This window comes from Thauera sp. DNT-1 (genome assembly GCF_055393985.1).
In genome coordinates, this window is the sequence record NZ_AP043752.1 from 3,707,960 (window position 1) to 3,761,776 (window position 53,817).

A 53,817-nucleotide genomic window follows, 5' to 3' on the forward strand; every position below is an offset into this window, starting at 1 on the left:
TCAACTTCCCCTCCGACTCGCCCGTCCGCGATCGCCTCGTCGGGCAGTTCGTCGAGGTGCGCATCACCGCAGCATTGCCGCACAGCCTGCGCGGCGAAATCCTCACCCGGGAATCCTGAATGGCGAAAATCCTGGAAGTCTTCTTCGAGCCGGTGGATAACGCCCGGCTGGCCAAGCTGTGCGGCGTACTCGACGAGAACCTGCGCCAGATCGAGAACGCCTTCGACATCACCGTGAGCCGGCGTGCCGAACACTTCACGCTGCAGGGCCACCCCGCGCAGGTGCTGCGCGGCGAGATGGCGCTCAAGCATTTTTACGCGCTCGCCGACAAGGATCTGTCGCGCGACGAGGTCCAGCTCGGCCTCATCGAGATCGCCAACAAGGGCGAGGCGGCGCAGCCCGCGCCGGTGCTGATGACGCGCCGTACGGAGCTCCACGGCCGCACGCCGCGCCAGGTCGACTACCTGCGCAACATCCAGGACTTCGACATCACCTTCGGCATCGGCCCGGCCGGCACGGGCAAGACCTATCTCGCGGTGGCGAGCGCGGTCGACGCCTTCGAGCGCGACCTCGTCGAGCGCATCATCCTCACCCGCCCGGCGGTCGAGGCCGGCGAGCGCCTGGGCTTCCTGCCCGGCGACCTGGCGCAGAAGGTCGACCCCTACCTGCGCCCGCTCTACGACGCGCTCTACGACCTGATGGGCTTCGACCGCGTCGGCAAGCTCTTCGAGCGCGGCAGCATCGAGATCGCGCCGCTCGCCTTCATGCGCGGGCGCACGCTCAATAATGCCTTCATCATCCTCGACGAGGCGCAGAACACGACCCCCGAGCAGATGAAGATGTTCCTCACCCGCATCGGCTTCGGCGCCAAGGCGGTGGTCACCGGCGACCTCACCCAGATCGACCTGGCACGCGGCCAGCGCAGCGGTCTCAAGGAGGCGCGCGCGGTGCTGGCGGGGGTGCGCGGCATCGCGTTCACCGAATTCAGCAAGGAAGACGTGGTGCGTCATCCGCTTGTCGCGCGCATCGTCGAAGCTTACGACCTCGAGGCTGCGCGCCTCGAGCGCGAGAAGGCCGCGGCCCGCGCCGCGCGCCAGCAGCCGCACCCGCAGGAGCAGGAAGCCGAAGATGGCGAATAAGACCAACAGGACCGACAGGACGAACCAGGCGGCCGCGCGCAAGTCGGCCGGCACCTGGCCCAGGATTATCGCCGTCGATGCCGACGGCAAGGCTGCGCGCATCCGCGCCGAGCGCCTGGAGATCGAGCTCGGCGACGGTCGCAAGCTGCTGCTCGCCTTCCCCGAGAAGGCCTGGGGCGACCTCGAGATCGAGGCCGAGACCGACGACGACAACGCGGTGCCGATGCTGTCGCTGCAGCCCGGTGCCTGCAACCTGATGACCCTGCGCGTGGATGTGCACCACGACATGAGCTTCGTCGAGCTGCTCGCGCTGCCCGCGGGCGAGCATCCGCCGGTGCTGAAGCTGCAGGTGCAGAAGGCGGTCGAGGGCGAGGACAAGGCCAACTGCCCCAAGAAGAACCACATCCGGCGCTGGGCCGCGGCGGCGCTGCGCGCCAGCGCCCAGGTCACGGTGCGCCTGGTGGGCGAGGCCGAGGGGCGCGCACTCAACCGCGACTACCGCGGCAAGGACTACGCCACCAACGTGCTGACCTTCGCCTACGCCGAGGGCGAGGACCTGCCCGGCCTGCCCGCGGCGGCCGCAGACGTGCCGCTCGCCGGCGACCTGGTGCTGTGCGTTCCGGTGGTGGTGCGCGAGGCCGCCGCCCAGGGCAAGACCCTGGAGGCGCACTTCGCCCACCTCGTCGTGCATGGCATGCTGCACCTGCAGGGTTACGATCACGAGAACGAGACCGAGGCGGCCGAGATGGAAGCGCTCGAGACCGCGATCCTGCGCGAGCTCGGCTATGCCGACCCCTACGCCTTGAGCGCCTGAAGCGGAGACACCGACCCCCAAAATGGACAGTTCCCCCAAACCCTCCTTACTCGAGCGACTTTCGGCCCTTCTCTCGCGCGAACCGGAAGATCGCGATGAACTCCTCGCGCTGCTGCACTCGGCCTTCGACCGCAACCTGATCGACGCCGACGCCCTCACCATCATCGAAGGCGCCCTGCAGATGTCCGACATGCAGGTGCGCGACGTGATGGTCCCGCGCGCCCAGATGGACTGCGTGCATCTGGACGACCCGATCGACACGATCGCCAACTTCGCGATCGACACCGCCCACTCGCGCTTCCCCGCGATCGGCGACGGCAAGGACGACGTCGTCGGCATCCTGCTCGCCAAGGACCTGCTGCGCTACTTCGCCGGGCGCGAGTTCGACCTGCGCGACATGCTGCGCCCCGCAGTCTTCGTGCCCGAGTCCAAGCGTCTCAACGTGCTGCTGCGCGAGTTCCGCGTGTCGCGCAACCACATGGCGATCGTGGTGGACGAGTACGGCGGCGTGGCCGGCCTGGTCACCATCGAGGACGTGCTCGAGCAGATCGTCGGCGACATCGAGGACGAGTACGACTTCGACGAGGTCGGCGACAACATCCGTCTCGACCACAGCGGCCGCTACCGCGTGAAGGCGACCACCGAGATCGAGGACTTCAACGAGGCCTTCGCCACCCACTTCAGCGACGAGGAATACGACACCGTCGGTGGCCTGGTGATCCGCCATTTCGGCCGCCTGCCCAAGCGTGGCGAGGCGGTGGAGCTCGAAGGCCTGAAGATCCAGGTGCTGCGCGCCGACAGCCGGCGGGTGTACACGCTGATCGTCGAGCGCCTGCCGCAGCCGCTGTCCGAACAGGCGTGATGCGGCGCGCCTGGCTGCTCGCGCTGCTCGCCGGCGGCGCGACGGTGTTCGCCTTCGCGCCCTTCGGGCTGTTCCCGCTCGCTTTCCTCGGCCTCGGCGTGCTCATCTGGCTGCTCGCCGGCGCGGCGCGCGCGCGCGAGGGCTTCGCGCTCGGCTTCGCGTGGGGCTTCGGTGCCTTCGCCGCCGGAGTGTCCTGGCTCTACGTCGCGCTCGAACGCTACGGCGGCGTGCCCGCGCCGGTCGCCGCGCTGGCGATCGCGCTGTTCTGCGCCTACCTCGCGCTCTATCCGGCGCTCGCCGGGGCGGCCTTCGTCGCGCTGCGCGGCGAGCGCGTGGCAGGCGCGCCGGTGCGCGCAGCGGCGCTCTTCGGCGCGCTCTGGCTGGGCTCCGAATGGCTGCGCGGCGTGCTCTTCACCGGCTTCCCCTGGCTTGCCATCGGCTATGCGCAGACGCCGCCCAGCCCGCTTGCCGGCCTGCTGCCGGTGCTCGGCGTGTATGGCTTGGGGGGGCTGAGCGCCTTCATCGCCGCGCTGTGCGCTCTCGCGCTGCGGGCGGGTGGCGTGCGCGTGCTGCTCGCCTGGCGCCCGGCGTTGGCGCTGTGCGCTCCCTTCGCTGCCGGCTTCGCGCTGCTCGGCCATGCCTGGACCCAGCCGGTCGGCGCGCCCTTGAAGGTGGCGCTGGTGCAGACCGATTTCGCGCAGAGCCTCAAATGGGATCCGGCGCGCTTCGAGGAGGTGCTGCGGGTCAACCTCGAGCTCGCGCGCGACGCCTTCGGGCAGCCGCAGCCGCCTGCGCTGGTGGTGCTGCCCGAGACCACCGTGCCGACCCTGCTCGACCGCCTGCCCGCTGGCTATCTCGAAGCCTTCGCCGGCCTCGCCGCCGCGTCCGGCGCCGACCTGGTGATGGGCGCCTTCCGCCGCGACGCCGAGGAGCGCATCTACAACGCCGCGATCAGCCTCGGCAGCGCGCCCGTGCAGCTCTACGCCAAGCAGCACCTGGTGCCCTTCGGCGAATATTCACCGCCGCTGTTCGGCTGGTTCTACGCGCTGGCGCAGATTCCGATGTCCGACCAGACCCGCGGCGCGCCCGACCAGGCGCCGATGCGCTTCGGCTCGCAGCAGGTCGCGCTCAACATCTGCTACGAGGACCTCTTCGGCGCCGAGCTGATCCGCGCGCTGCCTGCGGCCACGCTGATGCTCAACCTCTCCAACCTGGCCTGGTACGGCGACTCGCTCGCCCAGCCGCAACACCTGCAGATCGCCCGCGTGCGCGCGCTCGAGACCGGTCGTCCGATGCTGCGCGCCACCAACACCGGCATGACCGCGGTGGTGCAGCCCGACGGCAGCGTCGCCGCCGTGCTGCCCGCGTTCGCGCGCGGCGTGCTCCATGCCGAGGTGCGCGGCCACCAGGGCATGACTCCTTATGCGCGCTGGGGCGATCGCCTCGCGCTCCTCGCCGCCGCGATCCCGATCGTCCTCGCACTCCTCGCCGCCGCCGCGGCACGCCCGCGCCGGACCGAAGCCCGGTAAAATCATCGTTTTTGCGTGCGCTGCGCAGCCCGGAGGCTGCCCGAGACCATGACCACCGAATCCCGACTCGTGAAACCGACCTTCCAGCAAGTCATCCTCACGCTCCAGCACTTCTGGGGCGAGCGCGGCTGCGTGCTGCTGCAGCCCTACGACCTCGAGGTGGGCGCCGGCACCAGCCACACCGCCACCTTCCTGCGTGCGATCGGCCCCGAGCCCTGGAACGCCGCCTATGTGCAGCCCTCGCGCCGCCCCAAGGACGGCCGCTACGGCGAGAACCCCAACCGCCTGCAGCATTACTACCAGTTCCAGGTGGTGCTGAAGCCCTCGCCGCTGAACATCCAGGAGCTCTACCTCGACAGCCTGCGCGCGCTCGGCATCGACCCGACGGTGCACGACATCCGCTTCGTCGAGGACGACTGGGAGAACCCCACCCTGGGCGCCTGGGGACTGGGCTGGGAAGTCTGGCTGGACGGCATGGAGGTCACCCAGTTCACCTACTTCCAGCAGGTCGGCGGCCTCGATTGCAAGCCGGTGCTGGGCGAGATCACCTACGGCATCGAGCGCCTGGCGATGTACCTGCAGGGCGTGGAGAACGTCTATGACCTGGTGTGGTCCGTCGCGCCGGACGGTCGCAAGGTCACCTACGGCGACGTTTACCACCAGAACGAGGTCGAGCAATCGACGTTCAACTTCGAGCACAGCAACGTCGACTTCCTGTTCTCGCTATTCAACAACTACGAGTCCGAGGCCAGGCGCGTGATGGAGGTCGGGCTGGCACTGCCGGCCTACGAGATGGTGCTCAAGGCCGCCCACACCTTCAACCTGCTCGACGCCCGCGGCGCGATCTCGGTGACCGAGCGCGCCGCCTACATCGGCCGCATCCGCAACCTCTCGCGCGCGGTCGCCCAGGCCTATTTCGAATCCCGCGAAGCCCTCGGCTTCCCGATGCTGAATGCTGAAAAGGAGGCCGCGTGATGACCGTTGCGACCCTGCTCGTCGAACTGCTCACCGAAGAACTGCCGCCCAAGGCCCTGCCGCGCCTGGGCGAGACCTTCGCCACCAGGATCGCCGAGGGCCTGAAAGCCAAGGGACTGGCGCCTGTCGACGCCGCCTTCCGCAGTTTCGCCAGTCCGCGCCGGCTGGCGGTGACCGTGGCGCAGGTGGCTGCCGAGGCCGCCGCGAAGGAGGTCACCGAAAAGCTGATGCCCGTGTCCGTGGCGCTCGACGCCGAGGGCAAGCCCACCCCGGCGTTGCTGAAGAAGATGGAAGCGAAGGGCATCGCCGCCGAGGCCGTCGCCCGCTTCGAGCGCCGCCTGGACGGGAAGGCCGAGGCCTTGTTCCACACCGCCATGGTGCCGGGCGCGAAGCTCGCCGATGTGCTGTCGGGGGTCGTGCAGGACGCCATCAAGGCGCTGCCCATCCCCAAGGTCATGCGCTGGGGCGATGGCGACGCCACCTTCGTGCGCCCGGTGCACAAGCTCACCCTGCTGCACGGCGCCGAGGTGGTGCCGGGCCGCGTGCTGGATCTGGATTCCGGCCGTACCTCCCGCGGCCACCGCTTCATGAGCCGCGGCGACATCTCCATCGCCACCGCCGACGCCTACGAGCCCACGCTGCTCGCCGAGGGCAAGGTCATCCCGAACTTCGCCGAGCGTCGCGCCGACATCGAGCGCCAGCTGCTCGCCGAGGCCGCGAAGCAGGGTGCGCTGCTCAATGAATACGCCGACCTGCTCGACGAGGTCGCCGCGCTGGTCGAACACCCGACGGTGTACGTGGGCGAGTTCGAGGCCGAGTTCCTCGCCGTTCCGCAGGAGTGCCTGATCCTGACCATGCGCGCCAACCAGAAGTATTTCCCGCTCTTCGATGGCGCCGGCAAGCTGCTCAATCGTTTCCTGATCGTCTCCAACATGCAGGTGGCCGACCCGATCAACATCGTCGCCGGCAACGCCCGCGTGGTGCGCCCGCGCCTGTCGGACGCGCGCTTCTTCTTCGAGCAGGACAAGAAGCAGAAGCTCGAGGCCCGCCTGCCGCGCCTGGCGCCGGTGGTCTATCACAACAAGCTCGGCAGCCAGCTCGAACGCGTCGAGCGCCTCGAGGCGCTGGCCGGTGCGATCGCTGCACAGCTGCACGGCGACGTCGCCGCGGCGAAGCGTGCCGCGCGCCTGGCCAAGGCCGACCTCGTCACCGACATGGTCGGCGAGTTCCCCGAGCTGCAGGGCATCATGGGACGCTACTACGCGCTCGCCGACGGCGAGGGCGAGGTGGTGGCCGACGCCATCCAGGCCCACTACCAGCCGCGCTTCGCCGGCGACGCACTGCCCGCCGGCAACGTCGCCGCCGCGGTGGCGCTGGCCGACAAGCTCGACGCCCTGGTCGGCTTCTTCGGTATCGGCATGGTGCCCACCGGCGACAAGGATCCGTTCGCGCTGCGCCGCGCCGCGCTCGGCGTGCTGCGCATCCTCATGGAAGCGCCGCTGCCGCTCGAGCTGCCCAGGCTGATCGACACCGCGGCTGCCGGCTTCAAGCCCGGCCTGCTGACGGCCGAAGGCTTCGCCGCGCAGCTGCAGGACTTCATGTACGAGCGTCTGAAGAACCTGCTACGGGAGACGGGCCGTGACGGCGCCGTGATCGACGCCGTGCTGGCGCTGAGACCCGCGCGCATCGACCTGGTGCCGGCCAAGCTCGCCGCGGTGGAGGCCTTCCGCGCGCTGCCCGAGGCCGAGGCCCTGGCCGCGGCCAACAAGCGCATCGTCAACATCCTCAAGAAGGCCGAAGGCGCGCCGGGCGAGCCCGACCTCGCGCTGCTGCAGGAAGCTGCCGAGAAGGCGCTCTTCCGTCAGGTGGTCGAGGTGGCGCCGCTGGTGCGTTCGCACGTCGCCAACGAGGACTACACGGATGCGCTGCGGGCACTCGCCGGACTGCGCGCAGCGGTGGACCAGTTCTTCGAAGACGTCATGGTGATGGCGGAGGAGCCGCTGACCCGTGCCAACCGCATCGCGCTGCTGGCCCAGCTCGCCGGCCTGATGAACCAGGTGGCGGACATCTCGCGCCTGTCGGCCTGATCGTCATAGCCCCCGCGGCGTGCGTCGCCGCGGGCTTCGCCCCCGCAAGGAGCCCGTGATGAAGCTCATCATTCTCGACCGCGACGGCGTGATCAACGTCGACTCGGGGCAGTACATCAAGTCGCCCGAGGAGTGGAAGCCGATCCCCGGCGCGCTGGAGGCGATCGCACGGCTCAACCAGTGGGGCTGGCGGGTGGTGGTGGCGACCAATCAGTCCGGCATCGGCCGCGGGCTGTTCGGCATGGACACGCTCAACGCCATCAACGACCGCATGGTCAGGAGCCTCGCCCAGGCGGGCGGGCGGCTCGACGGCATCTTCTTCTGTCCGCACGCGGCCGACTCCACCTGCGACTGCCGCAAGCCCAAGCCGGGCATGCTGCTGCAGATCGCCGAGCGCTTCAACGTCGAGCTCGCCGACGTGCCCTGCGTCGGCGACGGCCTGCGCGACCTCCAGGCCGCCGCGGCGGCTGGCGCGCAGCCCTGGCTGGTGCTCACCGGAAAGGGCGAAACCACGCGCGCGAGCGGCGAGCTTCCGCCCGGTACGCTGGTGTATCCCGACCTCGATGCGGTCGCCGCCGCGCTGACCGCCTGAGCGGCGCGGCGCGACAGCGCTGCCGCATCCCTCACGCACTCTTCACCGGACGAGAATCGTGCATCTGCTCCGCTCCATCCTGTTCGCACTCGTGCTTACCGTGATCACGGTGCCCTACGCGTTCTTCGCCACCCTCATCTTCTGGCTGCCGCCGATGACCCGGCACCGGCTGATCACGAGCTGGGTGCCGATCATGATGTGGGTGATCCGCCACGTGCTCGGCATCCGCTACCGCGTGATCGGCGCCGAGAACATCCCGGCCGGTCCCGCGGTGGTGCTGTCCAAGCACCAGTCGGCATGGGAGACGATCGCGCTGCAGGTGATCTTTCCGCCGCTGTGTTACGTGCTCAAGCGCGAGCTGCTGCGCGTGCCCTTCTTCGGCTGGGCGCTGGGCAGGATCCCGGGCATCGCCATTGACCGCTCCGCGGGCAAGGACGCGCTCACCCAGGTGGTGGAGCAGGGCCGCGAGCGCCTCAAGGAGGGCCTGTGGGTGGTGGTCTTCCCCGAGGGCACTCGGGTGGCGCCGGGTGCGACGCTGCGCTACAAGCCCGGCGGGGCCATCCTCGCCAAGCGCGCGGGCGTCCCCGTGGTGCCGGTGGCGCACAACGCGGGCGAGTTCTGGAGGCGCAACGCCTTCATCAAGCGCCCGGGCGAGATCGTCGTCAGCATCGGCCCGGTGATCGACGTCAAGGGTGCCAAGGCCACCGATGTGAACGAGCAGGCGGAGGCCTGGATCGAAGGCGAGATGCGCCGGCTGTTCCCGCATCTCTATCGCGAAGAGGCGGGCATGCCGCCGGCCGCGGGCGATGCCGCGGCGGAAGACGAGGGGAACTGAGCGCGTTCTCGCCCGGTCTCCCGCATAGGCCGCCGGGGCGGCCCCAGACATCGGGAGAGGGACGATGGGTGAAGAAATCCGCGCACTCGGCGAGGACGAGATCCTCGCCAGCCTTGCGGCGGGGCTGCCGCACTGGCGCCTCGAGGCCGGCGCGCTGGTGCGCGACTACCGCACCGGCGGCTGGAAGGCGACACTGATGGTGGCCGGTGTGGTCGGGCACCTGGCCGAGGCGGCTTGGCATCATCCCGAGCTGGAGCTGTGCTGGGACCGGGTGCGGGTGCGCCTGTCCACGCATTCGCCGCGCGGCATCACCGCACGCGATTTCGCGCTCGCGCGCAAGATCGAGGAGGTCGTGCACTGGCAGCCCGCGCGCGAGGGCGGGGCGCTGGAAGGCACGCCGAACGCGGACGACCGCTTCCGTTACATCCGCTACGACTGAAGCGGCGTGCGTGTGTTTTCGCTGCAGTCCGCGCCCTGCCGCGTCACCAGCCGGTAGACGCAAAAAGGCCCCGCATGCGGGGCCTTTTCGTCAGACGGTGCCGGAGAAAGCTTAGGCAGCCTTCTTGGCAGCGGTCTTGGCGGTGGTGCTCACGGCCTTGACGGTGGCGTTGGTCGCGGCGGCCACGTTGGCTTCGGCGATCTCGGCGACTTGCTTGGCAGCCTTGCTCATGCTGTCGTAGGCGCTGTTGGCGGCGGCGATGGCCGACTTGACGGCGGCGACGGCAACGTCCGAACCGGCGGGAGCCGACTTGGCAGCCTTGTCGAGCGCGGTGGCGACGCCCTTGTTCATTTCGGCGACCTGGCCTTCGAAGACCTTCGACATCTCTTCCTGGCTCTGCGACGAGATCTCGTAGACGCTGCGGGCGTAGGCGACGGCCTTCTCGACGATCGGCTGGGCCAGCGAAACCTGCAGGTTCACCAGCTCCTGCACGTCCTTGGCGGCCAGCAGGGCCTTGGTGTTGGCCACGCCGTCTTCGAGCAGCGAACGGGCGGTGTTCAGGTTCAGGGCGGCGAGGCGCTCGGCGCTGGCGAAGGCGGTGTTGGCCAGGGTCAGCAGGGTCTCGATGTTGGCCTTGTTGGCGGCGGCGAACTGCTCGGGGGTGACGAAGTTGCTCATTTGGATCTCCTTGGAAAGTGTGGATTGCATCAACATCGCTTCGGTAGCTGCGATGTTGCGTTGCAGCATGGTTCGGATTATACGGACCCGGGTCGGCCTGTCAAGCATATTTTTGTGCATTGCAGCATCCTGGATTGATAGAAGGAATCAATCACTTGCACCTGAAGGGGCGGCCCTTCAGGCTGGAGGTCGCAGTGTTGCGGTGCACGGCTGCCGTTGACCCGCGCAAGTGTGCAGGGAGCGGGTTGCAGCCGCGTGACGAATGCCTGCGGGTAAACGCAAGCGGCCGGCGGGAAGCCGGCCGCGAGGCGGAGGAAGCCGGGGCGCTCAGTCGTGGCGGAAGTCCGCCTTGCGCTTGGCCACGAAGGCCGCCATCCCCTCCTTCTGGTCATTGAGAGCGAATGCGGAGTGGAACACGCGGCGCTCGAACAGCAGGCCCTCGTTGAGGCTGCTCTCGAAAGCGCGATTGACCGACTCCTTGATCATCATGACCACCGGCAGGGAGAAGCCGGCGATCGTTTCGGCGGCGGCGATCGCCTCTTCGAGCAGCTTGTCGGCGGGCACCACGCGGGCGACCAGGCCGGCGCTCTCGGCCTCGGCCGCGTCCATCATGCGGGCCGTCAGGCACATGTCCATGGCCTTGGCCTTGCCGATCGCGCGCGGCAGGCGCTGGGTACCACCTGCACCGGGCAGGATGCCGAGGCGAATCTCGGGCTGACCGAACTTCGCGGTGTCGGCGGCGATGATGAAGTCGCACATCATCGCGAGCTCGCAGCCACCGCCGAGGGCGAAGCCGGCCACCGCGGCGATCACCGGCTTGCGGCAGGTCTTCACGCGCTCCCAGTTGCGTGTGATGTAGTCACCCTTGTAGGCGTCCATGTAGGAAAAATTCGCCATGGCGCCGATGTCGGCGCCGGCGGCAAAGGCCTTCTCGGAGCCGGTGATGACGATGGCGCCGATGCCTTCATCGGACTCGAAGTCGTCGAGAGCGGCGCCGATCTCGTCAACCACCTGGTCGTTGAGTGCGTTCAGCGCCTTGGGCCGGTTGAGGGTGATGAGGCCGACACGGCCGCGTTTCTCGGCGATGATCATCTCGAAGCTCATGCTGTCTCCTTCCTTTGCATCTGCTCGTGGGGGGAATCATTGTCCGCCGGCGGGCTGGCCTTCGGACTTGGGCTGGATCACTGCGCGCACCCGGCCTGCCGGTGCGCCTTGGCTGCTGCCCGGTGCGTTGGTGGCGAGGTAGTTCTCGGTGATCGCGTCGTACTCGATGTAGTGGCCGCTGACCTGGTCGCCTCCGCTGGTGACCTTGGCGCGGTTGAACAGCCTGGCCTTCTCGCTGCGGCTGTCGTACTCGATGCGTTCGGCCTCGCCTTCGACGTATTCGGCGCTGCCGTCGCGGCGCTGGCGGAAGGTGGCCAAGCCCTTGCCGGCTGCGGTGGCGACGCCGTTCTGGAAGCCGGCGGCGTCCTGCGTCACGACCAGCTTGTCGCCGCGGATGGTGAGCGTGCCCTGGGTCAGGACCACGCTGCCCTCGAAGATGTGCACCTTGTTGCGGTCGTCCACCGTGAGGCGGTCGGCCTCGATGTTGACCGGCTGGTCGCGGTCGGCCTTCTCGGCGAGCGCCGGGGTGGTGACGGCGGCGAGCAGCGCGGCCACGGTAGCGAGGAGGATTCGCTTCATGAGGGGGATCCTTGGCGGCGGGGTGGCATCGTCGTGCTGACCTCGCCGATGAGTTCGAGCGTGCCGAACAGGTTGTCCGCGCGCATGCCCTTGGCCGTCGCGCGTCCGGCGCCGCGGGTCATCAGGACCGGCGAGTCGGTGCGCGCGCGCTGGGCGTCCGGCCACACCGCGAGCGTCTCCGAGTCGAGCGCGAGCGGCAGCGCCCCGGCCTGGCCCGGACGCCGCACGCGCACTTCGCCGGTGAGGTCTACCTGCTCGCCACCGGGCGAGACGTCGGCCGAGCGCGCGGTGATCGTGGTCGTGCCTTCCGCGCCGTGCAGCTGCAGGCGGGGCGTGTGCAGCCGGGTGATGTCGCCGACGGGGAAATGCTCCAGGCGTTCGGCCACGAGCTCGTAGCGCTGCGCACCGTCGGCGCCGAAGCCGACCACGCGGGTGTCGTGGGCGATGAAGTCCGGACCGGTCTGCTCGATGCTCGCCGCCGGATCGTCGATCCGGGTGATGCGCTCGAGCCACACCGATCCGCCCGCCAGCAGCGCGAGGGCGAAGACCGGATACAGGCGCCAGGTGTCGACCCGCATTCAGATGACCTTCGCGAGCATCAGGTCGTGGGTGGTGAGCGCACCGGCGAGCCGGCCGGCGTCGTCGAGCACCAGGAGCTGGCTGATGCGCATGCTCTCCATCGTCGCGGCGGCCTCGGCCGCGAGCGCGCCGGGCGCGATGCTGCGCGGACTGCGCGTCATGACCTCGCTGACGCGCGCGCTGCGCACGTCGCAGCCCTTCTCCAGCGCGCGCCGCAGGTCGCCGTCGGTGAAGATGCCCACGGGCACCTCGTCGGCGTCGACCACCGCAGTCATGCCCATGCCGCCGGCGGTCATCGCCAGCAAGGCCTGGGTGAGGGGGGCGTCGCTGCCCACGCGCGGGACCGCCGGCGCGGGACGCATGACGTCGCCGACGTGGGTCAGCAGCCGGCGGCCGAGCGCGCCGCCGGGGTGGGAGCGGGCGAAATCCTCGGCGGCGAAGCCGCGGGCGTCGAGCAGCGCGACCGAGAGCGCGTCGCCGAGCGCGAGCGCCGCCGTGGTGCTCGCGGTGGGCGCGAGGTTGAGCGGGCAGGCCTCCTCGGCCACGCCGGCGTCCAGATGCGCATCGGCCTCGCGTGCGAGCGGCGAGTCCGGCTTGCCGGTCATCGCGATCAGGCGGGCGCCCTGGCGCTTGACCAGGGGCACGATGGTGAGCAGCTCCTCGCTGGAGCCGGAGTTCGACAGTGCGATCACCACGTCTTCCGGGGTGATCATGCCGAGATCGCCGTGTGCGGCCTCGGCGGCATGCACGAAGTAGGCCGGGGTGCCGGTGCTGGCGAGCGTGGCGGCGAGCTTGCGGCCGATGTGGCCCGACTTGCCAACGCCGGTGACGATCACCCGGCCATGGCGCGCGAGGATGATCTCGACCGCGCGCTCGAATTCCTCGCCGATGCGCGCCCCGAGCGCGGCCACGGCGTCTGCCTCGATGCGCAGCACGCGGCGGGCGAGGGCGACGGCTCGGCTTTCGCCCGAAGCGGAAATTGGGTCCATGGATTCGATGCTTTAAACTGGCGCGGAAGGGAGACCGGTGGCTCGACGGGATGACGGCGCGCCGTTGCCGGCAAGCTCCCGATCGAGCGGATTGTATACCAAACACCCGCGCCGCCGCCCGGCAGCGCTGGCGCCACACGCGGCCGGGCTTCCATGCTGAATACCCTCGAATTCGTGGTCCTGCTGCTGGCCGCCGCCGTGGTGATGGTGGCCCTCTTCCGCAGCATGAACCTGCCGCCGGTGCTCGCCTACCTGCTCGTCGGCGCGCTCGGCGGGCCGCATGCGCTCGACCTGATGCAGGAGTCCGCCGGCGCGCGCCACCTCGCCGAGTTCGGCGTGGTGTTCCTGATGTTCTCGATCGGGCTGGAGTTCTCGCTCGGGCGCCTGATGGCGATGAAGCGCATCGTGTTCGGGCTCGGACTCGCCCAGGTGCTGACGACGATCGCGCTCGCCACCCTGCTCGGTCGCCTCGGCGGGCTGGGCTGGATCACCAGCTTCGCGCTCGGCGGCACGCTGGCGATGTCGTCCACCGCGATCCTCTCCAAGCTGCTCGCCGACCGCATGGAGCTCGACAGCCGTCATGGCCGCGAGGTGATCGGCGTGCTGCTGTTCCAGGACATCGCGGTGGTGCCGCTGCTGATCCTGCTGCCGGCGCTGTCGCGCCCGGCCGAGGAGATGATGTTCACCCTCGGCCTGGCGGCCTTCAAGGTGGTCTTCCTGCTCTCGCTGGTGCTGGTCTTCGGCCAGCGCCTGATGCGCTGGTGGTTCACCGTGATGGCGCGGCGGCGCTCGGGCGAGCTCTTCATGCTCAACGTGCTGCTGATCACGCTCGGGCTGGCCTGGCTGTCCGAGCGGGTCGGGCTGTCGCTCGCGCTCGGCGCCTTCCTTGCCGGCATGCTGATCTCGGAGACCGAGTACCGCTACCAGGTGGAAGAGGACATCAAGCCCTTCCGCGACGTGCTGCTCGGGCTCTTCTTCGTCACCGTCGGCATGTTGCTCGACGTCGCCGAGATCGTGCGCAACCTGCCGGCGGTGCTCGGCCTGCTCGGCGCGCTGCTGGTGCTCAAGTTCGGGCTGGTGTTCGCGGCCTCGCGCGTGTTCGGTTCGCCGGCGGGCACGGCGATGCGCTCCGGGCTGTGGTTGTGCGCGGGCGGCGAGTTCGGTTTCGTCCTGCTGTCGCAGATCCTCGACCTCGGGCTGATGCCCTACGGCCTCGCCCAGGCCGCGGTGGCCGCGCTGGTGCTGTCGATGCTGGTCGCGCCGCTGATCGTGCAGGTGAGCGACCGCCTGGTCATGCGCTTCGTCGCCTCGGAATGGTTGCTGCGCTCGATGGAGCTCACCCGGGTGGCGGCGCAGTCGCTCAACACCGAGCGCCACATCATCGTGTGCGGCTACGGACGCAGCGGCCAGTACCTGGCGCGCTTCCTCGAGCAGGAGAACGTCGCCTACGTCGCGCTCGACCTCGACCCGGAGCGCGTGCGCGAGGCGGGCGCGGCCGGGGACACCGTGGTGTACGGCGACGCCGCGCGGCGCGAGACCCTGGTCGCCGCCGGCATCCAGCGCGCGAGCGCGCTGGTGGTGTCCTTCGACGCGCTGGAGGCGGCGCTGCGGGTGATCCATCACACCCACGCGCTGCGTCCCGGCCTGCCGGTGGTGGTGCGCGCCGGCGACGAGGCCGACCTGGAGAAGCTTGCCCAGGCGGGGGCGGCCGAGGTGGTGCCCGAGGCCTTCGAGGCCAGCATCATGCTCGCCTCGCACGCGCTCGCGCTCACCGGGGTGCCGCTCAGTCGCGTGGTGCGGCGCATCCGCGAGATCCGCAGCCAGCGCTATGCGCTGATGCGCGGCTTCTTCCAGGGCAGCAGCGATGCGGGCGATGCGGGCGCCGGCGCGGAGGCGCGCCTGCGCTCGGTGATCGTCCCGGAGGGCGCGGCGGGAGTCGGGCGCAGCATCGGCGAACTCGGGCTGGAGGAGTTCGGCGTGGCGGTGTCGGCAGTGCGTCGGCGCGGCATCCGCGCGCTCTCGCCGGGTGCCGAGACACGCATCCAGAGCGGTGACGTGATCGTGCTGCTCGGCGTCCCCGGCGGCCTGGAAGCCGCCGAGGAGCGCCTGCTGGGTGGCTGAGCCGCCCGCGCTCCGCACGCCTCACGCCTCACAGATTCGAACACACCGTGTGCGCGTTCGCTTCGAGCAGCCGGTTGGCCGCGGAGATCGCCACCAGCCCGGTGTCGCCGGGTGTGCCGGCACGCAGCGAGCCGGCCGCGGGGTCGCCGTCGTCGAGCGCGATGTCGATCTGTGTGACCAGCTTGCCGGGCACGTTGTCCGAGCACACCACCAGGCTGCCCGGCAGGCCGAGCACGCTGCCACCGCGCTGCACGCCGAGCCGGCCACCGAGTGCGTTGCGCGGCAGGAAGCCGGCGTCGGCGGTGTCGGTGCTGCCGGTGGCGATGCCGGCCAGGCGCAGGTGCTGCCAGAGGCGGACGGACTCGGTGTCGGCGCCCGCATCCCAGGTGCCGTCGATCACGCCGTTGCCGTTGCCGGCCACGGTGCAGCCGCTGCCGCCGGAGCAGAGATGGCGGACGGCGGCGGGGTCGTCGCCGGGGAGGGCGCGGAAGCGGTCCTGATAGGCATGGACCATCGCCGGCACGCTGCGCAGGTCCTGGGCGAGGTTCTTGACACGGGCACTGTCGATCAGCGCCTGCCCCTTCATGACCCCGCCGAGCAGCAGGCCGACGACGAGCAGCACGATCGCGATCTCGACGAGGGTGAATCCGGTTTGCGGTTTCTTTTGCATGGTTTGTCTCCCGGGTGATGTGGCAGTGGTGATGGAAAGGGCTTTGTGCGGATGCGCGGCCGGGATCACAGCCGCCCGGCCTGGGCGAGACGGGCGATCAGCAGCGGGCGCCCGAGCCAGGCGAGCAGATCGTCGAAATCGGCGCCCGGTTCGCCGGCCTGGTAGCTCGGGGTGGCGCTCGCGTGGCTGGTGTTGTCGCCGTCGGCGTGCAGGTTGGCGCCGGTCGACCACACGATCGCGACCGCCTGCGAGTCGGTCGTGGTGATGCGCCGGCCGTCGTGATCGCGGATCTGCAGGCGTGCGCCGGGTGTGGTGGCGGCGCCGATCGGCGCCACGCTGAAGGCGGGGTCGACGCGGTAGCGCCAGTACCCCGTCCAGTCGTCGGCGGCGGAGTGGCGGTCGCGGCCCCAGGCGTCGGTCGCCGGCATCGCCAGGCTGCGCCAGGGCAGCACGCCCTCGCGCGCGAGGTTGCAGGGCGGGCCGTCCTCGAGCCCGTAGCCAGGGCTGGCGGGATCGGTTTCGGTGCTCGGGCAGGGCAGGCGGCCGTGGATGATGGCGAAGCCGGTAAGCGCGAGCTGGATGTCGTGCAGACGCTCGAGCGTGGCGTTGCGGTCGCGCGCTTCCAGCCGGCTCGCCACCGGGACCAGCAGGCTGCCGCCAAGCAGGGCGAGGATCACCAGCACCATGGCGAGCTCGACCAGCGTGAAGCCGCGCGCGGGAGCGCTCGAATGCGCGGGCTTGTGCATGCGAGCGGGAGGCGGGGTCAGGGCAGGCATCGGACAACGTCCTCGCTGGCGGGGCGATCGGGCGCGGTGACGCGGAAGTGCGCGGCACCCTCGAACTCGGGATTGCCCAGGCGTAGCGCGGCGACGTTCCGGCCCTCGAACCAGGCCGCCGGATCGGCGCGCTCGGCAGCGGTGGTTCGCAGTTGGCGCTCGGGGCCGCTGCGGATGCGCTCGCCCCCGAATGCCAGCACCGCCCGGCAGCGCTCGCCGGGTGCCGCGGGCCGCGTCACACCGATGCAGGCGCTGCCGTCGGGGCAGGCGGCGAAGCGGATCTGCTCGTGCCAGTCGTCGATGAGCGGACGTTGTGCGGCGGCGATGCCCAGAGTCTCCGCCGTGGGCAGCATACCCACCGCGAGCGTGCCGAGCGGGCGGGCGTGGCGTGCGAGCCATTCGGTGCGGCTCGCCGCAAGCCGGCCGGCAAGCGCGTTCGCGCTGCGGGCGAGGAGCGCATCGAGATGGCTGGCGTGGTCGCGGCGCCGACGCAGTGCGTCGAAGACGTCGTCGATTCCGATCCAGGTGGCGAGGTCGTTGGGCGCCTCGTCGTCGAGGGTGGCCGGGTGGAGGGTGATCTCGATCACCCCGCTGCCTGCGCGCGCATGGCCGGGGTCGAGGTAGTGCGAAAGGTCGGCTGCGGCCGAGTCGCTGCCTGTGCAGCTCGTGCCCCGGGTGGGCGGACGGATCTGGCTGCTGCGTGGCGGCCCGGGGCTGAACACGATCGCCACCGCCATGCCGTCGCCGGACGCTGCCTGAAGGCTGCGCCCGGCGGGATCGAGCAGGCCGAACTGGCCCGGGCTGTCCCAGTTCAACGCCGCCGGCTTGGGGTTGTGCTTGACGCTGCCGGCGACCGCGTACCACAGGCATTCGCCCCAGCCGTCGCGCAGCTCGGGCAGGCCGAGGGTGCGCCAGGGCAGGCGCCCGATCGCGGCGGTGCCGCGCGCACCGCAGGCACCGATCGGGGTGGAGCCGGTGTTGCCGGCATCCGGACAGGGCAGGAAACCGTAGCCCTCTCCGGGGTGGGTCTCGGCGTAGCTGATCGCGTAGCCGATCAGCGCGGCGCGTGCGGTGGCGAGCACCTCGACGCTGCGCGCGTGGGCGAGCGCGTGGGCGCGGGCGCGCAGTTCGCCGCCGGCGAGCAGGCCGCCCGCCGCGAGCAGGGTGAGCACCAGCAGGGCGGCGATCAGGGCCTGACCGCGGATCGCGCCGGGTCGCCGGGGACGCATCACCCGCGCGGGCACGCGAGCGGAGTGCGGATCCCGCTGGCGGCGCCGCTCCCGGCAGGGCAGGCGGGCCCTCCGGATCATGGCCGCGCTCCGCGCATGTCGACACCGGGCCTTGCAGCGCTGTCGGCGGGGCCCGCTGCTCGATCTGCGGGTGCCGCATCGTCGCGCTCGGGGTAGGCCTGCCCAGGCCCGGCCGTGACCGTCGCGACGGCGGTCGGCACGAGCTCTCCGCTGCGTAGCTGCGTGCGCCGGCCGGCCGCCACTACCACCGCGGCGTCGCCTGCGATCGGGTGCAGGCCGAGTGCGCGCGCGGACTGCCAGGTTCCCTCCACCCAGAGCAGGATCTCGCCATCCGGGCGACGCAGGACGCCGTCGATGCGCCTGGCGATGGGCCCGGGCGGCGGGCTGGAGGCAGGCGGACAGGCTGCCGGTGCAGGCTCGGCGGGGGCCGGCGCTGGGGTCGGAAGGGGCGGCGGCGCTGCATCGAGGGCGGCGAGTGCGGCGCGTTCGGCCTCGCGTGCGGCGAGTTCCGCCTCCTCGGCCGCAAGCGCGGCGGCACGCGCCGCACGGGCGCGCTCGGTCGCGGCCAGGGCTGCGGCCTCGACCTGCGCCTGGTGCTCCATCCAGACGAGGGCTCCCAGGATCGTCGAGGCGACGAGCGCGAGCGCGCCGAGCACGCGCCTTTCGGGCAGCCTGGGCCAGCGCCGTGCGCCGGCCGCGAGCGGCCAGCCGATCGTCGTGGGGGCGTGGCGCAGGGCGAGCAGCAAATGGGCGTCGTAGCTGTTCGGGAGTCCGCAGCCCGCGAGCGTGTCGGCGGCGGCGACGCCGATCGGAGGCAGTGTGGCGTGCTCCGTCCCGGTCTGAGCCGGAAGGTCCGCGACGATGCGATCGAGTGGCGCATCGCTGGCGATGCGGTGCTGGGCGGCCAGGTAGTCGCGGGTGCGCTCGAGCTCCGTCGCCAGCGCTTGCGGATCGGCGAGGGAGTCGGCGTGGCCGCGCACGAGGCGGGAGAACAGGGTGTGTTCGCCGGCCAGCAGCGAAATGCGCAGGCCCGCGCGCCCGTGGGTGGCGAGCAGGCGCGGCCGTGGCGGCGCCTTGCCGTGGCGGCGCTGGCGTGCTCCTGGCAGGGGCAGGCGTGGCAGGAGGGCGCTGGCGGGGACGAGGATTTGGGGGCGGCGTCCGTCGGCCGCGAGGCGATCCAGCCAGGGCAGGAGGTCGGTGCTGCTCTCCATTCCGGCGAAAAGCACCCGCTCGGCGCCCTGGCGTCCGTCGGGCAGGGCGCCGAGCGGCGTGGCGCGTGCGAAGCGCGGCTCGGGGAACCAGTGAGCGAGTCGGCGTGCGAACAGGGCGCGACGGTCGCTGCCGCGCACGCGCGGCAGGTCCTCGATCTGGTAGGACTCGTCGGGCAGGTCGACCAACATCCGGCAGGGCTCGTCCGGCGGGCGGCGGGCGAGCCAGCTTGCGAAGGCGGCCTCCTCGCCGCAGGTGAAGGCAGCGAGGAGGGTGATGCCGTCGCCATGCCCGATGCATGCGAGGAGGCCGGACGGAGCCACGGCGAGGAGCAGGGGTTCGCGACGCATGGTCAGACCGGCAGGCGGGTGATGAGCTCGTAGATCGGCCCCAGGACCGCGCTCGCGATCCACAGCAGCAGGCCGCCCATGAGGATGGTGAGTGCGGGTTCGGCCGCGGCCTGCAGGCGGGCGATGCCCTCGGCGACGTCGCGGCGGTAGAGGCTGGCGACCTTGGCGAGCGCGTCGTCGAGCGCGCCGGTGTGTTCGCCCAGGCGCAGCATGCGGATGACGAGGGGCGGGAAGACCCGGGTCGCCTCGAAGGCGACCGAGATCGGGCGGCCCTGCTCGATCGCGCCCGTGGCCTCGCGCAGTCCGGCGCGCAGGGCGAGGTTGGCGGTGGCGCCGGTGCTGGTGTGGAGCGCGTCGATGACGTTGATGCCGGCGCCGTAGAGGGTGGCGAAGAGCGCGGCGAAGCGCGCGAGGGCGAGCTTTCGCAGGATCCCGCCGACCAGCGGCAGTTGCAACAGCAGGGCGTGCACGCGGGTGCGCAGCGCTTCGGAGCGGGCGAGCGCGTGGGCGCTGCTCGCCGCGCCGGCGAGCGTGACGAGCAGCATGGCCCAGCCCCAGTCGCGTACCGCCGCGGACAGTCCCACCAGGATGCGCGTCTGCAGCGGCAGGCGCTGGCCGGTGCCGCGCAGCAGACGCTCCAGCTCGGGCACCACGTGGATGAGGGCGACCACCACCGCGGCCAGCAGCACCGTGGCGACGATGGCGGGATAGATCGCGATGCGGCGCGCGTGGCTGGCGAGTTCTTCTTCCTGCGCGAGCGCGGCGCCGATGTCGCGGATCGCCTCGGGCAGGCGGCCGGCCTGCTCGCCCGCGCGCAGCAGGCTCACCGCGACCGCGGAGAAGGCCTCGGGCTGGCGAGCGGCGGCGCCCGACAGCGGCAGGCCGCGCTCGACGTCCGCGATCAGTGCGCCGATCACCTGCTGCAGCCGCGGCTCGGCGCCGGCGTCGCGCAGCAAGGCCAGGCTCTCGAAGGGCGGCACGCCGGCGGCGAGGAGTTGCTCGAGGTGGTAGCAGAAGGGAATCAGCTCGCGGCGCGCGATGCGCCGGCGCGGCAGCAGGCCGCGCACGCCGCGTGGTTGGGCGTCGATCAGCAGCAGGGCGCGCGCTTCGAGCAGGCGCTCGAGTTCGCCGAGGTCGGCCGCATCGAGCTCGCCGCGCACGCGGCGGCCGTCGGCAGCGAGCGCGCGGTAGCGCCAGGTGCTCATGGGGCCTTCCTCCCGTCGCTGCACGACATCCTCCGCGGCGGACGAGCGCGCTGCCCTTCGGGCGGCCGCAGGGGCACGCTCATGCCTCACCTCCGTGCGCGGTCTTCGCCGTAGCCGCGAGCGCGGAGAGGTCGACCACGCGGGCGAGCTCGGCGAGGCTGGTGCTGCCGTCGAGCACCCGGCGCAGTCCGTCCTCGGCCAGACTGCGATGGCCGCGCGTGCGTGCGGCTGCACGCAGCTCGCCCGGGCTGGCGCGGCGTGCGACGAGCTCGTCGAGCTCGGCGTCGAAGGGCAGGATCTCCATGATCGCGAGACGGCCGCGATAGCCGCGGAAGTCGCATTCGGGGCAGCCGCGCGCGCGCCAGCTCGGCGCTGGCGGGGCATCGGCGGCGAGGCCGGGCAGGTGACGCTCGGGGGCGTCGTCCGGCACCGGCTCGCGGCAGGTGGGGCACAGCCGGCGCACCAGGCGCTGGGCGAGGATGCCGCACAGGTTGCCGGCGAGCAGTTCGGCGCCGATGCCGATCTCGTGCAGGCGCGGCAGCGCGCCGAAGATCGAGTTGGCGTGCAGGGTGGCGAACACCTGGTGGCCGGTGAGTGCGGCGCGCAAGGCCATGGTGGCGGTGTCGGCGTCGCGGATCTCGCCGATCAGGATCACGTCGGGGTCCTGGCGCAGCAGCGCGCGCACGCCGTCGGCGAAGTCGAGCCGTGAGGCGTCGCCGACCTGGGTCTGGCGGATCAGCGCGAGCGGATACTCGACCGGATCTTCCAGAGTCATGATGTTGACCGCCTCGGTGTTGAGGTGGCCGAGCATGGAGTACAGCGTCGTGGTCTTGCCGCTGCCGGTGGGACCGACCACCAGGATCAGGCCCTCGGGGCGGGCGAGGATGCGGTCGAGGGCGGCGCGTTGCGCGGGGTCGAGGCCGAGCGCGTCGAGCGGGACGATGCCCTTGTCGCGGTCGAGGATGCGCAGCACGATGTTCTCGCCGTGCAAGGTGGGCTGGGTGGCGACGCGGAAGTCGATCGGCCGGCCGCCGAGCGCAAGGCCGATGCGCCCGTCCTGCGGGCTGCGCGACTCGGCGATGTCCATGCCGGCGAGCACCTTGATGCGCACGGCGAGCTCCGCCCAGCACGACTTGTGCATCGCGCGCACCTGGCGCAGCGTGCCGTCGATGCGGTGGCGCACGCGCAGGAAGCCGGCCTCGGGCTCCAGGTGCAGGTCGGAGGCGCCGCGCGCGGCGGCCTCGGCGAGCAGGGCGTCGACCAGGCGCACGACGAGTTGCGGGTCGCGCGCGCCAGCGATGGGCTGTCCGGCGCGGCGTTCGAGCTCGCGCACCATGTCCTCGATCGAGCTCGCCTGACCGTAGTGCTGTTCGATCGCGCGGCCGAGTTCGTTGTCGCCGGCCAGGCGCAGTTCGACGTGCACGTCCGGCCCGAGCTCGGCACGCAGACGGTCGAGGGCGACGATGTCGTGGGCGTCGGCCATCGCGACGATCAGGCGGTGGCGGGCGGCGTCGTACTGGAGCGGCAGCAGGCGGTGGCGCCTTGCGAGCGCCTGCGGCACGCGCGCGATCGCGTCGGGGTCGGCGAGCGCGCTGGCCAGGTCGACGCAGGGCAGGCCGCTGCGTGCGGCGAGCGCCTCGCGCAGCGCGGCCTCGCTGACGAAGCCGAGTTCGACCAGCACGCGGCCGAGCGGCCGGGCGCGGCCGCGTTGCTCGTGGAGCGCGATGCGGAGCTGGTCCTCGCCGATCAGGCCGGCGGCGATGAGGATCTGGCCGATGGGGAGCGGAGCGTTCATGGCGGGCTCGTGCCGGCATCCGCGTTGGCGGCGCTGGCGGACGTGGAGGAGGCGGCAGGAGAGCGGGGATCGGCAGGGTCGGGATAGGCCGCTTCCGAAAAGCCTTCGGCGGCGGAGACCGCGCCTGCGGGTGCGAGCAGCGGGCGCAGCGGCAGGTGGGGGAAGTTGCGCTGGCCGGGCGAGGGCGAGTCGAGGAGGAAGTCGTCGTCGGGCAGGTGGCCGGCGTATTCGGCGTAGCCGCCGCGCATGCCCGGCTCGTCGATCAGCAGGGGGCGCAGGAAGATGAGCAGCTCGGTGCGGCGCACGTTGTTGTCGCGGCGGGTGAATAGTTCGCCGACCACGGGCAGGTCGCCGAACAGCGGGATGCGGCCGGTGTCGTGGTCGATGCGGTCCTCCATCAGCCCGCCGAGGACGGCGACCTCGCCGCTGCGCAGGCGCAGCATGGACTCGATTTCGCGTGTGCGGATCTGCGGCACGCGGTTGGGGATGTCGCCGAGCGAGGGGTTGGGGTCGTCCTTGAAGCCGGAGATGCCCGAGATGGTCGGCCGCACGTTGAGGGTGATGTCGCCGTCGGCGGAGATCTGTGGCGTGACCGACATGACCATGCCGACCGAGACCGATTGCGGCGTGGTGGTCGCGGAGATGCGGGCCTGCTTGCGGTCGTCGTACTCGGTGGTGGTGCTGTCTACGAGGAAGTAGACGACCTCCTCGACGACCTTGAGCATCGCGGTCTGGTTGTTGAGCACCGACAGGCGCGGGCTGGAGAGCACCTTGACGGTGCCGAAGGTCTCCAGCAGTTCGAGACGGATGTCGGAGTTGGCCGACAGGTAGCTCAGCGTGGGCTGGCCGGGTGTGGCGTCGCCGCTGCCGCGCGGGCGCACGCTCCAGCTCGGCACGCCGAGCCGGGTCCAGTCGATGCCCTGGCGGTAGCCGTCGGCGAGGGTGACCTCGACGATCGTGGCTTCGATCATCACCTGGCGCCGCGCCGCGCGCTGCACCCCCGCGAGGAAGGCCTCCAGCTGCTCGTGCTGGCGCTGGGTGGCGCGCGCCATGACGATGCCGCTCTCGCGGTTGAGCATCAGGTCGGCGTTGCGGCAGCCGGCGGGGGACTCGCCGCGGCGCTCGCCCCCGCAGTCGGGCGCGCGCCCCGGCCCGGCGAGGATGGCGGCGAGGTTGTGCTCGAGCGTGTTCCAGAAGTCGTTGGCCGAGCGCGTCTCGATCTGGGTGATCGAGGCGTTGCCAGCGCCGCCTGTCGAAGACGCGCGCTGACCGGCGCCGCCGGCGCTGCCCGAGGTGGCGATCTGCGTGCTGGTGGCGACGGTGCCGCGCATGTCGCGGCTCAGGTTCACATAGTCCACCGCATAGCTGCGGATGTAGGGGGTGTCGGGGCGCACGCGCAGGTGGCGGCCGCGCAGCTCATAGCGCAGGTCGACCTGGCGGGCGATGCGCTCCAGCAGCTCGCCGAGCGGGCGGTCGTGGGCCTGCAGGCTGACGTTTCCGGTGATTCCGGCATGGAGGTCGAGCTCCAGCCCGGCGTCGCGGCCGATGGCGAGCAGCAGCTGCTCGGCCGGGATGTCGAAAACGTCGATCGAGTATCCGCGCACCGCGGGAGCTGCTCGCCCGCGGGCCGGAGCGGGCGGAGGCGCGCCCGTCGCCGCGCTCGCTGCAGCGCCTCGGCTGGAAGAAGGCGACTCCGCGATCGGCGGCGCGAGGCTTCTTGTCGCCGTGCCGACAGGCGCGGTGCGCTCGATCGCGGTGCGCTTGTCGAGATGCCCCTCGAGTGCGGGCGGGCGGCCGAGCGGCGCACATGCAGCGGTCGCCAGAAGCGCCGCGGTCGCGAGCAGCCTGCGCAGGTCGGTCGATGTGCATGTCATGCGAACATGCTATTCGTATTGAAATAAAATGTGAATAAGCGCATGGAATCATTTTCTGGGTGCCGCGGTCGTCACCGGAGCGGAGGAGGTGTCCTGCGGGGGAATGGCCCGGACCTGCTTGCTGCGCTGCAGCATCAGTCCGCCAGCGGGCGCAAATCTCTGATATATTCAAGAGTTTTCACATTCGGCCGATCGACGTGACCGTGTCCGCCCCACATCCCTCCCCGCTGGTTTCGCTGCGCGACGTGCGCTTCGCCTATGGCGAGCGCGAGGTGCTGCGCGGCATCGACCTGAGCGTGCATCGCGGCCAGGTGGTCGCCATCATGGGCGGCAGCGGCTGCGGCAAGACCACGCTGCTGCGCCTGATCGGCGGGCAACTGCGCGCGACCGGCGGCACCGTGGAGGTGGAGGGGCGCGACGTGGCGCGGCTGTCGGGCAGCGAGCTCTACGCGCTGCGTCGGCGCATGGGCATGCTGTTCCAGTTCGGCGCGCTGTTCACCGACATGAGCGTGTTCGACAACGTGGCCTTCCCGCTGCGCGAGCACACCGACCTGCCCGCGGGCATGGTGCGCGACCTGGTGCTGATGAAGCTGCAGGCGGTGGGGCTGCGCGGCGCGGCGAAGCTGCATCCCAACGAGCTCTCGGGCGGCATGGCGCGGCGGGTGGCGCTGGCGCGCGCGGTGGCTCTCGACCCGATGCTGATCCTGTACGACGAGCCCTTCGCCGGCCTCGACCCGATCTCGCTCGGCATCATCGGCCAGCTCATCCGCAAGCTCAACGACGCGCTCGGCGCGAGCTCGGTGATGGTGACCCACGACGTGCACGAGTCGCTGGCGATCGTGGATTACATCTACTTCGTCTCCGACGGCCGTATCGTGGCGCAGGGCACGCCGGACGAGATCCGCGCCTCGAGGGATCCCTTCGTGCATCAGTTCGTCCACGCCGAGGCCGACGGGCCGGTGCCCTTCCACTATCCGGCCGAGCCGATCGAGCGCCTGCTCGGCGGGGAGGGCGCATGAGCGCGATCGCCTCCGCGCTGCGCCGCATCGGTGCGCTGACCATCGATGGCATCTGGCGCCTGGGCTTCGCCACCCGCTTCCTGTTCGCGGTGCTGCTGAACTCCGGGCAGTCGCTGCGGCGCATCCATCTCACCATCCGCGAGCTCTATTTCAGCGGCGTGCTGTCGCTGCTGATCATCATGGTCTCGGGGCTCTTCGTCGGTCTCGTGCTCGGGCTGCAGGGCTACGACATCCTGCAGCGCTACGGCTCGGCCGACGCGGTGGGGGTGATGGTGGCGCTGTCGCTGCTGCGCGAGCTCGGTCCGGTGATCGCCGCGCTGCTGTTCGCCAGCCGCGCCGGCTCGGCGATCACCGCCGAGATCGGCCTGATGAAGACCACCGAGCAGTTGAAGGCGATGGACATGATGGCGGTCAACCCGATCGCGCGCGTGGTCGCGCCGCGCTTCTGGGGTGGCGTGCTGTCGATGCCGCTGCTGGCGGCGCTGTTCTCGGCGATGGGCGTGTTCGGCGGCTGGGTGATCACCGTGGTCGTGATTGGCGTCGATGACGGCGCGTTCTGGTCGCAGATGCAGGCCGCGGTCGAGTTCCGCTACGACGTCGTCAACGGCGTGATCAAGTCCGCGGTGTTCGGCACCGTGGTGTCGCTGATCGCGGTGTTCGAGGGCTACGATTGCCAGCCGACCGCCGAGGGTGTGTCGCGCGCGATCACCCGCACCGTGGTGACCTCCGCGCTGGCGATCCTGGCGCTGGATTTCGTGCTTACCTCCTTCATGTTCAGGGGTTGATGATGAGTCGTACCGCGCTCGACCTGTGGGTCGGCCTCTTCGTGGCGATCGGCTTTGCCGCGCTGGTGTTCCTCGCCATGAAGGTCGGCAATTTCTCCGGCCTCGACGGCGCCGAGACCTATCGCGTCGAGGCCCCCTTCGACAACATCGGCGGGCTCAAGGTGCGCGCGCCGGTCAAGAGCTCCGGCGTCCTCGTGGGCCGGGTCGCGGTGATCCGCTTCGATCCCGCGATCTACCGCGCGGTGGTCGAGCTCGAGATCGACAAGCGCTATGCGTTTCCCGCCGACACCACCGCGTCCATCCTCACCTCCGGCCTGCTCGGCGAGCAGTACGTGGGGCTGGAGGCCGGTGCCGACACCGCGATGCTCAAGGGTGGCGACCGCGTGCTGATCACGCAGTCCGCGGTGGTGCTGGAGAAACTCATCGGCCAGTTCATGTTCGACCGCGCCGCCGACGCGCCCGCCCAGTAGGTCGGCAAGGAACTCCGGAGAAAACAGCAATGCGAAACGTCTTCCGCTCCTCCCGTGCAGGCCTGGTCGCGGCCGCGCTGTCGGCCGCGCTCGCGACCGGCTGTGCGACCACCGCGAATCCCGATGATCCACTCGAGGGCTACAACCGCGCGATGTTCGGCTTCAACGAACAGGTCGACAAGGTGGTGATCAAGCCCGCAGCCCAGGTCTACGAGGCGGTGCTGCCGCATCCGGTGCGTACCGGTGTCGGCAACGTGCTAGGCAACCTCGGCGATCCCTGGGTCGCGCTCAACAACCTGCTGCAGGGCAAGGTCGCCGAGGGCATGGGCGATTTGATGCGCTTCGCGCTCAATTCCACCTGGGGCCTGCTCGGCCTGCTCGACGTCGCCGGTGAGGCGGGCCTGCCCAAGCACGACGAGGACCTCGGGCAGACGCTCGGCCGTTGGGGCGTGGGCGAGGGCGCCTACATCGTGCTGCCCTTCTTCGGTCCGCGGACCGTGCGGGATGCGGTCGCGCTGCCCGCCGACTTCATCGCCAACGAGCCTTTCAGCATCGATCACGTGGCGACGCGCAACACCGTGCTGGGCACGCGCGTTGTGCACCTCCGCTCCACGCTGCTCGGTGCCGACCGCACGCTCGAGGAGGCGGCGCTCGACCGCTATGTCTTCGTGCGCGACTTCTATCTCGAACAACGCCGTTACAAGGTCAGCGATGGCCGCCAGGAACGCGTGTACGAAGATTTCGACGAACAGTCGGCCGCACCGCCCGGTGGCGACATCGATACGGCCGCGGCCTCTGCGGTCGGGAACCTCGAACACGCGGACATCGGTGCGAGCCCGGCCACGGCCGGCCGCCGCGTCGCCCGCCAATCCGTCCAGTAAGCGAGAACCATGAACAAGATCCTCGATTTCCTCCGCGCCTTCCTTCTTTGCGCCTTGCTCGGCGCCGCGCTGCCCGCGACGGCCAGCGCCGACAAGGCGCCCGATGTGCTCGTGCGCGACGTCACCACCGAAGTGCTCGAGATCGTGCGCGCCGACAAGGCGATCCAGGCCGGCGACACCCAGCGCGTGATCGCGCTGGTCGACGCCAAGGTGCTGCCGCACTTCGACTTCCGCCGCATGACCATGCTCGCGGTCGGGCGCGACTGGCGCCAGGCCAGCGCCGAGCAACAGACCAGGCTGACCGATGCCTTCCGCACCCTGCTGGTGCGTACCTATTCAAACGCGCTGACGCAGTACCGCGACCAGCGCATCGAGTTCCGTCCCTCGCGCTTCGCCCCTGCAGACACCAGGGTGCAGGTCCGCACCGAGGTGGTGCAGGCCGGTGCGCAACCGATCGGCATCGACTACATGCTGGAGAAGGGCGAACAGGGCTGGAAGGTGTTCGACGTGATCGTCGCCGGCGTCAGCCTGGTCACCAACTACCGCAGCAGCTTCGGACAGGAGATCGCGCGCGGTGGCATCGATGGCCTGATCCGCTCGCTCGAGGAGCGCAACCGCGCGCTCGCCGAGCAGCAGGGCATGAGCCAGGGCGACGCGGGGCGCAGCGCGTGAGCGATCCCGCGCCGTTTGCGCCCGCGGGCGCGCTGACCATGCAGAGCGCGCCGGCGCTGCTCGCCGAGGGCCAGCGGCGCGCGCGCGCGGGCGACCTGGTGGTCGATCTCGCGGCGGTTTCCGCCGCGGACTCCGCGGCGCTCGCGCTGATCCTCGACTGGATGCGCTGCGCGCGTGCGGCCGGCCACGCGCTGGTGCTGCGCAACCCGCCCGCCGGGCTGAGCAGCCTGGCCGCGCTCTACGACATCGACGGCCTGCTGCCGCTGGAGGGTTCGGCATGAGCCTGCCGGCGATCCGCATCCAGGGTGTAAGCAAGCACTACGGCAGCCTGAAGGCGCTCGGCGGCGTCGACCTCGAGGTCGGCCAGGGCGAGTTCTTCGGCCTGCTCGGCCCCAACGGCGCGGGCAAGACCACGTTGATCTCGGCGCTGTCCGGCCTGGTGCGTCCCGACACCGGCTCGCTTGCGATCATGGGCCACGACGTCGTTGCCGACTATCGCAACGCCCGCCGCAACCTCGGCGTGGTGCCGCAGGAACTCGTCTTCGACCCCTTCTTCTCGGTGCGCGAGTTGCTGCGCATCCAGTCGGGCTACTTCGGCATCCGCAGCAACGACGACTGGATCGACGAGATTCTCGCCAGCCTGGATCTGACCCACAAGGCCGGCGCCAACATGCGCATGCTCTCGGGCGGCATGAAGCGGCGCGTGCTGGTGGCGCAGGCGCTGGTGCACCGGCCGCCGGTGATCGTGCTCGATGAGCCGACCGCGGGCGTCGACGTCGAGTTGCGCCAGGGCCTGTGGCAGTTCATCCGCAAGCTCAACCGCGACGGCCACACCATCGTGCTCACCACGCACTACTTGGAAGAGGCCGAGACGCTGTGCGGGCGCATCGCCATGCTCAAGGCGGGCAAGGTGGTCGCGCTCGACACCACCGAGAATCTGCTGCGTCGCTTCGCCACCCACAGCCTGGCCGTGCGCCTGGAGCATCCCGGGCGCGGAGTCGAGCTCGGCGGCAGCGCCGGTGAGGGCGGCTGGGTAGACTTCGCCTTCGACAGCTATGGGGAGGTGGAGTCTCTGCTCGCCCGTCTGCGCGAAGCCGGTGCCGGCCTCGTCGAGATGCGGCTGGGCGAACCCGATCTCGAACGCGTCTTCCTCGAGGTGATGAACCGTGCCTGAACGATTCTCCAACGCCATGCCGCGTATCGAGCCGATGGCGGCCGAGTCGCCGCTGGCCGGCTTCCGCACCCTGCTCTACAAGGAGGTGCTGCGCTTCTGGAAGGTGAGCTTCCAGACTGTCGCCGCGCCGGTCCTCAACGCGCTGCTGTTCCTGCTCATCTTCTCGCATGTGCTCGACCGCCACGTCACGGTCTATGGCGAGGTCGCCTACACCAGCTTCCTGGTGCCCGGCCTGGTGATGATGTCGGTGCTGCAGAACGCCTTCGCCAACAGCTCGTCCTCGCTGATCCAGAGCAAGATCACCGGCAACATCATCTTCGTGTTGCTGCCGCCGCTGTCCTACCGCGAGTTCTATGCCGCCTACGTGATCGCCTCGATCCTGCGGGGCCTGATGGTGGGCGCGGGCGTGCTCGCGGTGTCGGCCGCCTTCGTCGCGGTGCCGATGGCGCACCCGCTGTGGGTGCTGGGCTTCGCCGTGCTCGGCGGCGCGATCCTCGGTTCGCTCGGGGTGATCGCGGGGATCTGGGCGGAAAAGTTCGACCAGCTCGCCGCCTTCCAGAACTTCCTCATCATGCCGCTGACGATGCTGTCGGGGGTGTTCTACTCCATCCACTCGCTGCCACGGTTCTGGCAGGACGTGTCGCATTTCAACCCGTTCTTCTTCATGATCGACGGGTTCCGCTACGGTTTCTTCGGTCAATCGGACACCTCGCCCTGGCTTTCGCTCGGCGTCGTGGGCCTGTGTTTCGTCCTGCTCGCGGCGCTCACCCTGGCGATGCTCGCGCGCGGTTACAAGTTGCGTTCGTAAAGGATTCCAAATGTTCGAAGCAAGTGAAGTCAAGCGCCTGATCGAGCAGGGCCTGCCCTGCGAGCTGGTGGTCATCGAGGGCGAGGATGGTGTGCATTTTCGCGGCATCGTCGTCAGCGCTGCCTTCGAGGGCAAGATGAAGGTGCGCCAGCACCAGGCGGTGTATGCCACCCTGGGCCGCCTGATGGGTAACGAGATCCACGCCCTGCAGCTGCAGACCTTCACGCCCGCGCAGTGGGAAGAAGGCCGCGGCGAACTCGGGATGTGAGCCGCGCATGGACAGACTGCTGATCGAAGGCGGCGCCCGCCTGGCGGGCGAGATCGCCATTTCCGGCGCCAAGAACGCCGCCCTGCCCATCCTGTGCGCGGCCTTGCTGACCGCGGAGCCGGTCACCTTCACCAACGTTCCGCGTCTCAACGACATCGATACCCTGCTGGCGCTGCTCGCTCAGATGGGCGTGCGCGTCAAGCGCGAGGCCGACGTGGTGATGCTCGACGCCTCCGCGCTCGACAACCCGGTCGCACCTTACGAGATGGTCAAGACCATGCGCGCCTCCATCCTGGTGCTCGGCCCGCTGGTCGCGCGCTGCGGCGAGGCGCGGGTGTCGCTGCCCGGCGGCTGTGCAATCGGCGCGCGTCCGGTGGATCAGCACATCAAGGGCCTGCAGGCCATGGGCGCGGCGGTGGGCGTCGAGCACGGCTACGTGCATGCGACCGTGCCGCGCCTGAAGGGCGCGCGCCTGTTCACCGACATGGTGACGGTGACCGGTACCGAGAACCTGATGATGGCCGCGGCGCTGGCCGATGGCGAAACCGTGATCGAGAACGCCGCGCGCGAGCCCGAGGTGGTCGATCTCGCCAACTGCCTGGTGGCGATGGGTGCGCAGATCTCGGGCGCCGGCAGCGACGTGATCCGCATCCGCGGCGTCGAGCGGCTCCACGGCGCGACCCACCGCATCATGCCCGATCGCATCGAGACCGGTACCTACCTGTGCGCGGCGGCGGTCACCGGTGGTTCGGTGCGCCTGACCGGCACCTCGTCCTGCTACCTCGACGCGGTGATCGACAAGCTCATGGACGCCGGCTGCGAGGTGGTGTCCGAGCGCGACGCGATCCGCCTGACCGCGCCGGCACGGCTCAATGCCGTAAGCCTGCGCACCGCGCCTTATCCGGCCTTCCCGACCGACATGCAGGCGCAGTTCATGGCGCTCAATGCGGTCGCCAAGGGCGTGGCGATGATCCGCGAGACCATCTTCGAGAACCGCTTCATGCACGCGGTCGAGTTGCAGCGCCTCGGCGCCGACATCCGCATCGACGGCAACACCGCGGTGGTGCAGGGCGTGGACAGGCTGCAGGGCGCGACCGTGATGGCGACCGACCTGCGCGCGTCGGCGAGCCTGGTCGTAGCCGGCCTGGTGGCGGAGGGCGACACCACGATCGAGCGCATCTACCACCTCGATCGCGGCTACGAGCGTCTGGAGGAGAAGCTCGCCGCGCTCGGGGCGAGGGTGCGGCGGCTCGGTTGAGAGGAGTTTGAGAGCTGCGACGGCGGCATGCGCTCGCGTGCACGCGGCCGTCGTGCCGTCGCCGAACTGCGACTTGCGTCGCTCCCGCAGGGCAGCCGCGGAACGCTGCGGGAGCGCTTACAGTTCGAACTGTCCGTTGGCTTCAGGTTGCCAGGTGACTTCCAGCACCTTCAGGCGGATTTCCTTGCCGTCGGCCGACTTCCAGTCGATCGACTGGCCGGCCGAAAGACCGAGCAGGGCGCTGCCCGCGGGAGAGAAGATCGACACGCGGTGCGCCTCGGCGTTGGCGTCCTTGGGGTAGGCCAGGGTCAGCTCGTATTCGCGGCCGGTACCTTCCTCGACGAAGCGCGCGCGGCTGTTCATCGTGATGACGTCGGCCGGCATGTCCTGCGGCTCGCGCACGTCGGCACGCTCGAGTTCCGCGCGCAGGCCGTCGAGGTCGCTGCGGCTGCGGAAGGCGGGGAGGGTGAGCAGACCCTCGAGGCGCTCGAGGTCGCTGCTGGAGACGATGATCGACGGTTTCATGGTGCGGGTTTCCTGCCTGAGGTGCGCGCCGACGCTGCGGCGAAACAAAAGAAAAGGCCGAACCGCCGCGTGCGGTTCAGCCAGTCGCGTCGAAGGTTAACAGAAGCGGCGCCGGGTTACAATGACGAGTCCCCCCGATCAAGGCTTTTCACGTGTCCAGCATCACGCTCGCCCTGTCCAAGGGCCGCATCTTCGAAGAGACCCTGCCGTTGCTCGCCGCAGCGGGCATCGTGCCCACCGACAACCCCGAGTCCTCGCGCAAGCTGATCATCGGCACCAACCGGCCGGATGTGCGCCTGGTCATCGTGCGCGCCACCGATACGCCCACCTACGTCCAGTACGGCGCCGCCGACCTCGGCATCGCCGGCAAGGACGTGCTCGTCGAGCACGGCGGTGCGGGTCTCTACCAGCCGCTCGACCTCGAGATCGCCAAGTGCCGGCTGTGCGTGGCGGTGCAGAAGGGCTTCGACTACGCCGCCGCGACCCGCCCGGGCGGGCGCATCCGCGTCGCCACCAAGTACATGAACGCGGCCAAGGCCCACTTCGCCGGCAAGGGCATGCATGTGGACCTGATCAAGCTCTACGGTTCGATGGAGCTCGCACCCCTGGTCGGGCTCGCCGACGCCATCGTCGACCTGGTGTCGACCGGCGGCACGCTGCGCGCCAACAACCTCGAAGAGGTCGAGGACATCATGCCGATCAGCTCGCGCCTGATCGTCAACCAGGCCTCGCTCAAGCTCAAGCGCGAACTGCTGCAGCCGGTGCTCGACGCCTTCGCCGGCGCGATCCAGTCCTGAGGAGTCCCTACCGATGAGCCAGACCCCGATCCGCCGCCTGGCCGCGCGCGAACCCGAATTCCTGTCCACCCTCGATGCCCTGCTCGCCTTCGAGGCCGAGGCCGACGGCCGCATCGACGCGGCGGTCACCGAGATCCTGCAGGCGGTGCGCACCACCGGCGACGCCGCGGTGGTCGAATACACCCGCCGCTTCGACGGGCTCGACGTGCAATCCATGGTCGCGCTCGAGCTGCCCAGGAGCGAGCTGCTGCTCGCGCTCGACAGCCTGCGCCCCGAGCAGCGCGAGGCGCTCACCATCGCCGCCGACCGCGTGCGCGTCTATCACGAGCGCCAGAAGGGCGAGTCGTGGGAATTCACCGAGGCCGACGGCACCCGCCTGGGCCAGAAGGTCACCCCGCTCGACCGCGTCGGCCTCTACGTGCCGGGCGGGCGCGCCTCCTACCCGAGCTCGGTGCTGATGAATGCGATCCCGGCCAAGGTCGCCGGTGTCGGCGAACTGATCATGGTCGTGCCCACCCCGCGTGGCGAGAAGAATCCGCTGGTGCTGGCGGCGGCGGCGATCACCGGCGTCGACCGCGTGTTCACCATCGGCGGCGCGCAGGCGGTGGCGGCGCTGGCCTACGGCACGCAGACCATCCCGCAGGTGGACAAGATCGTCGGCCCGGGCAATGCCTACGTGGCCGAGGCCAAGCGCCGCGTGTTCGGTACCGTCGGCATCGACATGGTCGCCGGCCCGTCTGAAGTGCTGATCATCTCCGATGGCTCCGGCCACGCCGACTGGGTGGCAATGGACCTCTTCGCCCAGGCCGAGCACGACGAGCTCGCGCAGTCCATCCTGCTGTGTACCGACGCCGGCTTCATCGACGCGGTGCACGACGCGATCGACCGCCTGCTGCCCACCATGCCGCGCTGCGACACGATCGCCAGGTCGCTTGCCAACCGCGGCGCGCTGATCCACGTCGACAGCCTGGAGCAGGCCTGCGCGCTCGCCAACCGCATCGCGCCCGAGCACCTCGAGCTGGCGCTGGAAGATGCCGAGGACTGGATCGCCCACATCCGTCACGCCGGCGCGATCTTCGTCGGCCACTGGGCGGTGGAGGCGCTCGGCGACTACTGCGCCGGCCCCAACCACGTGCTGCCGACCATGCGCAGCGCGCGTTTCTCCTCGCCGCTCGGCACCTACGACTTCCAGAAGCGCACCAGCATCGTCCACATCTCGCAGGCGGGCGCGCAGCACCTGGGCAAGGTGGCTTCCATCCTGGCCCATGGCGAGGGTCTGCAGGCGCACGCCCGCTCGGCGGAGATGCGGCTGAAGGTTTGACGCCTGCCCGCCCGGGTCCCCCGACCCGGGCGGGCAGGCGGTGTTCCCTTGTCGATCGCGGGGAGGCGGGCATGACGCTGAAGTTCGGCTGGATGGCGGTGCTGGCCCTGGCCGCCGGGGCGGCGGTGGCGGCCGAGGAGCCCATCCTCAACGTCTACAACTGGAACGACTACATCGCCGCCGACACCATCCCCGCCTTCGAGAAGGCGAGCGGGATCGAGGTGCGCTACGACCTCTACGACAGCAACGCCACGCTGCAGGGCAAGCTGCTGACCGGCGGCAGCGGCTACGACGTTGTGTACCCGAGCGTGGAGTACGCCGGCAAGCAGATCCAGGCCGGCATCTTCCAGCCACTCGACAAGTCGCGCCTGCCCAATCTCGTCCATATCGACCCGCTGATCCTCGAGGCGGTGGCGGTCGCCGACCCCGGCAACCGCTACCTCGTACCCTACATGTGGTTCACCATCGGGGTGGCGATCAACGTCGACAAGGTCATGAAGGCGCTCGACGGCAAGCTGCCCGACAACGCCTGGGACCTGCTCTTCGACCCTGCGCTGACCGCGCGCCTGAAGGGCTGCGGCATCGCGCTGATGGACGAGGCCAGCGACGTGATCCCCGCGGCCATGCTCGACGCCGGCCTCGACCCGGTGAAGATGGACCCGGCCGACATCCGCGCCGCGGTCGAGCACATCCGCCCGGTGCGCAAGGACATCCGCAGCTTCAACACCGCGCCCATCGAGCAGATGGCCAAGGGCAGCCTGTGCGTGGCGATGATGTTCTCGGGCGACGCCCGCATCGCCGCGCGGCGCGCGCAGATCGGCGGCTCCGAGGTCAGGCTGCAGTACCTGATCCCGGCCGTGGGCGCGATGATGTCGGTGGACGTGATGGCGATCCCGCGCGACGCGCCGCACCCGCATAACGCCCACCGCTGGATCGACGCGATGATGGACCCGGCCACGGTGGCGCGCATCTCCAACGAGACCTTCTACATCAGTGCCAACACCGCGGCGCTCGCGCTCACCGACGCCACGCTGCGCGACGACCCGGCGATCAACGTGCCGGAGGCGGTCAAGCGTACGCTGCGCGCCAAGCCGGTGCTCGGCAAGGACGTGCAGCGCGAGCTGACCCAGGCGCTGAACCGCTTCAAGGCGGCACGCTGAGCGGCGGGCGCAGCGGGTGATGCAATGAACGAGCGCATGCCGCAGGATGGGCCCGAAAGCTTGGCCGGCGAGCGCGTTCATCTGCGCATCGAAAGCCTGGGAAAACGCTTCGGCGACACCTGGGCGGTGCGCGAGGTCTCGCTCGACATCGGCGAGCGCGAGATCTTCGCGCTGCTGGGCAGCTCGGGCTGCGGCAAGTCCACCTTGCTGCGCATGATCGCCGGCCTGGAGACGCCGAGTTGCGGGCGCATCCTGCTCGACGGCGAGGATCTCGCCGCGGTGCCCGCGCACCGTCGTCCGACCAACATGATGTTCCAGTCCTACGCGCTGTTCCCGCACATGACGGTGGCGGGCAACGTCGCCTTCGGCCTGCGCCAGTTGCGGCCGCGCATGGCGCGCGCGGCGATCGCGGCCCGCGTCGACGAGATGCTCGAGCTGGTGCAGATGCGCGCCTACGCCGGGCGCCGCCCACACGCGCTCTCCGGCGGACAGCAGCAGCGCGTGGCGCTGGCGCGCAGCCTGGCGCGCGAGCCGCGCCTGCTGCTGCTCGACGAGCCGCTCGCCGCGCTCGACAAGCGCATCCGCCAGCAGACCCAGTTCGAGCTCGTCGGCCTGATCCGGCGTGTGGGGGTCACGTGCATCCTCGTCACCCACGACCAGGAGGAGGCGATGACCATGGCCGACCGCATCGGCATCCTGTCCGAGGGCGGGCTGGTGCAGGTCGGCACGCCGGGTGAGATCTACGAGCGCCCCAACTGCCGCTTCAGCGCGAGCTTCATCGGTGAGACCAACCTCTTCCACGGCCGCATCGAGGGCGATCGCCTGGTCGGCGGCGAGTTTCCGCAGCCGATTCGCTTCGTGGCCACCGTTGCGCTGCAGCAGGGGGGTGAAGCCTGGCTGTCGCTGCGCCCCGAGTGCGTGCGCGTGCATCATCGCGCCGCCGGCGATGCGTGCGTGCCGGAACAGCCCGATGACAACGCCGCGCCGGCCGAGGTCGCCGAGATCGCCTATCTCGGCGGCCGCTCCATCTACCACCTGCGCCTGCCCGGCGGTGGCTCGATGATCGCCAGCGTGCCCGCGGCGCACTGGGGCGAGGCCGCGCCGCCGGCGCGCGGCGAGCCGGTGCGGGTGTCGTGGCCGGCGCCCGACGGCGTGCTGCTGCTGCGATGAAGGCGCGTCCGGCTTCTGCGCAAGGGCATGGCCGCTTCTGGGTCGGCCTGCTGCCGTGGGTGTGGATGCTGTTCTTCTTCGTGCTGCCCTTCGCGCTGATCGTGAACGTCAGCCTGTCCACGCCGGACCTCGCCGTGCCGCCCTACGTGTCGCCCTTCGCCGGCGCGGCTGTGGACGGGGCGCCGGCCTTCCGTCCCGATCCCGCCAGCTACGCTCGCCTCGGCGGCGAGCTGGCGGCACTCGGCACGCTCGCCGCGGACCGGCCCTACCTCGCCGCCTACGCCAATTCGCTCCTGCTCGCAGCGCTCACCACGCTGTGCTGCCTTGTCCTCGGCTATCCCTTCGCCTATCGTCTCGCGCGCGCGCCCGAGGCGATGCGCAACCTCCTGCTGATGCTGGTGATGCTGCCGTTCTGGACCTCCTTCCTGCTGCGCGTCTATGCGTGGATGGGTCTGCTCGACAGCAGCGAGACCGGGCTGATCAACCAGGTGCTGCTCGGCCTCGGCCTGGTGGCGGAGCCGCTGCCGCTGCTCTACAACACCGGCGCGGTGCTGGTCGGCATGGTCTACAGCTACCTGCCCTTCATGGTGCTGCCGCTCTACGCCAACCTGGTCAAGCTCGACCAGCGCCTGCCCGAGGCCGCGCGCGACCTGGGCGCGCGGCCGGCCACGGTGTTCCTGCGCATCACCCTGCCGCTGTCCTCGCGCGGCATCGTCGCCGGTTCGATGCTGGTGTTCATCCCGGCGGTGGGTGAGTTCGTCATCCCCGATCTGCTCGGCGGCGGCAGCGTGATGACGATCGGGCGCAGCATCTGGGACGACTTCGGCCCCAACCAGGACTGGCCGATGGCGGCGGCGGTCGCGGTGCTCATGGTGGCGATGCTGATCGCGCCGATCGTGCTGCTGCAGCGCCATGGGCGCGGGGCCGGGAGGGACGAATGAACGGCGGCGGCTGGGGCGGACGGATGTGGGTGGTCGGCGTGTACGCCTTCCTCTACGTGCCCATCCTGTGCCTGATCGTGTTCTCCTTCACCGCCGGGGAGATCACCACCCGGCTCGACGGCCTCTCGCTGCGCTGGTACGCCGCGCTGGCGCGCGACGCCGAGTTGCACGCCGCGGTGCTGTTGTCGCTGCGCGTGGGCGCGCTCGCCGCCACCGCCGCGGTGGTGGTCGGCACCGCGGCTGCGGTGATCCTGGTGCGAGCCGGGCCCTATCCGGGCAGCCGCTTCTTCGTCGGCATGATGAGCGCGCCGATGGTGATGCCCGAGGTGGTGGTGGGGCTGTCGCTGGTGCTGCTGTTCACCCATCCGGCGCTCGCCGTGCTGGGCGGGCGCGGGGTGGCGGCGATCTGGGTGGCGCACACCACGCTGTGCGCGGCCTACGTGGCGGTGCTGGTGGCGTCGCGCCTGCGCGAGATGGACCGCGCGCTCGAGGAGGCCGCGCTCGACCTCGGCTGTCCGCCGCTGAAGGTCTTCTTCGTGATCACCGTGCCGGTGATTGCGCCTGCGCTGGCGGCTGGCTGGCTGCTGGCGTTCACGCTGTCGATGGACGACTTCGTGCTCGCCGCGATGCTGTCCGACCCGGGCAGCACGACGCTGCCGGTGCTGGTGTTCGCGCGCCTGCACCACGGCCTCAAGCCCGAGATCAACGCGCTCGCCACGGTGATCGTGGTGGTGGTGTCGATCGCGGTGCTCCTCGCCAACCGCCTGTTGCTGGCGCCGCCGCGCGCGCCGGCGCCAGCGGCGGCGCGCGGCGGCTGATCGGCTTCAGCCGGCGAGGATCTCGCGCAGGGCCGCCACCAGAATCGCGCACTGCGCGTCGGTGCCGACGGTGATGCGCATGAACTGGTCGATGCGCGCCGCCTTGAAGTGGCGCACGATGATCGCGCGCCTGCGCAGTTCGGCGGTGAGTTCGGCGCCGTCGCGCGTCGGGTGGCGGGCGAAGATGAAGTTCGCCGCCGAGGGCAGCACCTCGAAGCCGAGCGCCTGCAGGTCGGCGACCAGCCGCGCGCGCGTCTCGATCACCTGGGCGCAGCTGGCGCGGAAGTAGTCCTCGTCCTCCACCGAGGCCACCGCGCCGGCGATCGCGAGGCGGTCGAGCGGGTAGGAGTTGAAGCTGTTCTTGACCCGCTCCAGCGCCTCGATCAGCGCCGCGTCGCCCACCGCGTAGCCCACGCGCAGGCCCGCCAGCGCGCGGCTCTTGGAGAAGGTGCGCGTGACCAGCAGGTTGGGGTGGCGATCCACCAGCGCGATCGCGCTGTCGCCGCCAAAGTCCACGTAGGCCTCGTCGACCAGCACCACGGCCTCGGGGTTGGCGGCGACGATGCGCTCGACCTCGGCGAGCGCGAGCAGCCGTCCGGTGGGTGCGTTCGGGTTGGGGAAGATGATCGCGCCGGCGCGCTCGTCGCCGCGCGGCAGGTAATCTTCCACGCGGATCGAGAAGTCCTCGGCCAGCGGCACGATGCGCGGCTGGATGTCGTACAGCCCGCAATACACCGGATAGAAGCTGTAGGTGATGTCCGGGAACCACAGCGCGCGCTCGTGCTTGAGCAGCGCCATGAAGGCGTGCGCGAGCACCTCGTCGGAGCCGTTGCCGACGAAGATCTGCTCCGGGCGCACGCCGTGATGGCGGGCGAGCGCGGCCTTGAGCGCGTCGGCGTTGGGGTCGGGGTAGAGGCGCAGGCCGTCGCCGGTGGCGGCGCGGATGGCCTCCAGCACCTTCGGCGAGGGGCCGCAGGGGTGTTCGTTGGTGTTGAGCTTGACGAGGTTGTCGAGCTTGGGCTGCTCGCCCGGCACGTAGGGGGTCAGGCCGTGGACGACGGCGCTCCAGAAGCGGCTCATGCGGGTGTCTGCGGTTGGGGTGGAACGGAGGCTTGGACGCGCACAACGCACCTTGCGGCGCATCGCGGCGAGTTCGCTGCGCGATGTTATCATGACGGGCAGACAACCCATTTTGGCCGGTAGCTCCCATGCGGCAAGCAGAAGTCACGCGCAACACCCTCGAAACCAAGATCACCGTGCGCATCGACCTCGATGGCAGCGGGCAGGGCCGGCTCGACACCGGCGTGCCCTTCTTCGACCACATGCTCGACCAGATCGTCCGCCACGGCCTGTTCGACCTCGACATCCACTGCGAGGGCGATACCCACATCGACGACCACCACACCGTAGAGGACGTCGGCATCACGCTCGGGCAGGCCTTCGCCAAGGCGCTCGGCGACAAGAAAGGGCTGCGCCGCTACGGCCATGCCTACGTGCCGCTCGACGAGGCGCTGTCGCGCGTGGTGGTCGATTTCTCCGGCCGCCCGGGGCTGCACTACTTCGTGAATTACACCCGCGCCCGCATCGGCAACTTCGACGTGGATCTGGCGCGCGAGTTCTTCCAGGGCTTCGTCAATCACGCCGGCGTCACGGTGCACATCGACAACCTGCGCGGCGACAACGCCCACCATCAGTGCGAGACCGTGTTCAAGGCCTTCGCCCGCGCGCTGCGCATGGCGGCCGAGCACGACGAGCGCGCCGCCGGGACCATCCCCTCGACCAAGGGCGCGCTCTGATTCCTCCCTTCCCGCGGTCGCGTCGCGCGGCCGCCATCCTGTCGAAAAGCGAGTCAAGCCGATGACCAGCGTGGCCATCATCGATTACGGCATGGGCAACCTGCGCTCGGTCGCCAAGGCGATCGAACACGTGGCGCCCGGTCACGAGGTCTTCGTCACCTCCGACCCGGCGCGTGTCGCCGCCGCCGAGCGGGTCGTGTTTCCGGGGCAGGGCGCGATGCCCGACTGCATGCGCGAACTCGACGCGCGCGGCCTGCGACCTGCGGTACGCGCCGCGGCGGCCGAAAAACCCTTCCTCGGCATCTGCATCGGCCAGCAGATGCTGTTCCAGCGCAGCGCCGAGGGCGACGTGCCGGGCTTGGGCATCCTGTCCGGGGAGGTCGTGCGCTTTCCCGAGACCGGCATGTTCGCGGCCGACGGCAGCCGGCTCAAGGTGCCACACATGGGCTGGAACGAAGTACGTCAGTGCGGACCGCACCCGATGTGGGACGGCATCCCCGACGGCGAGCGCTTCTACTTCGTGCACAGCTACTTCGTGGTGCCTGCGGAGGCCTCGCTGACTGCGGCCGAGACCGACTATGGCGTTCGCTTTACCAGTGCGGTAGCGCGGGCTAATATCTTCGCGGCTCAGTTCCACCCCGAGAAGAGCGCCGCGGCCGGCCTGCGCCTGCTCGCCAATTTCATCCGCTGGCAGCCCTGAGCGGCCGGTGATTCCCTCTACGTTTCTCCACTGCTGATCCCGGTATGCTGCTCATTCCCGCCATCGACCTCAAGGACGGTCAATGTGTTCGCCTGAAACAGGGCGAGATGGACGACGCCACGGTGTTCTCCTCCGATCCGGGCGCCATGGCGCGCCACTGGCTCGAGGCCGGCGCGCGCCGCCTGCACCTGGTGGACCTCAACGGTGCCTTTGCCGGCAAGCCGAAGAACGGCGCCGCGATCCGTTCGATCACCGACGTCGTCGGTGACGACATCCCGGTCCAGCTCGGCGGTGGCATCCGCGACCTCGACACGATCGAGCATTACCTCGACAACGGCATCAGCTACGTCATCATCGGCACCGCCGCGGTCAAGAACCCCGGCTTCCTGCACGACGCCTGCAGCGCCTTTCCCGGCCACATCATCGTCGGCCTCGACGCCAAGGACGGCAAGGTGGCGGTGGACGGATGGTCCAAGCTCACCGGCCACGACGTGGTCGATCTGGCGAGGAAGTTCGAGGACTACGGCGTGGAGTCGGTGATCTACACCGACATCGGCCGCGACGGCATGCTTTCGGGCGTCAATATCGAGGCCACCGTGCGTCTGGCGCGCGCGCTGCGCATCCCGGTCATCGCCAGCGGCGGCATCACCGACCTGCGCGATATCGACGCGCTGTGCGCGGTCGAGGACGAGGGCATCATGGGCGCGATCACCGGGCGCGCGATCTACGAGGGCACGCTCGACTTCGCCGCCGCGCAGGCGCGCGCGGACGAGCTCGAGGGCGCGCGCGAATGAGCTTCTCCCGCAGGGGCAGCCGATGCTAGCCAAGCGCATCATTCCCTGCCTGGACGTGAAGTCCGGGCGCGTGGTCAAGGGGGTCAATTTCGTCGAGTTGCGCGACGCCGGCGATCCGGTCGAGATCGCCCGCCGCTACGACGAGCAGGGCGCCGACGAGATCACCTTCCTCGACATCACCGCGAGCTCCGACGACCGCGACATCATCCTGCACGTGGTCGAGCAGGTCGCCGAGCAGGTCTTCATCCCGCTCACCGTCGGTGGTGGTGTGCGCGTGGTCGAGGACGTGCGCCGGCTGCTCAACGCCGGCGCCGACAAGGTCAGCATGAACACCGCGGCGGTGAACAACCCGCAGCTGGTCTTCGAGGCCGCGAGCAAGGTCGGCAGCCAGTGCATCGTGGTGGCGATCGACGCCAAGCAGACCGCGCCCGGCAAGTGGGAGGTGTTCACCCACGGCGGGCGCAACAACACCGGGCTGGACGCCATCGAGTGGGCGCGCAAGGTCGAGTCGCTGGGGGCGGGCGAGATCCTGCTCACCAGCATGGACCGCGACGGCACCAAGAGCGGCTTCGACCTCGCGCTCACGCGCGCGGTGTCGGATGCGGTGCGCATCCCGGTGATCGCCAGCGGTGGCGTCGGCACGCTCGAGCATCTCGCCGAGGGGGTCTCCGAAGGCCGCGCCGACGCGGTGCTGGCGGCGAGCATCTTCCATTTCGGACAGCACACCGTGCGCGAGGCCAAGGAGTTGATGCGCGCGCGCGGCATCGAGGTACGCTTGTGAGCACGAGCACGCGCTGGTTGAACGAAATCAAGTGGGACGAGCACGGCCTGGTGCCGGTCATCGCGCAGGAAGCCGCCACCGGCGACGTGCTGATGTTCGCCTGGATGAACCGCGAGGCGCTGCAGCGCACGGCCGAGACCGGCGAAGCCATCTACTGGTCGCGTTCGCGGCGCAAGCTGTGGCACAAGGGCGAGGAGTCCGGCCACGTGCAGAAGGTGCTGGACATGCGCATCGACTGCGACAACGACGTGGTCCTGCTCAGGATCGAGCAGGTGGGCGGGATCGCCTGCCACACCGGACGTCACAGCTGCTTCTTCCAGAAGTATTTTGCCGATGGCCGCTGGGAGGCCGTCGAGCCGGTTTTGAAAGACCCGCAGGAGATCTACAAATGATCGATATCGAAGTGCTGCACCGCGTGTCCGAGACCCTCGCCGCGCGCAAGAAGGCCGATCCGGATTCTTCCTACGTCTCCAGCCTGTACCAGAAGGGCACCGACACGATCTGCAAGAAGGTCGCCGAGGAGGCCGCCGAGACCATCATGGCGGCCAAGGACAAGGACATGCTGCACCTGGTGTGGGAAGTGACCGACCTCTGGTTCCACTCCATGGTGCTGCTCGCCCACCACGGGCTGTCCGTGGACGACGTGCTCGCCGAGTTCCGTCGCCGCGAGGGCGTGTCGGGCATCGACGAGAAGAAGTCGCGCACCGCGGAAGGTTCGCGCGCATGAGCGACTGCGTCTTCTGCCGCATCGTGCGCGGCGAGATTCCGTCGAAAAAGGTCTACGAGGACGAGCACGTCTTCGCCTTCCACGACATCCATCCCGCCGCACCCGTGCATGTGCTGGTGGTGCCCAAGGTGCACGTCGACTCGATGGCGCACCTCGACGGGGAACACGAGGCGGCGATGGGGCGTCTGATGGTTGCGGCGGGCAGGATCGCCCGCGAGCAGGGCTGTACCGACGGCTTCCGCACCATCGTCAATACCGGAAGGGTCGGCCTGCAGGAGGTGTATCATCTGCACCTGCACATTCTGGGCGGGCCCGATCCCCTGCCGCCCATGTTGAAGCGTTAAGGAGAGCGGTATGGGTTCTTTCAGCATCTGGCACTGGCTGATCGTGCTGGTCATCGTCCTTCTGGTGTTCGGCACCAAGAAGCTGCGCAACATCGGTTCCGACCTCGGTGGTGCGGTGAAGGGCTTCAAGGAAGGCATGAAGGAGGGTGATTCGGCCGGAGCGGGCGACGCCTCCCAGCAGAAGCTCGCCCAGGGCCAGACGATCGAGGGCGAGGCGCGCGAGAAGGTCGACCAGAACCGGTCCTGAGCCTCGCGTCTCGAACCAGCATCGGGGGCGCCCTGACCGGAGCGCCCCTTCGTTTTACGGCGGGCCGGTGGCGGCCCCTGTCTCGAGCGAGCACACATGTTCGATTTCGGCTTTTCGGAACTCGTGGTGATCGGCATCGTGATGCTGATCGTGGTCGGGCCGGAGCGCCTGCCCAAGGTCGCGCGCACCGCCGGGCACCTGCTCGGGCGCGTGCAACGCTACGTCTCCGACGTCAAGTCCGACATCCAGCGCGAGATGCAGCTCGAGGAACTCAAGAAGCTGCAGGAACAGGTGCGGCACCAGGCGCAGGAACTCGAGACCTCGGTGCGCACCGGTGTCGCCGGGGTCGAGTCGGGAATCGGCGAGACGGTCGCCGAGGTGCGCTCCATCCTCCCCGAGTCGCCTGCCTCCGCGTCGGGCACCGCGGCGCCCGCGCCGGCCGGCGCTCCGACGCCCGTCGCGAATCCGGCGGCAGCGCCCGCGCCGGCCGGAGCGGATGCGACGCCCGCCCGTCCCGCCCCGCAACTCGAGCTTGGGCTGGATAGCACGCCCCGCACCGCGCCTGGAGCTGACAAGGTCAAGGCATGAGCGAACAACAGGAAACCTTCATCGCCCACCTGATCGAGCTGCGCGACCGCCTGATCCGCGCGCTGCTCGCGATCGTGATCGTCTTCGTCTGCCTGATGCCGTGGGCGGGCGCGATCTACGACATCCTCGCCAAGCCGATGATGGACACGCTGCCTGCGGGTACCAACATGATCGCCACCGGCGTGGTGACGCCCTTCTTCGTCCCGGTCAAGGTGACGATGATGGTCGCCTTCGTGTTCGCGCTGCCCTGGGTGCTCTACCAGGCCTGGGCCTTCATCGCGCCCGGGCTGTACGCGCACGAGAAGCGCCTCGCCCTGCCGCTGGTGCTCGGCAGCACGCTGCTTTTCCTGCTCGGCATGGCCTTCTGCTATTTCTTCGTGTTCGGCACGGTGTTCAAGTTCATCGCCGAATTCGCTCCCAAGAGCATCGTCCCGGCGCCGGACATCGAGCAGTACCTGTCCTTCGTGATGTCGATGTTCATCGCCTTCGGCATCACCTTCGAGGTGCCGGTGGCGGTGATCCTGATGGTCAAGGCCGGCATCGTCGATGTCGCCAAGCTGCGCGAGTCGCGCCCTTACGTGATCGTCGGCGCCTTTGTGGTCGCCGCCATCGTCACCCCGCCGGATGTGGTCTCGCAGTTCATGCTGGCCGTGCCGATGTGCCTGCTCTACGAGCTTGGCATCGTGCTCGCGGGCATGCTGTCCAGGCCTTCCCCTCAGCAGGAGGCCGCCGGCGAGACGGTACAGCAGCTCGCCGGGCCGGCTGCTGCGGATGGCGAGGGCGAGCCCCGCTGAGTGCCGCGGGCCGCGTCGGTCGGTGCCTCAGCGCGCGGCGGGCGGGATCGGGCGGCGGCCCACTTCCACCTCGAGGTCGAGCGCCTCGGCGCCGCGCCGCACCCTGAACACCGCACGCTTGCCGGGTGAGAGCGCCGCGACCATGTCGAGCATCGCGCGCGGGTCGCGCACGCTCTCGCCGTCGAGCGCGACCAGGACGTCGCCCGGACGCACGCCCGCCCGATCTGCCGGGCTGCCGCGCAGTACGCCGGCGATGAGCGCGCCGCCGGCGTCGCGATAGCCGAACGAGGCGGCCAGTTCGGGTGTGAGGTCCTGGATCTCCACGCCCACCCAGCCGCGCACGACCTCGCCGGTGGCGACGATCTGCTCGAGCACGTCGCGCGCGATCGAGACCGGGATTGCGAAGCCGATGCCGAGCGAACCGCCCGAGCGCGAGTAGATCGCCGTGTTGATGCCGACCAGGCTGCCCGCGCTGTCGACCAGCGCGCCACCCGAGTTGCCCGGGTTGATCGCGGCGTCGGTCTGGATGTAGTTCTCGAAGGTGTTGATGCCGAGCTGGCTGCGACCGAGCGCCGAGACGATGCCCATGGTGACCGTCTGGCCGACGCCGAAGGGGTTGCCGATCGCCAGCACCACGTCGCCCACCGCGAGGCTGTCGGCGGCCGGGAAGGTGATCGCCGGAAGCGCCTCGGCGCCGTCGATGCGCAGCACCGCGAGGTCGGTCTCGGGGTCGCGCCCGACCAGGCGGGCGGCGAACTTGCGGCCGTCGTTGAGCGCGACCTCGATCGCGTCGGCGGTCTCAATGACGTGGTTGTTGGTGAGTACGTAGCCGTCGGGGCTGACGATGACGCCCGAGCCGAGGCCGGATTCGCTCGGTGCGCTGTCCGGGCGCTCCCCGAAGAAGTGGCGGAACAGCGGGTCGTCGAGCAGCGGGTGGCGCTGGCCGCGACCGCCCTTGCTGGTGAAGATGTGCACTACCGCCGGCATCGAACGCTGTGCAGCCGGGGCGTAGGAGCCTGCCGCCGGCGAACGCTCGCTGCCCGCAGGTGCCTCGAGGATCGCCACCACCGCCGCGGGCGTGGCCTTGCGCAGCCATTCCGGCTTGAGGGTGTTGAGCACGAACAGCACGGCGACGCTGACGGTCACCGCCTGCGCGAAGATGAGCCACAAGCGGCGCATAATGTCGGGCTTCAAAGAAGAGGGGGTCGCGCCCGGCCGGCCGGAGCGTTCTCCGGTCGAGGAGCCACGCGCGAAGCAAGGATGAAGGAGGACGCATGCAGCTCACCGAACTCGGGGGTCATCTCGACACCCTGCTCGACGCTTCACGGCTGAAGGATTATTGCCCAAACGGCCTGCAAGTGGAAGGACGCGCGGAGGTCCGGCGCGTGCTGTGCGGAGTGACTGCCAGCCAGGCCCTGCTCGACCTTGCAGCAACGGGGGCGTATGACGCCGTCTTCGTTCACCATGGCTTGTTCTGGAAGGGCGACGACGGTCGCGTGACCGGCTTCCGGCGTCGGCGCCTGCATACCCTGCTCGCCAACGACATCAGCCTGTTCGCCTACCATCTGCCGCTCGACGTGCATCCGGAGCTCGGCAACAACGCGCAACTCGCGCGCCTGATGGGCTGGCAGGGGACGGCGCGCTTCGCCGACCAGGAGCTGGGCTGGATCGGCCGGCCGGCGCGGGAGGGCGAGCGTGCTGACGAGATCGCGCGCGCGCTTGCCCTGCGGCTCGGGCGCGAGCCGCTGCTGGTCGGTGACGGCGAGCGTCCGGTGCGCCGGATCGCCTGGTGCACCGGCGGTGCGCAGGGCTTTTTCGAGCAGGCGATCCTGGCCGGGGCCGAGCTCTACGTGTCGGGCGAGATCTCCGAGCCCACGGTCCATCTGGCGCGCGAGTCGGGTGTGCCCTACATCGCCGCCGGCCACCACGCCACCGAGCGCTACGGCGCACGCGCCATGGCGCACTACCTGAACGAGGTGCTCGGGCTGGAGGCGAGCTTCGTCGACCTCGATAACCCGGTCTAGCGCCGGGGGGGCTCGTCCGCGGCCGGCGGGCAGGGGCCCAAGTCTTCCTCGAGGATGGCGGTGAGGGTGAGGATCTCGTCGATCACCGAGAACGGGAAGCCGGCGCGGGTGCCGTTGCGGTTGTCGCGCAGCAGCTGCTGCAGGTGGCGCTGGCAGGCGGCGGTGCGCCATGTCTTCTGCAGGGCCTCGCAGATGTGCGGCAGGTCCTCCAGGCTCATCTTCGACGCCCGCAGCGCGTCGTAGCTCTGCCAGTTGACCGTGGTGACGTTGAAGGTCTTGTTGAGCTCCCCGGCGATCGCGTTGAACTCGTCGCGCAGGCCCGCTGCCCGGTAGACCTCGAGCAGCTTGAGCCAGGGCGAGACCGCTTCGCGCGGATTGCCGCGGATGAACTCGGCGAGCGTCTCGGCTGCGCCGCGGACGCGGCCGAAGCTCATCATGATGTCGGCGAGCTCGACCGCGGACTTGTGCTCCTGGATGGTCTCGGTTGCCGTCCCCGCCGGCCACTCGAGGCGAGTGTCGACGGTGCCGACGCCGAAGCCTAAGCCGGTCTCTTCGGCCCGCGCGCGGCCCTTGCGGGACTCCGCGCTGCCGAGCGTTGTTGCGGTGGCGGTGTCCGTCGGCCGACTGGACGGCGCTGCCGGCGTCGGACGCCGCGAGCGGCGCAACAGCGCGACGAGGGCCAAGGCGGCAAACCCGAGTCCGCCGAACAGGTAGGCGTCGCGGCCCCAGGCGTTCTCGGCCGCGAGCGCAGGGCGCTTTTCGGCGGGGGTGACCGGCTCGGTCCGCGGCGGAGGCGAGGCGGGGACTGCGACGGCCGGGGCGGTTGCGACGGCGGGGACGGCCTGCATCCTGAGCAGGCGCTCCTTCAGCCCGGCCTGGATTTCCTCGAGCTCCTTGATGCGGGCGAGCAGCTCCATCTCGGCGATGATGCTGCGGTCGATCGCCGCGGCAAGCGCGCGCTCGCGCTCCGCGTGATTGCGCGGGGGGGCGTCGCCATGCGCCGCCGTGGTCCCGCCCGTGCTCCGCGTGGCGACGGTCTTGTCCACGACGAGCCGGTCGGGTCCCTGGGCGACAACCGGTGCCGGTGCCGCTTCGGACTGCGGCGCGGCGGGGCGCAGGTCGGGCAGGCGCAGCGCCGTGCCTGCGGGCAGGACGCGGGTGAGTGCGGCGGCGTCGGCGAACAGCTTCGGGTTTGCCGCGGCGGTCGCCTCGATGAAGCGCGCCTGCGCGGCGGGGTCGTCCGGGTACAGCGACGACGCCAGGGTGACGAGCGATTCGTCGCCGCTCGTGCCGAGGGTGCGCGCGCGTGGTTTCGGCGCCGCCTTCGCCTGCGCGGGCGGTGCCGTGCGCGGTGTCCGCGCGGGCGCGCGGGCGGCCGGGGGTGGCGCGGCGGCTGCCACCGCAGCCGCCGGCAGGCGGGCGCCGGGTGCGAAGGGCATCAGCAGCGTGTACTCGCGCCGCAGGCGCGCCTCGCACACGTTCTCGATCGCCAGCTTCAGCACCGGCTCGTTGACGCGGGCGGCGTCCCGCACCACCAGGCGCGCTTCGGCACCGCTGCCGCTGACGGCGATACGGCCCTGGCGCAAGGCCGGAAACTCTCCACCGGAGAGGGGGGCGACGCGAAAGCATTCGGCATCGGCAGGTTTTCCGTCCGGCAGGCGGATCTCCGCGCGGAAGCTCTCCCCCATCGCGGAGAGTGCGGCGACCTCGCCGAGCGCCACCGCCGCCGCGGGAGGGGCGGTGCCGAGCGAGGCGAGGGCGATTGCGACTGCGATTGCGAGCGGCATGCTGTTGTTGTTCATATTCCGCGCGTCCGGCGGTGGATCGAATGATTGCCGAGTTTTAGCAGACTCGCCGTAGGCATTCCAGCGACTCGTGCCGCAATGCGACCGTGTTTTGTTGCAGGTGTGACGTATTCAGCGTTCCCGGATGCTTCCGCCACACGGCAGCCGGCACGGTGCGGGATGCGGGTGGAGCGGGCCCGGTGCGGCTGCCGGCGCATGGCTGTGCACCGCGCAAAACCAGTTATAATTATGGGGTCTTGCGACCGCGGCGTGCGCGCCCGGTCCGCGGGTCGGGTCGGGGGGTCCCGATTCCAGTGCGGCGGGCGACGGTCGAGGGAGACGGCGCCGGTCGTGGAGCGATCGCTCCGAAGCATGCCATCAACCTGTCCGCGGCGGCGGCTGCCGTCGCGGCTTCGATCGAAGGGCAACCATGAAAATTCATGAGTATCAGGCAAAAGAACTGTTGAGGAAGTACGGCGTCGTCACGCCGCGCGGTTTCCACTGCGTATCGGTGGACGCTGCCGTGAAGGCGGCCGAGGAACTCGGCGGCAAGATCTGGGTGGTCAAGGCCCAGATCCACGCCGGCGGCCGCGGCAAGGGCGGCGGCGTCAAGCTCGCCCGCTCGCTCGACGAAGTGCGCCAGCACGCCAACGACATCCTCGGCATGCAGCTCGTGACCCACCAGACCGGCCCCGAAGGCCAAAAGGTGCGCAACCTGCTGATCGAGGAAGGCGCCGACATCAAGCACGAATACTACGTCGCGGCGCTGACCGATCGTGCCACCCAGACGGTCGCCATGATGGCCTCCTCCGAAGGCGGCATGGACATCGAGGAAGTCGCCCACAACACCCCCGAGAAGATCATCAAGGTCTTCGTCGATCCGCTCGTCGGTCTCACCGACGCGCAGGCCACCGAGCTTGCCAAGGGCATCGGCGTGCCCGAAGGCTCGGTCGCCAAGGCGGTCGACGCCTTCAAGAAGCTCTACACCTGCTACATGGAGACCGATGCCTCGCTGGCGGAAATCAACCCGCTGATCCTCGAGGGCAACGGCAACATCAAGGCGCTCGACGCGAAGTTCAACTTCGACTCCAACGCCCTCTACCGTCACCCGGAGATCGTCGATTTCCGCGACTTCGACGAAGAGGATGCCGACGAGATCGAAGCCTCCAAGTACGACCTCGCCTACATCAGCCTCGACGGCAACATCGGCTGCCTGGTGAACGGCGCCGGCCTGGCGATGGCCACCATGGACACGATCAAGCTGTTCGGCGCCGAGCCGGCCAACTTCCTCGACGTCGGCGGCGGCGCGACCACCGAGAAGGTCACCGAAGCTTTCAAGATCATGCTCAAGAACCCCCAGGTCAAGGGCATCCTGGTCAACATCTTCGGCGGCATCATGCGCTGCGACACCATCGCCACCGGCGTGGTCGCCGCGGCCCGCGAAGTGAACCTCTCCGTCCCCCTCGTGGTGCGCATGAAGGGCACCAACGAAGACCTCGGCAAGAAGATCCTCGCCGATTCGGGCCTGCCGATCATCGCCGCCGACACGATGGCGGAAGCCGCGACCAAGATCGTCGCTGCGGTCAAGTAAGGAGCACTTCGAATGTCCATCCTGATCAACAAAGACACCAAGGTCATCACCCAGGGGATTACCGGCAAGACCGGCCAGTTCCACACCGAGAAGTGCATCGAGTACGCCAACGGCAAGAACTGCTTCGTCGCCGGCGTGAACCCGAAGAAGGCCGGCGAGAAGATCCTCGACGTGCCGATCTACGGCTCGGTCAAGGATGCCAAGGACGCCACCGGCGCCACCGTCTCGGTGATCTACGTGCCGCCCGCCGGCGCGGCCGCCGCGATCTGGGAGGCCTGCGAGGCCGACCTCGACCTGGCGATCTGCATCACCGAGGGCATCCCGGTCCGCGACATGCTGGTCGTGCGCAACAGGATGAAGCAGAAGGTCGCCGCCGGCGGCAAGGAAACCCTGCTGCTCGGTCCCAACTGCCCCGGCCTGATCACGCCCGACGAGATCAAGATCGGCATCATGCCCGGCCACATCCACCGCAAGGGCCGCATCGGCGTGGTCTCGCGCTCCGGCACGCTGACTTATGAAGCCGTCGCCCAGCTCACCGAGATCGGCCTCGGTCAGTCCTCGGCGGTCGGCATCGGCGGCGACCCGATCAACGGCCTCAAGCACATCGACGTGATGCGCATGTTCAACGACGATCCGGACACCGACGCGGTGATCATGATCGGCGAGATCGGCGGTCCGGACGAAGCCGAAGCCGCGCAGTGGTGCAAGGCCAACATGAAGAAGCCGATCGTCGGCTTCATCGCCGGCGTCACCGCGCCGGCCGGCAAGCGCATGGGCCACGCCGGCGCGCTGATCTCCGGCGGCGCCGGCACCGCCGACGCCAAGCTCGCCATCATGGAAGAGTGCGGCTTCAAGGTCACGCGCAACCCGTCCGAGATGGGCAAGCTGCTCAAGGCGATGCTGTAAGCCGTCCCCCGGGGCATGGCAAGGGGCGCCGGATTTTCCGGCGCCCTTTTTTGTTAACCGGCGCGGTGCGCGCGCTAGAATGGGCGGAGGATTCCTCGCAGGCGGCGCAGGCGCGCCGGCCGTTCCACTTACAGACGGGTATGGGCATGCCGAAGTTGGTTCTCAGCATGGACGGGCTGGTGCTCAAGGAAATGGCGCTCGTCAAGGAGCGCACCACCATCGGGCGCAAGCCGGACAACGACATCCAGATCGATAATCTCGCGATCAGCGGCCATCACGCGGTGATCACCTGCATCACCAACGACGCCTTCCTCGAGGACCAGAACAGCACCAACGGCACCTACCTCAACGGCCAGCCGGTCAAGAAGAACGTGCTGCGCAACAACGACGTCATCGAGCTCGGCAAGTACCGCATCAAGTACATCGTGGACGATGCCAAGCCCGGGCTGGCGCCGTCCGAGATGATCGAGACCGCGGCCTACAAGGCCTTCGAGATGCCGCGCGCCACGACCGAGACGGTGCTTCCGCCGGGGGCGCCGGCGCCGAGCGACACGCAGATCCTCTCCGCCGCCGCGCGCCAGGCCGGCACCGCGGCCGCGGCCGCCACCGCCGCCTCCGCGGCGGGCGAGGGGCAGGGTGTGATCCAGGTGCTCAGTGGCGCCAACGCCGGGCGCGAGCTGCCGCTCACCAAGTCGCTCACCACGCTCGGCAAGCCGGGGCGCCAGGTCGCGGTGATCACGCGCCGCCCGCACGGCTACTTCATCACCCACGTCGAGGGGGCGAGTTTTCCGCTCGTCAACGGCAGGGCGATCGACGCCCAGGCGCGTCCCCTGCGCGACCACGACATCATCGAGATCGCGGGCGTCAAGATGGAGTTCTTCCTGCGCGCCTGAGGGGCCGGGGAGGGCGTGACATTCTCCCGCGCGGCCGGCGCGCGGTCGGTGCTAAGGTTTCGCATGGGTTTGCACGGTGGCCTCCGGCCGCCGCGGACGCGGATGACGGAGGCCATGAAGCTCAAGGTGCTGGGGTGCAGCGGCGGAATCGGCGGGGCGCAACCGCGCACCACCTCGTTCCTGCTCGACGACGACATCCTGATCGACTGCGGGACGGGCGTCGGCGACCTGACGCTGGACGAGCTGGCGCGGATCGACCACGTCTTCCTCACCCATGCGCACCTCGACCACATCGCCGCGCTGCCGCTGATGATCGACTCGGTGGGCGAACTGCGCCAGGCGCCGGTGCAGGTGCATGCGACGCCCGAGACCATCCGCATCCTGCACTCGCACATCTTCAACTGGCTGGTGTGGCCCGATTTTTCCGCGATTCCCGACCACCACCAGCCCTTCATGCGCTTCCATCCGATCCACGTCGGCGAGCGCCGCGATTGCGGCGGGCGCGGCATCACCGCGCTGCCTGCCCGCCATACCGTCCCCGCGGTGGCCTACCGGCTCGACAGTGCGCACGGGCAGCTGGTGTTTTCCGGAGATACCGCCTACTGTCCCGAGCTGATCGAGGCGATCAACGACTGTCCGCAACTGCGCCACCTCATCCTCGAGACCGCCTTCGCCGAGGAACAGCACGGGCTCGCCGTGGCTTCGCGCCACCTCTGCCCGAGCATGGCGCGCGCGGTGCTCGACGAGATCCGCGGCACGCCCGAGATCCACATCAGCCACCTCAAGCCGGGCGTCGGGCAGCGCATCATCGACCAGCTCGGGGCCTGCGCGCCCGGACGACCGCTGCGCGCACTCGGTCGCGGCGACCTCCTGGAGTTCTGATGCGGGTACCGGGCGCGGCGCGGAATCCGCTACCTTGCATGCCACCGCTCGCCCCCGGGCGTCTCCATCCCGAGGAATCCTCATGAACACCTCCGTGTCCAGCGCCGTCACGCACCGTCTCGCCTTCTTCAAGGGCTTGCAGACGCTGACCAACCGCATCCATGCGAGCAAGGACACCGACGAGATCATGCTCGAGCTCGCGCCCGAGCTGTGCTCGCTGTTCGAGGCCGAGCGCTTCACCATCTACGCGCTGGAGGAGGGCGGGGCCTCGATCGTCACCCGGGTCAAGACCGGGCTGAGCGGGGTGCAGAGCATCCGCCTGCCGATCGGCGAGAACAGCATCGCCGGCTTCGTCGCGCTCAGCGGCCAACTGGTCAATATCCGCGACGTGTACGACGACGAGGAGCTGCGCCGCATCTCGCCGCACCTCGCGCTGCGCCGCGAGGTC

59 protein-coding genes (2 of these 59 only partly in view) are annotated in these 53,817 nt (G+C 69.9%); 43 read left to right on the forward strand and 16 right to left on the reverse strand.

What is annotated here, in order from left to right:
* From miaB to ACZ5PP_RS17145, 10 genes are all read left to right on the forward strand, one after another.
* On the forward strand, positions 1–119 hold the end of the coding sequence (gene miaB / locus ACZ5PP_RS17100) for a tRNA (N6-isopentenyl adenosine(37)-C2)-methylthiotransferase MiaB (RefSeq protein WP_464826360.1). 1,246 nt of this gene lie to the left of the window's left edge; only the last 119 of its 1,365 coding nucleotides appear in the window; its start codon lies beyond the left edge, outside the window; the stop codon is at positions 117–119.
* On the forward strand, positions 120–1,139 hold the full coding sequence (locus tag ACZ5PP_RS17105; RefSeq protein WP_004323400.1) for a PhoH family protein: 1,020 nt from the start codon (positions 120–122) through the stop codon (positions 1,137–1,139).
* Entirely contained in the window at positions 1,129–1,953 is an 825-nt protein-coding gene (gene ybeY / locus ACZ5PP_RS17110) for an rRNA maturation RNase YbeY (protein ID WP_464826361.1), read from the forward strand. Before ACZ5PP_RS17105 ends, ybeY begins: the two co-directional genes overlap by 11 nt.
* 22 nt (positions 1,954–1,975) lie before the next feature.
* A complete protein-coding gene (locus ACZ5PP_RS17115) occupies positions 1,976–2,815 on the forward strand; it encodes an HlyC/CorC family transporter (RefSeq protein WP_004323398.1) in 840 nt (279 codons plus the stop codon).
* A complete protein-coding gene (lnt, locus tag ACZ5PP_RS17120; RefSeq protein ID WP_464826362.1) occupies positions 2,815–4,344 on the forward strand; it encodes an apolipoprotein N-acyltransferase in 1,530 nt (509 codons plus the stop codon). Before ACZ5PP_RS17115 ends, lnt begins: the two co-directional genes overlap by 1 nt.
* A gap of 48 nt (positions 4,345–4,392) precedes the next feature.
* Positions 4,393–5,319: a glycine--tRNA ligase subunit alpha gene (glyQ, locus tag ACZ5PP_RS17125; RefSeq protein ID WP_004322709.1), complete on the forward strand. Its 927-nt coding sequence runs from the start codon at positions 4,393–4,395 to the stop codon at positions 5,317–5,319.
* Complete coding sequence (glyS, locus tag ACZ5PP_RS17130) at positions 5,319–7,406, forward strand: glycine--tRNA ligase subunit beta (protein ID WP_464826363.1); 2,088 nt, start codon at positions 5,319–5,321, stop codon at positions 7,404–7,406. Before glyQ ends, glyS begins: the two co-directional genes overlap by 1 nt.
* A 58-nt stretch (positions 7,407–7,464) precedes the next feature.
* Complete coding sequence (gmhB, locus tag ACZ5PP_RS17135; RefSeq protein WP_043744309.1) at positions 7,465–7,998, forward strand: D-glycero-beta-D-manno-heptose 1,7-bisphosphate 7-phosphatase; 534 nt, start codon at positions 7,465–7,467, stop codon at positions 7,996–7,998.
* Positions 7,999–8,056: 58 nt separating this feature from the next.
* Positions 8,057–8,833 (forward strand): lysophospholipid acyltransferase family protein, encoded by a 777-nt coding sequence (locus ACZ5PP_RS17140; protein WP_012584686.1) that lies wholly within the window; start codon positions 8,057–8,059, stop codon positions 8,831–8,833.
* 64 nt (positions 8,834–8,897) lie between these two features.
* Entirely contained in the window at positions 8,898–9,272 is a 375-nt protein-coding gene (locus ACZ5PP_RS17145; RefSeq protein WP_004322701.1) for a 4a-hydroxytetrahydrobiopterin dehydratase, read from the forward strand.
* A gap of 111 nt (positions 9,273–9,383) precedes the next feature.
* Here the strand turns inward: ACZ5PP_RS17145 and ACZ5PP_RS17150 are convergent, their stop codons facing one another.
* From ACZ5PP_RS17150 to ACZ5PP_RS17170, 5 genes are all read right to left on the reverse strand, one after another.
* Positions 9,384–9,950: a phasin family protein gene (locus tag ACZ5PP_RS17150; RefSeq protein WP_324525077.1), complete on the reverse strand. Its 567-nt coding sequence runs from the start codon at positions 9,948–9,950 to the stop codon at positions 9,384–9,386.
* A gap of 327 nt (positions 9,951–10,277) precedes the next feature.
* Complete coding sequence (locus ACZ5PP_RS17155; RefSeq protein WP_324525079.1) at positions 10,278–11,054, reverse strand: enoyl-CoA hydratase; 777 nt, start codon at positions 11,052–11,054, stop codon at positions 10,278–10,280.
* A 36-nt stretch (positions 11,055–11,090) separates the two neighbouring features.
* The gene (gene lptA / locus ACZ5PP_RS17160) at positions 11,091–11,633 is read right to left on the reverse strand and encodes a lipopolysaccharide transport periplasmic protein LptA (protein ID WP_464826364.1); all 543 of its coding nucleotides are present in this window, start codon (positions 11,631–11,633) and stop codon (positions 11,091–11,093) included.
* Positions 11,630–12,211: an LPS export ABC transporter periplasmic protein LptC gene (gene lptC, locus ACZ5PP_RS17165; protein ID WP_004322695.1), complete on the reverse strand. Its 582-nt coding sequence runs from the start codon at positions 12,209–12,211 to the stop codon at positions 11,630–11,632. Before lptC ends, lptA begins: the two co-directional genes overlap by 4 nt.
* Positions 12,212–13,201, reverse strand: coding sequence for a KpsF/GutQ family sugar-phosphate isomerase (locus ACZ5PP_RS17170; protein ID WP_287470593.1), 990 nt, complete (start codon positions 13,199–13,201; stop codon positions 12,212–12,214).
* Between the two features lie 153 nt (positions 13,202–13,354).
* On the opposite strand from ACZ5PP_RS17170, the gene ACZ5PP_RS17175 reads away from it, so the two are divergent.
* Positions 13,355–15,322 (forward strand): monovalent cation:proton antiporter family protein, encoded by a 1,968-nt coding sequence (locus tag ACZ5PP_RS17175; protein ID WP_004325896.1) that lies wholly within the window; start codon positions 13,355–13,357, stop codon positions 15,320–15,322.
* A gap of 28 nt (positions 15,323–15,350) precedes the next feature.
* Here the strand turns inward: ACZ5PP_RS17175 and ACZ5PP_RS17180 are convergent, their stop codons facing one another.
* The 7 genes from ACZ5PP_RS17180 to ACZ5PP_RS17210 form a co-directional block, all read right to left on the reverse strand.
* Positions 15,351–15,992 carry a prepilin-type N-terminal cleavage/methylation domain-containing protein gene (locus ACZ5PP_RS17180; RefSeq protein WP_012584691.1) on the reverse strand — a complete coding sequence of 214 codons (642 nt, stop codon included), beginning with the start codon at positions 15,990–15,992 and terminating at the stop codon, positions 15,351–15,353.
* Positions 15,993–16,057: 65 nt separating this feature from the next.
* Positions 16,058–16,768: a type II secretion system protein gene (locus tag ACZ5PP_RS17185; RefSeq protein ID WP_004325900.1), complete on the reverse strand. Its 711-nt coding sequence runs from the start codon at positions 16,766–16,768 to the stop codon at positions 16,058–16,060.
* On the reverse strand, positions 16,756–18,078 hold the full coding sequence (locus tag ACZ5PP_RS17190) for a hypothetical protein (protein WP_464826365.1): 1,323 nt from the start codon (positions 18,076–18,078) through the stop codon (positions 16,756–16,758). The genes ACZ5PP_RS17185 and ACZ5PP_RS17190 overlap by 13 nt, the downstream gene beginning before the upstream one ends.
* Positions 18,075–19,577: a hypothetical protein gene (locus ACZ5PP_RS17195; RefSeq protein ID WP_464826366.1), complete on the reverse strand. Its 1,503-nt coding sequence runs from the start codon at positions 19,575–19,577 to the stop codon at positions 18,075–18,077. Before ACZ5PP_RS17195 ends, ACZ5PP_RS17190 begins: the two co-directional genes overlap by 4 nt.
* 2 nt (positions 19,578–19,579) lie before the next feature.
* On the reverse strand, positions 19,580–20,782 hold the full coding sequence (locus ACZ5PP_RS17200; RefSeq protein WP_004307385.1) for a type II secretion system F family protein: 1,203 nt from the start codon (positions 20,780–20,782) through the stop codon (positions 19,580–19,582).
* 79 nt (positions 20,783–20,861) lie between these two features.
* Complete coding sequence (locus tag ACZ5PP_RS17205; protein WP_464826367.1) at positions 20,862–22,577, reverse strand: GspE/PulE family protein; 1,716 nt, start codon at positions 22,575–22,577, stop codon at positions 20,862–20,864.
* On the reverse strand, positions 22,574–24,181 hold the full coding sequence (locus tag ACZ5PP_RS17210; protein ID WP_004307381.1) for a pilus (MSHA type) biogenesis protein MshL: 1,608 nt from the start codon (positions 24,179–24,181) through the stop codon (positions 22,574–22,576). The genes ACZ5PP_RS17205 and ACZ5PP_RS17210 overlap by 4 nt, the downstream gene beginning before the upstream one ends.
* Before the next feature lie 467 nt (positions 24,182–24,648).
* Here ACZ5PP_RS17210 and ACZ5PP_RS17215 point away from each other — a divergent pair, with 467 nt between their 5' ends.
* From ACZ5PP_RS17215 to murA, 10 genes are read left to right on the forward strand one after another with little or no spacing between them, the layout of a single operon-like run.
* Complete coding sequence (locus ACZ5PP_RS17215; protein WP_012584696.1) at positions 24,649–25,470, forward strand: ABC transporter ATP-binding protein; 822 nt, start codon at positions 24,649–24,651, stop codon at positions 25,468–25,470.
* Positions 25,467–26,255 (forward strand): lipid asymmetry maintenance ABC transporter permease subunit MlaE, encoded by a 789-nt coding sequence (gene mlaE / locus ACZ5PP_RS17220; protein ID WP_004307377.1) that lies wholly within the window; start codon positions 25,467–25,469, stop codon positions 26,253–26,255. Before ACZ5PP_RS17215 ends, mlaE begins: the two co-directional genes overlap by 4 nt.
* Positions 26,256–26,257: 2 nt before the next feature.
* Positions 26,258–26,725: an outer membrane lipid asymmetry maintenance protein MlaD gene (mlaD, locus tag ACZ5PP_RS17225; RefSeq protein ID WP_040828939.1), complete on the forward strand. Its 468-nt coding sequence runs from the start codon at positions 26,258–26,260 to the stop codon at positions 26,723–26,725.
* Positions 26,726–26,754: 29 nt separating this feature from the next.
* The gene (locus ACZ5PP_RS17230) at positions 26,755–27,606 is read left to right on the forward strand and encodes an MlaA family lipoprotein (RefSeq protein WP_464826368.1); all 852 of its coding nucleotides are present in this window, start codon (positions 26,755–26,757) and stop codon (positions 27,604–27,606) included.
* A gap of 9 nt (positions 27,607–27,615) precedes the next feature.
* On the forward strand, positions 27,616–28,278 hold the full coding sequence (locus ACZ5PP_RS17235) for an MlaC/ttg2D family ABC transporter substrate-binding protein (protein WP_464826369.1): 663 nt from the start codon (positions 27,616–27,618) through the stop codon (positions 28,276–28,278).
* A complete protein-coding gene (locus ACZ5PP_RS17240) occupies positions 28,275–28,559 on the forward strand; it encodes an STAS domain-containing protein (RefSeq protein ID WP_464826370.1) in 285 nt (94 codons plus the stop codon). Before ACZ5PP_RS17235 ends, ACZ5PP_RS17240 begins: the two co-directional genes overlap by 4 nt.
* Positions 28,556–29,452, forward strand: a complete 897-nt coding sequence (locus ACZ5PP_RS17245) for an ABC transporter ATP-binding protein (protein WP_464826371.1) — start codon at positions 28,556–28,558, stop codon at positions 29,450–29,452. Before ACZ5PP_RS17240 ends, ACZ5PP_RS17245 begins: the two co-directional genes overlap by 4 nt.
* Before the next feature lie 34 nt (positions 29,453–29,486).
* Positions 29,487–30,260, forward strand: coding sequence for an ABC transporter permease (locus ACZ5PP_RS17250; protein WP_464827066.1), 774 nt, complete (start codon positions 29,487–29,489; stop codon positions 30,258–30,260).
* 10 nt (positions 30,261–30,270) lie between these two features.
* Complete coding sequence (locus ACZ5PP_RS17255) at positions 30,271–30,528, forward strand: BolA family protein (RefSeq protein WP_004307364.1); 258 nt, start codon at positions 30,271–30,273, stop codon at positions 30,526–30,528.
* Positions 30,529–30,535: 7 nt separating this feature from the next.
* Positions 30,536–31,786, forward strand: coding sequence for a UDP-N-acetylglucosamine 1-carboxyvinyltransferase (gene murA, locus ACZ5PP_RS17260; RefSeq protein ID WP_004307362.1), 1,251 nt, complete (start codon positions 30,536–30,538; stop codon positions 31,784–31,786).
* 117 nt (positions 31,787–31,903) lie between these two features.
* Here murA and rnk read toward each other — a convergent pair whose 3' ends face one another.
* The gene (rnk, locus tag ACZ5PP_RS17265) at positions 31,904–32,311 is read right to left on the reverse strand and encodes a nucleoside diphosphate kinase regulator (protein ID WP_004307360.1); all 408 of its coding nucleotides are present in this window, start codon (positions 32,309–32,311) and stop codon (positions 31,904–31,906) included.
* Positions 32,312–32,463: 152 nt separating this feature from the next.
* On the opposite strand from rnk, the gene hisG reads away from it, so the two are divergent.
* The 6 genes from hisG to ACZ5PP_RS17295 all read left to right on the forward strand — a co-directional run bounded on the left by hisG (position 32,464) and on the right by ACZ5PP_RS17295 (position 38,518).
* Entirely contained in the window at positions 32,464–33,108 is a 645-nt protein-coding gene (hisG, locus tag ACZ5PP_RS17270) for an ATP phosphoribosyltransferase (RefSeq protein WP_004307358.1), read from the forward strand.
* A 13-nt stretch (positions 33,109–33,121) separates the two neighbouring features.
* Positions 33,122–34,429 carry a histidinol dehydrogenase gene (hisD, locus tag ACZ5PP_RS17275; RefSeq protein WP_464826372.1) on the forward strand — a complete coding sequence of 436 codons (1,308 nt, stop codon included), beginning with the start codon at positions 33,122–33,124 and terminating at the stop codon, positions 34,427–34,429.
* A gap of 71 nt (positions 34,430–34,500) precedes the next feature.
* On the forward strand, positions 34,501–35,589 hold the full coding sequence (locus ACZ5PP_RS17280; protein ID WP_004307355.1) for a polyamine ABC transporter substrate-binding protein: 1,089 nt from the start codon (positions 34,501–34,503) through the stop codon (positions 35,587–35,589).
* Positions 35,590–35,613: 24 nt separating this feature from the next.
* Positions 35,614–36,759: an ABC transporter ATP-binding protein gene (locus ACZ5PP_RS17285; RefSeq protein WP_138861513.1), complete on the forward strand. Its 1,146-nt coding sequence runs from the start codon at positions 35,614–35,616 to the stop codon at positions 36,757–36,759.
* Positions 36,756–37,700, forward strand: coding sequence for an ABC transporter permease (locus ACZ5PP_RS17290; protein ID WP_276656502.1), 945 nt, complete (start codon positions 36,756–36,758; stop codon positions 37,698–37,700). Before ACZ5PP_RS17285 ends, ACZ5PP_RS17290 begins: the two co-directional genes overlap by 4 nt.
* Positions 37,697–38,518, forward strand: coding sequence for an ABC transporter permease subunit (locus ACZ5PP_RS17295; protein WP_276656500.1), 822 nt, complete (start codon positions 37,697–37,699; stop codon positions 38,516–38,518). The genes ACZ5PP_RS17290 and ACZ5PP_RS17295 overlap by 4 nt, the downstream gene beginning before the upstream one ends.
* Before the next feature lie 6 nt (positions 38,519–38,524).
* Here ACZ5PP_RS17295 and hisC read toward each other — a convergent pair whose 3' ends face one another.
* Positions 38,525–39,598, reverse strand: a complete 1,074-nt coding sequence (gene hisC, locus ACZ5PP_RS17300) for a histidinol-phosphate transaminase (protein WP_004307348.1) — start codon at positions 39,596–39,598, stop codon at positions 38,525–38,527.
* Between the two features lie 128 nt (positions 39,599–39,726).
* Between hisC and hisB the strand changes: the two genes are divergently transcribed.
* From hisB to tatC, 10 genes are all read left to right on the forward strand, one after another.
* Positions 39,727–40,314 (forward strand): imidazoleglycerol-phosphate dehydratase HisB, encoded by a 588-nt coding sequence (gene hisB, locus ACZ5PP_RS17305; protein ID WP_004307346.1) that lies wholly within the window; start codon positions 39,727–39,729, stop codon positions 40,312–40,314.
* 61 nt (positions 40,315–40,375) lie between these two features.
* Entirely contained in the window at positions 40,376–41,014 is a 639-nt protein-coding gene (gene hisH / locus ACZ5PP_RS17310) for an imidazole glycerol phosphate synthase subunit HisH (protein WP_004307344.1), read from the forward strand.
* A gap of 44 nt (positions 41,015–41,058) precedes the next feature.
* Positions 41,059–41,808, forward strand: a complete 750-nt coding sequence (hisA, locus tag ACZ5PP_RS17315) for a 1-(5-phosphoribosyl)-5-[(5-phosphoribosylamino)methylideneamino]imidazole-4-carboxamide isomerase (RefSeq protein ID WP_004307342.1) — start codon at positions 41,059–41,061, stop codon at positions 41,806–41,808.
* Between the two features lie 22 nt (positions 41,809–41,830).
* Positions 41,831–42,589: an imidazole glycerol phosphate synthase subunit HisF gene (hisF, locus tag ACZ5PP_RS17320; protein WP_004307340.1), complete on the forward strand. Its 759-nt coding sequence runs from the start codon at positions 41,831–41,833 to the stop codon at positions 42,587–42,589.
* The gene (hisI, locus tag ACZ5PP_RS17325; RefSeq protein ID WP_004307338.1) at positions 42,586–42,981 is read left to right on the forward strand and encodes a phosphoribosyl-AMP cyclohydrolase; all 396 of its coding nucleotides are present in this window, start codon (positions 42,586–42,588) and stop codon (positions 42,979–42,981) included. The genes hisF and hisI overlap by 4 nt, the downstream gene beginning before the upstream one ends.
* Positions 42,978–43,316 (forward strand): phosphoribosyl-ATP diphosphatase, encoded by a 339-nt coding sequence (locus tag ACZ5PP_RS17330; protein ID WP_004307336.1) that lies wholly within the window; start codon positions 42,978–42,980, stop codon positions 43,314–43,316. The genes hisI and ACZ5PP_RS17330 overlap by 4 nt, the downstream gene beginning before the upstream one ends.
* A complete protein-coding gene (locus tag ACZ5PP_RS17335) occupies positions 43,313–43,660 on the forward strand; it encodes a histidine triad nucleotide-binding protein (RefSeq protein WP_004307334.1) in 348 nt (115 codons plus the stop codon). The genes ACZ5PP_RS17330 and ACZ5PP_RS17335 overlap by 4 nt, the downstream gene beginning before the upstream one ends.
* A gap of 10 nt (positions 43,661–43,670) precedes the next feature.
* A complete protein-coding gene (gene tatA, locus ACZ5PP_RS17340; protein ID WP_004307332.1) occupies positions 43,671–43,907 on the forward strand; it encodes a Sec-independent protein translocase subunit TatA in 237 nt (78 codons plus the stop codon).
* 96 nt (positions 43,908–44,003) lie between these two features.
* Positions 44,004–44,495, forward strand: a complete 492-nt coding sequence (tatB, locus tag ACZ5PP_RS17345) for a Sec-independent protein translocase protein TatB (protein ID WP_012584705.1) — start codon at positions 44,004–44,006, stop codon at positions 44,493–44,495.
* Entirely contained in the window at positions 44,492–45,289 is a 798-nt protein-coding gene (gene tatC / locus ACZ5PP_RS17350; protein ID WP_004326515.1) for a twin-arginine translocase subunit TatC, read from the forward strand. The genes tatB and tatC overlap by 4 nt, the downstream gene beginning before the upstream one ends.
* A gap of 27 nt (positions 45,290–45,316) precedes the next feature.
* Here the strand turns inward: tatC and ACZ5PP_RS17355 are convergent, their stop codons facing one another.
* A complete protein-coding gene (locus ACZ5PP_RS17355; RefSeq protein ID WP_004326517.1) occupies positions 45,317–46,468 on the reverse strand; it encodes a trypsin-like peptidase domain-containing protein in 1,152 nt (383 codons plus the stop codon).
* A gap of 95 nt (positions 46,469–46,563) precedes the next feature.
* On the opposite strand from ACZ5PP_RS17355, the gene ACZ5PP_RS17360 reads away from it, so the two are divergent.
* The gene (locus tag ACZ5PP_RS17360) at positions 46,564–47,313 is read left to right on the forward strand and encodes a Nif3-like dinuclear metal center hexameric protein (protein ID WP_004326518.1); all 750 of its coding nucleotides are present in this window, start codon (positions 46,564–46,566) and stop codon (positions 47,311–47,313) included.
* On the opposite strand, the gene ACZ5PP_RS17365 is transcribed toward ACZ5PP_RS17360, so the two are convergent.
* Positions 47,310–49,115: a type IV pilus assembly protein FimV gene (locus ACZ5PP_RS17365; RefSeq protein WP_043744346.1), complete on the reverse strand. Its 1,806-nt coding sequence runs from the start codon at positions 49,113–49,115 to the stop codon at positions 47,310–47,312. The two genes, ACZ5PP_RS17360 and ACZ5PP_RS17365, sit on opposite strands and share 4 nt — an antisense overlap.
* A 412-nt stretch (positions 49,116–49,527) precedes the next feature.
* Between ACZ5PP_RS17365 and sucC the strand changes: the two genes are divergently transcribed.
* From sucC to ACZ5PP_RS17390, 5 genes are all read left to right on the forward strand, one after another.
* Positions 49,528–50,688, forward strand: coding sequence for an ADP-forming succinate--CoA ligase subunit beta (sucC, locus tag ACZ5PP_RS17370; RefSeq protein ID WP_004327114.1), 1,161 nt, complete (start codon positions 49,528–49,530; stop codon positions 50,686–50,688).
* Positions 50,689–50,700: 12 nt separating this feature from the next.
* Positions 50,701–51,594, forward strand: a complete 894-nt coding sequence (gene sucD, locus ACZ5PP_RS17375) for a succinate--CoA ligase subunit alpha (protein WP_464826373.1) — start codon at positions 50,701–50,703, stop codon at positions 51,592–51,594.
* Between the two features lie 146 nt (positions 51,595–51,740).
* Positions 51,741–52,487 carry an FHA domain-containing protein gene (locus ACZ5PP_RS17380; RefSeq protein WP_041589783.1) on the forward strand — a complete coding sequence of 249 codons (747 nt, stop codon included), beginning with the start codon at positions 51,741–51,743 and terminating at the stop codon, positions 52,485–52,487.
* A gap of 114 nt (positions 52,488–52,601) precedes the next feature.
* A complete protein-coding gene (locus tag ACZ5PP_RS17385; RefSeq protein WP_004322784.1) occupies positions 52,602–53,369 on the forward strand; it encodes a 3',5'-cyclic-nucleotide phosphodiesterase in 768 nt (255 codons plus the stop codon).
* 82 nt (positions 53,370–53,451) lie between these two features.
* A protein-coding gene (locus tag ACZ5PP_RS17390; RefSeq protein WP_004322783.1) for a GspE/PulE family protein crosses the window boundary here: on the forward strand, positions 53,452–53,817 show its 5' portion. 1,980 nt of this gene lie beyond the right edge of the window; the window shows 366 of its 2,346 coding nt (coding positions 1–366); it begins with the start codon at positions 53,452–53,454; its stop codon lies beyond the right edge, outside the window.

What these genes read in the sequence shown, in the direction of transcription:
- hisA (WP_004307342.1), top strand. Translation starts at nt 41,059, where the DNA reads ATGCTGCTCATTCCCGCCATCGACCTCAAGGACGGTCAATGTGTTCGC.
- lptA (WP_464826364.1), bottom strand. Translation starts at nt 11,633, where the DNA reads ATGAAGCGAATCCTCCTCGCTACCGTGGCCGCGCTGCTCGCCGCCGTC.
- ACZ5PP_RS17200 (WP_004307385.1), bottom strand. Translation starts at nt 20,782, where the DNA reads ATGAGCACCTGGCGCTACCGCGCGCTCGCTGCCGACGGCCGCCGCGTG.
- hisB (WP_004307346.1), top strand. Translation starts at nt 39,727, where the DNA reads ATGCGGCAAGCAGAAGTCACGCGCAACACCCTCGAAACCAAGATCACC.
- ACZ5PP_RS17245 (WP_464826371.1), top strand. Translation starts at nt 28,556, where the DNA reads ATGAGCCTGCCGGCGATCCGCATCCAGGGTGTAAGCAAGCACTACGGC.
- ACZ5PP_RS17185 (WP_004325900.1), bottom strand. Translation starts at nt 16,768, where the DNA reads ATGCCTGCCCTGACCCCGCCTCCCGCTCGCATGCACAAGCCCGCGCAT.
- mlaD (WP_040828939.1), top strand. Translation starts at nt 26,258, where the DNA reads ATGAGTCGTACCGCGCTCGACCTGTGGGTCGGCCTCTTCGTGGCGATC.
- ACZ5PP_RS17175 (WP_004325896.1), top strand. Translation starts at nt 13,355, where the DNA reads ATGCTGAATACCCTCGAATTCGTGGTCCTGCTGCTGGCCGCCGCCGTG.
- ACZ5PP_RS17335 (WP_004307334.1), top strand. Translation starts at nt 43,313, where the DNA reads ATGAGCGACTGCGTCTTCTGCCGCATCGTGCGCGGCGAGATTCCGTCG.
- sucD (WP_464826373.1), top strand. Translation starts at nt 50,701, where the DNA reads ATGTCCATCCTGATCAACAAAGACACCAAGGTCATCACCCAGGGGATT.
- tatA (WP_004307332.1), top strand. Translation starts at nt 43,671, where the DNA reads ATGGGTTCTTTCAGCATCTGGCACTGGCTGATCGTGCTGGTCATCGTC.
- hisF (WP_004307340.1), top strand. Translation starts at nt 41,831, where the DNA reads ATGCTAGCCAAGCGCATCATTCCCTGCCTGGACGTGAAGTCCGGGCGC.
- ACZ5PP_RS17255 (WP_004307364.1), top strand. Translation starts at nt 30,271, where the DNA reads ATGTTCGAAGCAAGTGAAGTCAAGCGCCTGATCGAGCAGGGCCTGCCC.
- murA (WP_004307362.1), top strand. Translation starts at nt 30,536, where the DNA reads ATGGACAGACTGCTGATCGAAGGCGGCGCCCGCCTGGCGGGCGAGATC.
- glyQ (WP_004322709.1), top strand. Translation starts at nt 4,393, where the DNA reads ATGACCACCGAATCCCGACTCGTGAAACCGACCTTCCAGCAAGTCATC.
- ACZ5PP_RS17145 (WP_004322701.1), top strand. Translation starts at nt 8,898, where the DNA reads ATGGGTGAAGAAATCCGCGCACTCGGCGAGGACGAGATCCTCGCCAGC.
- ACZ5PP_RS17180 (WP_012584691.1), bottom strand. Translation starts at nt 15,992, where the DNA reads ATGCAAAAGAAACCGCAAACCGGATTCACCCTCGTCGAGATCGCGATC.
- hisC (WP_004307348.1), bottom strand. Translation starts at nt 39,598, where the DNA reads ATGAGCCGCTTCTGGAGCGCCGTCGTCCACGGCCTGACCCCCTACGTG.
- ACZ5PP_RS17285 (WP_138861513.1), top strand. Translation starts at nt 35,614, where the DNA reads ATGAACGAGCGCATGCCGCAGGATGGGCCCGAAAGCTTGGCCGGCGAG.
- ACZ5PP_RS17190 (WP_464826365.1), bottom strand. Translation starts at nt 18,078, where the DNA reads ATGATCCGGAGGGCCCGCCTGCCCTGCCGGGAGCGGCGCCGCCAGCGG.
- ACZ5PP_RS17355 (WP_004326517.1), bottom strand. Translation starts at nt 46,468, where the DNA reads ATGCGCCGCTTGTGGCTCATCTTCGCGCAGGCGGTGACCGTCAGCGTC.
- ACZ5PP_RS17150 (WP_324525077.1), bottom strand. Translation starts at nt 9,950, where the DNA reads ATGAGCAACTTCGTCACCCCCGAGCAGTTCGCCGCCGCCAACAAGGCC.
- tatB (WP_012584705.1), top strand. Translation starts at nt 44,004, where the DNA reads ATGTTCGATTTCGGCTTTTCGGAACTCGTGGTGATCGGCATCGTGATG.
- lnt (WP_464826362.1), top strand. Translation starts at nt 2,815, where the DNA reads ATGCGGCGCGCCTGGCTGCTCGCGCTGCTCGCCGGCGGCGCGACGGTG.
- hisD (WP_464826372.1), top strand. Translation starts at nt 33,122, where the DNA reads ATGAGCCAGACCCCGATCCGCCGCCTGGCCGCGCGCGAACCCGAATTC.
- ACZ5PP_RS17290 (WP_276656502.1), top strand. Translation starts at nt 36,756, where the DNA reads ATGAAGGCGCGTCCGGCTTCTGCGCAAGGGCATGGCCGCTTCTGGGTC.
- hisH (WP_004307344.1), top strand. Translation starts at nt 40,376, where the DNA reads ATGACCAGCGTGGCCATCATCGATTACGGCATGGGCAACCTGCGCTCG.
- ACZ5PP_RS17230 (WP_464826368.1), top strand. Translation starts at nt 26,755, where the DNA reads ATGCGAAACGTCTTCCGCTCCTCCCGTGCAGGCCTGGTCGCGGCCGCG.
- sucC (WP_004327114.1), top strand. Translation starts at nt 49,528, where the DNA reads ATGAAAATTCATGAGTATCAGGCAAAAGAACTGTTGAGGAAGTACGGC.
- ACZ5PP_RS17360 (WP_004326518.1), top strand. Translation starts at nt 46,564, where the DNA reads ATGCAGCTCACCGAACTCGGGGGTCATCTCGACACCCTGCTCGACGCT.
- rnk (WP_004307360.1), bottom strand. Translation starts at nt 32,311, where the DNA reads ATGAAACCGTCGATCATCGTCTCCAGCAGCGACCTCGAGCGCCTCGAG.
- ACZ5PP_RS17250 (WP_464827066.1), top strand. Translation starts at nt 29,487, where the DNA reads ATGGCGGCCGAGTCGCCGCTGGCCGGCTTCCGCACCCTGCTCTACAAG.
- ACZ5PP_RS17380 (WP_041589783.1), top strand. Translation starts at nt 51,741, where the DNA reads ATGCCGAAGTTGGTTCTCAGCATGGACGGGCTGGTGCTCAAGGAAATG.
- ACZ5PP_RS17170 (WP_287470593.1), bottom strand. Translation starts at nt 13,201, where the DNA reads ATGGACCCAATTTCCGCTTCGGGCGAAAGCCGAGCCGTCGCCCTCGCC.
- ACZ5PP_RS17205 (WP_464826367.1), bottom strand. Translation starts at nt 22,577, where the DNA reads ATGAACGCTCCGCTCCCCATCGGCCAGATCCTCATCGCCGCCGGCCTG.
- gmhB (WP_043744309.1), top strand. Translation starts at nt 7,465, where the DNA reads ATGAAGCTCATCATTCTCGACCGCGACGGCGTGATCAACGTCGACTCG.
- ybeY (WP_464826361.1), top strand. Translation starts at nt 1,129, where the DNA reads ATGGCGAATAAGACCAACAGGACCGACAGGACGAACCAGGCGGCCGCG.
- ACZ5PP_RS17365 (WP_043744346.1), bottom strand. Translation starts at nt 49,115, where the DNA reads ATGAACAACAACAGCATGCCGCTCGCAATCGCAGTCGCAATCGCCCTC.
- ACZ5PP_RS17295 (WP_276656500.1), top strand. Translation starts at nt 37,697, where the DNA reads ATGAACGGCGGCGGCTGGGGCGGACGGATGTGGGTGGTCGGCGTGTAC.
- ACZ5PP_RS17280 (WP_004307355.1), top strand. Translation starts at nt 34,501, where the DNA reads ATGACGCTGAAGTTCGGCTGGATGGCGGTGCTGGCCCTGGCCGCCGGG.
- ACZ5PP_RS17235 (WP_464826369.1), top strand. Translation starts at nt 27,616, where the DNA reads ATGAACAAGATCCTCGATTTCCTCCGCGCCTTCCTTCTTTGCGCCTTG.
- ACZ5PP_RS17195 (WP_464826366.1), bottom strand. Translation starts at nt 19,577, where the DNA reads ATGCGTCGCGAACCCCTGCTCCTCGCCGTGGCTCCGTCCGGCCTCCTC.
- ACZ5PP_RS17105 (WP_004323400.1), top strand. Translation starts at nt 120, where the DNA reads ATGGCGAAAATCCTGGAAGTCTTCTTCGAGCCGGTGGATAACGCCCGG.
- ACZ5PP_RS17385 (WP_004322784.1), top strand. Translation starts at nt 52,602, where the DNA reads ATGAAGCTCAAGGTGCTGGGGTGCAGCGGCGGAATCGGCGGGGCGCAA.
- lptC (WP_004322695.1), bottom strand. Translation starts at nt 12,211, where the DNA reads ATGCGGGTCGACACCTGGCGCCTGTATCCGGTCTTCGCCCTCGCGCTG.
- glyS (WP_464826363.1), top strand. Translation starts at nt 5,319, where the DNA reads ATGACCGTTGCGACCCTGCTCGTCGAACTGCTCACCGAAGAACTGCCG.
- ACZ5PP_RS17155 (WP_324525079.1), bottom strand. Translation starts at nt 11,054, where the DNA reads ATGAGCTTCGAGATGATCATCGCCGAGAAACGCGGCCGTGTCGGCCTC.
- tatC (WP_004326515.1), top strand. Translation starts at nt 44,492, where the DNA reads ATGAGCGAACAACAGGAAACCTTCATCGCCCACCTGATCGAGCTGCGC.
- ACZ5PP_RS17330 (WP_004307336.1), top strand. Translation starts at nt 42,978, where the DNA reads ATGATCGATATCGAAGTGCTGCACCGCGTGTCCGAGACCCTCGCCGCG.
- mlaE (WP_004307377.1), top strand. Translation starts at nt 25,467, where the DNA reads ATGAGCGCGATCGCCTCCGCGCTGCGCCGCATCGGTGCGCTGACCATC.
- ACZ5PP_RS17115 (WP_004323398.1), top strand. Translation starts at nt 1,976, where the DNA reads ATGGACAGTTCCCCCAAACCCTCCTTACTCGAGCGACTTTCGGCCCTT.